Source organism: Flavobacterium sp. 245 (assembly GCF_004362055.1).
Classification (GTDB): Bacteria; Bacteroidota; Bacteroidia; order Flavobacteriales; family Flavobacteriaceae; genus Flavobacterium.
Genome location: NZ_SNXB01000014.1, coordinates 1 through 57,671, shown reverse-complemented (window position 1 = coordinate 57,671; position 57,671 = coordinate 1). Strand labels below are relative to the sequence as shown.

The 57,671-nt window shown below is 34.2% G+C and carries 53 protein-coding genes (1 of these 53 running past the window's edge); 30 read left to right on the top strand and 23 right to left on the bottom strand.

Features of this window, described 5'->3' with window-relative positions:
- The 6 genes from mgtE to serS form a co-directional block, all read right to left on the bottom strand.
- A protein-coding gene (gene mgtE, locus EV145_RS20670; RefSeq protein ID WP_133527087.1) for a magnesium transporter crosses the window boundary here: on the bottom strand, positions 1 to 884 show its 5' portion. Its footprint begins 466 nt before the window's first position; only the first 884 of its 1,350 coding nucleotides appear in the window; it begins with the start codon at positions 882 to 884; its stop codon lies off the left edge, out of view.
- Positions 868 to 1,653 (bottom strand): 16S rRNA (adenine(1518)-N(6)/adenine(1519)-N(6))-dimethyltransferase RsmA, encoded by a 786-nt coding sequence (gene rsmA, locus EV145_RS20665; protein ID WP_133527086.1) that lies wholly within the window; start codon positions 1,651 to 1,653, stop codon positions 868 to 870. The genes mgtE and rsmA overlap by 17 nt, the downstream gene beginning before the upstream one ends.
- Before the next feature lie 186 nt (positions 1,654 to 1,839).
- Positions 1,840 to 2,151 carry a DUF4286 family protein gene (locus EV145_RS20660; RefSeq protein WP_133527085.1) on the bottom strand — a complete coding sequence of 104 codons (312 nt, stop codon included), beginning with the start codon at positions 2,149 to 2,151 and terminating at the stop codon, positions 1,840 to 1,842.
- Between the two features lie 153 nt (positions 2,152 to 2,304).
- A complete protein-coding gene (locus EV145_RS20655) occupies positions 2,305 to 4,086 on the bottom strand; it encodes a tetratricopeptide repeat protein (RefSeq protein ID WP_133527084.1) in 1,782 nt (593 codons plus the stop codon).
- A 71-nt stretch (positions 4,087 to 4,157) separates the two neighbouring features.
- Positions 4,158 to 4,982 (bottom strand): prolipoprotein diacylglyceryl transferase, encoded by an 825-nt coding sequence (gene lgt / locus EV145_RS20650; protein ID WP_133527083.1) that lies wholly within the window; start codon positions 4,980 to 4,982, stop codon positions 4,158 to 4,160.
- Between the two features lie 80 nt (positions 4,983 to 5,062).
- Positions 5,063 to 6,334 (bottom strand): serine--tRNA ligase, encoded by a 1,272-nt coding sequence (gene serS, locus EV145_RS20645; protein ID WP_133527082.1) that lies wholly within the window; start codon positions 6,332 to 6,334, stop codon positions 5,063 to 5,065.
- Positions 6,335 to 6,565: 231 nt separating this feature from the next.
- On the opposite strand from serS, the gene EV145_RS20640 reads away from it, so the two are divergent.
- Positions 6,566 to 7,045 (top strand): hypothetical protein, encoded by a 480-nt coding sequence (locus EV145_RS20640; protein ID WP_133527081.1) that lies wholly within the window; start codon positions 6,566 to 6,568, stop codon positions 7,043 to 7,045.
- A gap of 80 nt (positions 7,046 to 7,125) precedes the next feature.
- On the opposite strand, the gene EV145_RS20635 is transcribed toward EV145_RS20640, so the two are convergent.
- Positions 7,126 to 7,545 carry a lipocalin family protein gene (locus EV145_RS20635; protein ID WP_133527080.1) on the bottom strand — a complete coding sequence of 140 codons (420 nt, stop codon included), beginning with the start codon at positions 7,543 to 7,545 and terminating at the stop codon, positions 7,126 to 7,128.
- A 197-nt stretch (positions 7,546 to 7,742) separates the two neighbouring features.
- On the opposite strand from EV145_RS20635, the gene EV145_RS20630 reads away from it, so the two are divergent.
- Positions 7,743 to 8,225 carry a hypothetical protein gene (locus tag EV145_RS20630; protein WP_133527079.1) on the top strand — a complete coding sequence of 161 codons (483 nt, stop codon included), beginning with the start codon at positions 7,743 to 7,745 and terminating at the stop codon, positions 8,223 to 8,225.
- 44 nt (positions 8,226 to 8,269) lie between these two features.
- Here EV145_RS20630 and EV145_RS20625 read toward each other — a convergent pair whose 3' ends face one another.
- The 3 genes from EV145_RS20625 to EV145_RS22690 form a co-directional block, all read right to left on the bottom strand.
- Positions 8,270 to 9,820 (bottom strand): patatin-like phospholipase family protein, encoded by a 1,551-nt coding sequence (locus EV145_RS20625; RefSeq protein ID WP_133527078.1) that lies wholly within the window; start codon positions 9,818 to 9,820, stop codon positions 8,270 to 8,272.
- A gap of 159 nt (positions 9,821 to 9,979) precedes the next feature.
- Positions 9,980 to 10,546 carry a hypothetical protein gene (locus tag EV145_RS20620; RefSeq protein WP_133527077.1) on the bottom strand — a complete coding sequence of 189 codons (567 nt, stop codon included), beginning with the start codon at positions 10,544 to 10,546 and terminating at the stop codon, positions 9,980 to 9,982.
- A gap of 107 nt (positions 10,547 to 10,653) precedes the next feature.
- On the bottom strand, positions 10,654 to 11,388 hold the full coding sequence (locus EV145_RS22690; RefSeq protein WP_410501086.1) for a DUF4375 domain-containing protein: 735 nt from the start codon (positions 11,386 to 11,388) through the stop codon (positions 10,654 to 10,656).
- A 297-nt stretch (positions 11,389 to 11,685) separates the two neighbouring features.
- Here EV145_RS22690 and EV145_RS20610 point away from each other — a divergent pair, with 297 nt between their 5' ends.
- From EV145_RS20610 to EV145_RS20595, 4 genes are all read left to right on the top strand, one after another.
- The gene (locus tag EV145_RS20610; RefSeq protein WP_133527076.1) at positions 11,686 to 12,135 is read left to right on the top strand and encodes a protease complex subunit PrcB family protein; all 450 of its coding nucleotides are present in this window, start codon (positions 11,686 to 11,688) and stop codon (positions 12,133 to 12,135) included.
- 57 nt (positions 12,136 to 12,192) lie between these two features.
- Positions 12,193 to 12,750, top strand: a complete 558-nt coding sequence (locus EV145_RS20605) for a YdeI/OmpD-associated family protein (protein WP_133527075.1) — start codon at positions 12,193 to 12,195, stop codon at positions 12,748 to 12,750.
- Positions 12,751 to 12,823: 73 nt separating this feature from the next.
- Positions 12,824 to 13,726, top strand: coding sequence for a PhzF family phenazine biosynthesis protein (locus tag EV145_RS20600; protein WP_133527074.1), 903 nt, complete (start codon positions 12,824 to 12,826; stop codon positions 13,724 to 13,726).
- Between the two features lie 121 nt (positions 13,727 to 13,847).
- Positions 13,848 to 14,579 (top strand): hypothetical protein, encoded by a 732-nt coding sequence (locus EV145_RS20595; protein ID WP_133527073.1) that lies wholly within the window; start codon positions 13,848 to 13,850, stop codon positions 14,577 to 14,579.
- 60 nt (positions 14,580 to 14,639) lie between these two features.
- On the opposite strand, the gene EV145_RS20590 is transcribed toward EV145_RS20595, so the two are convergent.
- Positions 14,640 to 14,867 carry a CDGSH iron-sulfur domain-containing protein gene (locus EV145_RS20590; protein ID WP_012022943.1) on the bottom strand — a complete coding sequence of 76 codons (228 nt, stop codon included), beginning with the start codon at positions 14,865 to 14,867 and terminating at the stop codon, positions 14,640 to 14,642.
- Positions 14,868 to 15,208: 341 nt separating this feature from the next.
- Between EV145_RS20590 and metG the strand changes: the two genes are divergently transcribed.
- The 9 genes from metG (at position 15,209) to EV145_RS20540 (ending at position 25,800) form a co-directional block, all read left to right on the top strand.
- Positions 15,209 to 17,344: a methionine--tRNA ligase gene (metG, locus tag EV145_RS20585; RefSeq protein ID WP_133527072.1), complete on the top strand. Its 2,136-nt coding sequence runs from the start codon at positions 15,209 to 15,211 to the stop codon at positions 17,342 to 17,344.
- Positions 17,345 to 17,441: 97 nt separating this feature from the next.
- Positions 17,442 to 18,329, top strand: coding sequence for a DMT family transporter (locus tag EV145_RS20580; protein ID WP_133527071.1), 888 nt, complete (start codon positions 17,442 to 17,444; stop codon positions 18,327 to 18,329).
- A 196-nt stretch (positions 18,330 to 18,525) separates the two neighbouring features.
- Complete coding sequence (locus EV145_RS20575) at positions 18,526 to 19,233, top strand: HAD family hydrolase (RefSeq protein WP_133527070.1); 708 nt, start codon at positions 18,526 to 18,528, stop codon at positions 19,231 to 19,233.
- Entirely contained in the window at positions 19,233 to 19,862 is a 630-nt protein-coding gene (locus EV145_RS20570) for a chloramphenicol acetyltransferase (RefSeq protein ID WP_133527069.1), read from the top strand. Before EV145_RS20575 ends, EV145_RS20570 begins: the two co-directional genes overlap by 1 nt.
- A 37-nt stretch (positions 19,863 to 19,899) precedes the next feature.
- Positions 19,900 to 21,282, top strand: coding sequence for a hypothetical protein (locus EV145_RS20565; protein ID WP_133527068.1), 1,383 nt, complete (start codon positions 19,900 to 19,902; stop codon positions 21,280 to 21,282).
- A 123-nt stretch (positions 21,283 to 21,405) separates the two neighbouring features.
- Entirely contained in the window at positions 21,406 to 22,542 is a 1,137-nt protein-coding gene (locus EV145_RS20560; RefSeq protein ID WP_133527067.1) for an OmpA family protein, read from the top strand.
- 158 nt (positions 22,543 to 22,700) lie between these two features.
- Complete coding sequence (locus EV145_RS20555; RefSeq protein WP_133527066.1) at positions 22,701 to 24,137, top strand: hypothetical protein; 1,437 nt, start codon at positions 22,701 to 22,703, stop codon at positions 24,135 to 24,137.
- A 94-nt stretch (positions 24,138 to 24,231) separates the two neighbouring features.
- Positions 24,232 to 24,750, top strand: coding sequence for a ferritin (locus EV145_RS20550; RefSeq protein WP_133527065.1), 519 nt, complete (start codon positions 24,232 to 24,234; stop codon positions 24,748 to 24,750).
- 357 nt (positions 24,751 to 25,107) lie between these two features.
- Positions 25,108 to 25,800, top strand: coding sequence for a DUF2461 domain-containing protein (locus EV145_RS20540; RefSeq protein ID WP_133527064.1), 693 nt, complete (start codon positions 25,108 to 25,110; stop codon positions 25,798 to 25,800).
- A 73-nt stretch (positions 25,801 to 25,873) separates the two neighbouring features.
- On the opposite strand, the gene EV145_RS20535 is transcribed toward EV145_RS20540, so the two are convergent.
- On the bottom strand, positions 25,874 to 26,206 hold the full coding sequence (locus EV145_RS20535) for a single-stranded DNA-binding protein (RefSeq protein ID WP_133527063.1): 333 nt from the start codon (positions 26,204 to 26,206) through the stop codon (positions 25,874 to 25,876).
- A 172-nt stretch (positions 26,207 to 26,378) separates the two neighbouring features.
- Here EV145_RS20535 and EV145_RS20530 point away from each other — a divergent pair, with 172 nt between their 5' ends.
- From EV145_RS20530 to EV145_RS20520, 3 genes are read left to right on the top strand one after another with little or no spacing between them, the layout of a single operon-like run.
- Positions 26,379 to 27,908, top strand: a complete 1,530-nt coding sequence (locus EV145_RS20530; protein ID WP_133527062.1) for a bifunctional GNAT family N-acetyltransferase/carbon-nitrogen hydrolase family protein — start codon at positions 26,379 to 26,381, stop codon at positions 27,906 to 27,908.
- Positions 27,905 to 28,252 (top strand): hypothetical protein, encoded by a 348-nt coding sequence (locus tag EV145_RS20525; RefSeq protein ID WP_133527061.1) that lies wholly within the window; start codon positions 27,905 to 27,907, stop codon positions 28,250 to 28,252. The genes EV145_RS20530 and EV145_RS20525 overlap by 4 nt, the downstream gene beginning before the upstream one ends.
- Before the next feature lie 11 nt (positions 28,253 to 28,263).
- Positions 28,264 to 30,657, top strand: a complete 2,394-nt coding sequence (locus EV145_RS20520) for a M28 family peptidase (protein ID WP_133527060.1) — start codon at positions 28,264 to 28,266, stop codon at positions 30,655 to 30,657.
- A gap of 46 nt (positions 30,658 to 30,703) precedes the next feature.
- On the opposite strand, the gene EV145_RS20515 is transcribed toward EV145_RS20520, so the two are convergent.
- Entirely contained in the window at positions 30,704 to 31,099 is a 396-nt protein-coding gene (locus tag EV145_RS20515; RefSeq protein WP_133527059.1) for a rhodanese-like domain-containing protein, read from the bottom strand.
- 145 nt (positions 31,100 to 31,244) lie between these two features.
- On the opposite strand from EV145_RS20515, the gene EV145_RS20510 reads away from it, so the two are divergent.
- The 8 genes from EV145_RS20510 (at position 31,245) to EV145_RS20475 (ending at position 39,668) form a co-directional block, all read left to right on the top strand.
- A complete protein-coding gene (locus EV145_RS20510; protein WP_133527058.1) occupies positions 31,245 to 32,147 on the top strand; it encodes a LysR family transcriptional regulator in 903 nt (300 codons plus the stop codon).
- Positions 32,132 to 32,581, top strand: coding sequence for a GNAT family N-acetyltransferase (locus EV145_RS20505; protein ID WP_133527057.1), 450 nt, complete (start codon positions 32,132 to 32,134; stop codon positions 32,579 to 32,581). Before EV145_RS20510 ends, EV145_RS20505 begins: the two co-directional genes overlap by 16 nt.
- A 143-nt stretch (positions 32,582 to 32,724) precedes the next feature.
- Positions 32,725 to 33,558 carry an NAD-dependent epimerase/dehydratase family protein gene (locus tag EV145_RS20500; RefSeq protein ID WP_133527056.1) on the top strand — a complete coding sequence of 278 codons (834 nt, stop codon included), beginning with the start codon at positions 32,725 to 32,727 and terminating at the stop codon, positions 33,556 to 33,558.
- Between the two features lie 121 nt (positions 33,559 to 33,679).
- On the top strand, positions 33,680 to 35,566 hold the full coding sequence (locus EV145_RS20495) for a DUF2207 domain-containing protein (RefSeq protein WP_133527055.1): 1,887 nt from the start codon (positions 33,680 to 33,682) through the stop codon (positions 35,564 to 35,566).
- A gap of 99 nt (positions 35,567 to 35,665) precedes the next feature.
- Positions 35,666 to 36,142 (top strand): methylated-DNA--[protein]-cysteine S-methyltransferase, encoded by a 477-nt coding sequence (locus tag EV145_RS20490; RefSeq protein ID WP_133527054.1) that lies wholly within the window; start codon positions 35,666 to 35,668, stop codon positions 36,140 to 36,142.
- A gap of 92 nt (positions 36,143 to 36,234) precedes the next feature.
- On the top strand, positions 36,235 to 36,948 hold the full coding sequence (locus tag EV145_RS20485; protein WP_133527053.1) for a 3'-5' exonuclease: 714 nt from the start codon (positions 36,235 to 36,237) through the stop codon (positions 36,946 to 36,948).
- A 97-nt stretch (positions 36,949 to 37,045) separates the two neighbouring features.
- Complete coding sequence (locus tag EV145_RS20480; protein WP_133527052.1) at positions 37,046 to 38,119, top strand: winged helix DNA-binding domain-containing protein; 1,074 nt, start codon at positions 37,046 to 37,048, stop codon at positions 38,117 to 38,119.
- A 109-nt stretch (positions 38,120 to 38,228) separates the two neighbouring features.
- Positions 38,229 to 39,668: a nucleoside recognition domain-containing protein gene (locus EV145_RS20475; RefSeq protein ID WP_133527051.1), complete on the top strand. Its 1,440-nt coding sequence runs from the start codon at positions 38,229 to 38,231 to the stop codon at positions 39,666 to 39,668.
- A 136-nt stretch (positions 39,669 to 39,804) separates the two neighbouring features.
- Here EV145_RS20475 and tnpA read toward each other — a convergent pair whose 3' ends face one another.
- Positions 39,805 to 40,266, bottom strand: coding sequence for an IS200/IS605 family transposase (gene tnpA, locus EV145_RS20470; protein ID WP_133527050.1), 462 nt, complete (start codon positions 40,264 to 40,266; stop codon positions 39,805 to 39,807).
- 286 nt (positions 40,267 to 40,552) lie between these two features.
- On the opposite strand from tnpA, the gene EV145_RS20465 reads away from it, so the two are divergent.
- Positions 40,553 to 42,157, top strand: coding sequence for a fumarate hydratase (locus tag EV145_RS20465; RefSeq protein WP_133527049.1), 1,605 nt, complete (start codon positions 40,553 to 40,555; stop codon positions 42,155 to 42,157).
- A gap of 138 nt (positions 42,158 to 42,295) precedes the next feature.
- Here EV145_RS20465 and EV145_RS20460 read toward each other — a convergent pair whose 3' ends face one another.
- The 3 genes from EV145_RS20460 to EV145_RS20450 form a co-directional block, all read right to left on the bottom strand.
- Positions 42,296 to 42,796, bottom strand: a complete 501-nt coding sequence (locus EV145_RS20460) for a PAS domain-containing protein (RefSeq protein ID WP_133527048.1) — start codon at positions 42,794 to 42,796, stop codon at positions 42,296 to 42,298.
- Positions 42,797 to 42,892: 96 nt separating this feature from the next.
- Positions 42,893 to 43,975 carry a DNA polymerase IV gene (gene dinB / locus EV145_RS20455; protein ID WP_133527047.1) on the bottom strand — a complete coding sequence of 361 codons (1,083 nt, stop codon included), beginning with the start codon at positions 43,973 to 43,975 and terminating at the stop codon, positions 42,893 to 42,895.
- Positions 43,976 to 44,079: 104 nt separating this feature from the next.
- Positions 44,080 to 44,622 carry a hypothetical protein gene (locus tag EV145_RS20450; RefSeq protein WP_133527046.1) on the bottom strand — a complete coding sequence of 181 codons (543 nt, stop codon included), beginning with the start codon at positions 44,620 to 44,622 and terminating at the stop codon, positions 44,080 to 44,082.
- A gap of 146 nt (positions 44,623 to 44,768) precedes the next feature.
- Between EV145_RS20450 and EV145_RS20445 the strand changes: the two genes are divergently transcribed.
- On the top strand, positions 44,769 to 45,503 hold the full coding sequence (locus EV145_RS20445) for a metallophosphoesterase family protein (protein ID WP_133527045.1): 735 nt from the start codon (positions 44,769 to 44,771) through the stop codon (positions 45,501 to 45,503).
- 48 nt (positions 45,504 to 45,551) lie between these two features.
- Complete coding sequence (locus tag EV145_RS20440; RefSeq protein ID WP_133527044.1) at positions 45,552 to 46,079, top strand: DUF6646 family protein; 528 nt, start codon at positions 45,552 to 45,554, stop codon at positions 46,077 to 46,079.
- A gap of 98 nt (positions 46,080 to 46,177) precedes the next feature.
- Here the strand turns inward: EV145_RS20440 and EV145_RS20435 are convergent, their stop codons facing one another.
- From EV145_RS20435 to EV145_RS20410, 6 genes are all read right to left on the bottom strand, one after another.
- Positions 46,178 to 46,624: a hypothetical protein gene (locus EV145_RS20435; RefSeq protein ID WP_133527043.1), complete on the bottom strand. Its 447-nt coding sequence runs from the start codon at positions 46,622 to 46,624 to the stop codon at positions 46,178 to 46,180.
- Between the two features lie 153 nt (positions 46,625 to 46,777).
- Positions 46,778 to 47,431 (bottom strand): 3-oxoacid CoA-transferase subunit B, encoded by a 654-nt coding sequence (locus EV145_RS20430; RefSeq protein ID WP_133527042.1) that lies wholly within the window; start codon positions 47,429 to 47,431, stop codon positions 46,778 to 46,780.
- Between the two features lie 101 nt (positions 47,432 to 47,532).
- A complete protein-coding gene (locus tag EV145_RS20425) occupies positions 47,533 to 48,231 on the bottom strand; it encodes a CoA transferase subunit A (protein WP_133527041.1) in 699 nt (232 codons plus the stop codon).
- A 397-nt stretch (positions 48,232 to 48,628) separates the two neighbouring features.
- Positions 48,629 to 50,935: a penicillin-binding protein 1A gene (locus EV145_RS20420; RefSeq protein WP_133527040.1), complete on the bottom strand. Its 2,307-nt coding sequence runs from the start codon at positions 50,933 to 50,935 to the stop codon at positions 48,629 to 48,631.
- Between the two features lie 9 nt (positions 50,936 to 50,944).
- Entirely contained in the window at positions 50,945 to 51,424 is a 480-nt protein-coding gene (locus tag EV145_RS20415) for a gliding motility lipoprotein GldH (protein WP_133527039.1), read from the bottom strand.
- A complete protein-coding gene (locus tag EV145_RS20410) occupies positions 51,408 to 52,748 on the bottom strand; it encodes a stage 0 sporulation family protein (protein WP_133527038.1) in 1,341 nt (446 codons plus the stop codon). The genes EV145_RS20415 and EV145_RS20410 overlap by 17 nt, the downstream gene beginning before the upstream one ends.
- A gap of 439 nt (positions 52,749 to 53,187) precedes the next feature.
- On the opposite strand from EV145_RS20410, the gene EV145_RS20405 reads away from it, so the two are divergent.
- A partial coding sequence (locus EV145_RS20405; RefSeq protein WP_410501084.1) for a lectin-like domain-containing protein occupies positions 53,188 to 57,671 on the top strand: 4,484 nt, incomplete at its 3' end.

Genomic DNA, 57,671 nt, shown 5'->3' with positions numbered 1-57,671 from the left:
ATCACCATTCCAATTAAAAGCCAAGGCAAACGCGCTTTCGTTAATTCAAGAACACTGTCATTACTTTCAATGTCCTGCGTAATACCCGCTGCTAATTGGTAATCCTTATCTGCTTCATCTTTAATAACGTCTACGATATCATCAATTGTAATTCTCCCTACTAATCGTCCAAGTTCATCTACAACCGGAATAGCTTCCAAATCGTATTTCTGCATGATACGCGCTACCTCAACATCTTCAGTATCGACGTTTACAAAATTTAGTTTTCGGATATAAATATCTCCAATTTGCGTTTTGGTAGAAGTGGTCAGCAAATCTTTAAGAGACAATCTGCCTTTTAAACGGTTTTCATCATCAACAACATAGATCGAATGTACTCGTGAAACATTTTCTGCCTGAATTCGCATTTCTTTTACACAAGTCAATACGTTCCAGTTTTCGTTGACTTTCACAAGCTCCTTTCCCATCAAACCACCCGCCGTGTTTTCATCATAGCGCAATAATTCGACAATATCTTTTGCGTGCTCAACATCGAGCAGCTCCGAGATAACTTCTGCCTTAATTTCCTGCGAAAGCTCAGCGATAATATCGGCCGCATCATTTGTTTCAAGCTCATCGAGCTCTTCAGCAATTTCTTTAGGTGAAAGTCGGCTTAAGATATTCTCACGTAGATCATCTTCTAATTCAAGAAGAATTTCAGCTGTTTTATCACTATCTAAAACCTTAAAAATGTAGGTTGCTTCGTCAAAATCTAATTCGTCAAGAATTTCGGCGATATCGGCATGGTGAAGATCATTAAGTAAAATTTCAAGTTCGTTGTCATTTTTCTTAACGATATGCTCCTCTAGTTGTTGGATAAATTCTTTGCTAACTTTGAACTCCATCGGCTTCTATTTTTTGAGTCAAAACAATAAATTCGTCAACGCTAAGCTGCTCGGGACGTTTATCAAAGATAGTGTCTTCTCGCAAATTATCTGATAAATTTAATGTTTTCAAACTGTTACGTAATGTTTTTCGTCTTTGCTGAAAAGCCGTTTTTACAACCGTAAAAAATAACTTTTCACCACAAGGAAGACTGTAATCTTCCTTTCGGGTCATTTTCATCACACCCGACTTGACCTTGGGCGGAGGAATAAAAACATTTTCGCTTACAGTAAACAAATACTCAGTATCATAGAAAGCCTGTGCCAGCACAGACAAGATTCCGTAGGCTTTTGAGCCTTTTTTCTCGCAGATTCGCTCTGCAACTTCCTTTTGAAACATTCCTGAAAATTCAGGAATCTGATCTCTAAACTCAAGCGTTCTAAAAACAATTTGAGTTGAAATATTATACGGGAAATTGCCAATTATAGCAAACTGTTTGTTTTCGTAAACCTGATTTATATTGTATTTCAGAAAATCTTCTGAAATGATATTACCTTTTAGTTTTGAATAATTCGCATCCAGATACGCAACAGATTCTGTATCAATTTCGATTACTCTTGTATGTACAGGCTTGTCAAGTAAATATTTAGTAAGCACACCCATCCCTGGTCCTATTTCTAACACCTCATCGTATCCCTTTAAACTTAAAGTATCAGCAATTGCTTTTGCGATGCTTTCGTCTTTAAGGAAATGCTGTCCTAAATGCTTTTTGGCTTTTACTTTTTCCATTTTCTTACTTGTTTTGCCACGAGGGCGCAAAAGTATTCTTTTTGATGCTACGGGTCAAAGCTTATTTCACTTTTTTTGCCTCAAAGGCTCAAAGTAACAAAGCTTTATTTTTTTATCCTGCCACAAAGACTCGAATTTCTACAATTTTCAGAAAATCTAAGAAGTCCAAAAATCTAACAATCTCTTTTAATGATCTGAAATAACTTCTAATTCTGTTCTAAAAGAAAGCATTTTATCTGCAAATAATTCTAATGCTTCTCTGTCAAATTTTGGCTGATCTTCAAGATAATACTTCTCAAGAGTATCTTTACTGTCTGTTGTATATTGAACAGAATAGGTGATCCCTCCCATTTCTTCTTCAACTAAAACTTTCACAATTCGTGCTGAAGAAAATTTTTCTGTCGCCAGAATTTCTGGTATATGTTTCTCCTGCATCCATTTTAACCATTGGTCATGAACGCTTTCGTGTATATTGGTAGTTATATTGTAAATTATCATTTTTTTAAAGGTTCTGAGATTCTAAGGTTCTAAGAGACTAAGTTTTTTACTTTTTGATTCTTAAAATCTTACGCAAATCTTCATATTACTAATTCTTTTTTTTAAAATCTTTTATTCGATTAAACAGTTAAACGATTAACCGATTAAACCAAACTATAAATTCTTATCTCCTCTTAACTCTCGGTATTTTTTTCTCGCATCGACAAAGTAAATACTGTCCTGATGGTTAAAAATCACCTTTTCGTACAAAGGTTTTGCTTTTTCAATATCTTTTAGCTCATCGTTATAAATTTCTGCCGAAAAGAACAGCGCTTCATCGACATAAATTCCGTCACTATGATTGTCAATTATTTGCTGGTATTGGCTTAACGCCGAATTAAAATCTTTTAGGCTTTCATATATTTTACCTAAACGCAACATTGTAACAGCTTCTATTTCTTGGCCTTTATAGGCTTTCAGGATGTTCTGAAACTGTGTAATTGCCTCTTGCTTTTTATTTTGATAAATTAAAAAATCACCTTTGGCAAATTGTTTTAAAGCTGTTTGTGTCGAATCAGCAACCGTATTATCATTAATTAACAAAAAATACTCTAGCGCATCGTTTGCGATTAATTGTGTGCTTGCCGATTTCAATTCTTTAAACTGCTTTAAAGCCCACTCAAAATCGGTTTTATAATAACTTGTTTTAGCGGCTTTTAAACTTGCTTCGTGCGACATTACATCATTCTTTAAATCCAATTGAATCTGCGAATAGTAAATAAGCGCCTGATTGAATTTTTCCTGCAAAAGCAAAATATCACCCAATTCCATTTTAGCATCGGCTTCCTGGTAATCATTTAAATTAAACTCTAATGCGTGCTTGACAATTGCGATCCCTTCTTCGGGATTTTTTAAGTTAAAAGCAGTAAAATGTGCTCTAACTAATTGCAAAGATAAGGTAAAAGGAGTTATTTCGTAAGTTGTCAGCAATTGTTGTAGTTCAGCATCAATTGCAGGATAATCTTTTTCCTGTGCTTTTTCTATTTTGATTTCCATCAAATAGTAATTTGTCTCAATCAACAAATCTAAATTTTTAGTATTTAAAAGAATGAAATTCAGAATCTCTGCAGCTGTTTCAGTATCGTCTTCATTCAATGCAAACTGACTCAAATTGACAATACTCGAAAGTGATTCCGGTTCACGCTTATAAATTGCTTTTTCCTGAATAAAAGCTTTTCCAAACTCTTTTTGCTGCACATAAAACCAGCTCAAATAATGATTCCAGAAAACATCCTGATCTTTTTGTGTTTTTAAAATCAAGGCTTTTCGCATGGCATCTTTAAAAGCAGTATTATCTGTTTCACCATTCATGAAACGCGATAATTGTGTCTGAATTAAATTAGCATTCTGCGGATTTTTATAGGATTCTGCCAGCAAAAGGTCAATCATTTCATCTGTTCTGCCCAATTGACCATATAACATTCCAATCTGGAAGTTAAAGTTGTAATTTGGTTGAATCTGCATTGCGGTCTGATAGGCTTTTAAAGCATATTCGAGCAACACTTTTTTCTCAAATGAGTTTCCAATTCCGTAAACATCATTCGGGTTTGCTTTGATTTTTTCGATTGCCTGATCGTAATAGCTTCTTGCTTTAGATTCATTTTTCTGCAATTGGTAATTATAGCCCAATTCTACCAAAAAAACGCCTTGCTTGTATTTACTGTAACGATCCTGAAGCGCTTTTTCGGCCACTGCATATTGCTGCAATTGCTGATAACAGTCAATCGTTCTTAAAAAATATTGCGTATTAGACGGCGCACTTGTCAAAAGCTCTTCATAGCTGACTTTTGCTTTCTCGAAATCGCCTTTATCGAAGTAATATTGAGCCAATTGCTCATTTTGAGAAAATATAAGACTTGACCACAGTAAAACAATATAGATAAAGATGTTTTTCATACTTCAGTTTTTTAATGTGGCATCTTATTAGCGCAGTATTCAGTCTCGGAGTTAAAATCAGTTTTAAAACTCTACTTCATTTCAAGTTTTGATTTCCAGATAATCAAAGTTAATCCAATTAAAATAAAGGGAATACTTAAAATTTGTCCCATATTTATGATCATATTATTTTCAAAAATTTCCTGATTTTCCTTGAAAAATTCAATTATAAACCTAGCTAAAAACAATAGAGTCAAAAAAGTTCCGAATAGTAATCCGCTGGTATTCTTTATTTTGTCTGATTTATACATCCAAAATAAAATTCCAAAAATCAACAAATACGAAAATGCTTCATACAATTGTGTTGGGTGTCTTGGAATTAAATCATCTCTTTGAAAAACAACACCCCAATTTCCGTTAGTAGGTTTTCCGTAAATTTCCGAATTCATAAAATTTCCAAATCTGATAAAAGCGCCTGTAACCGGAACACCAATTGCCATTCTATCCAGCAACCACAAAAACTTCACTTTGTACTTTCTACAATATAAAATCATCGCAATTAAAACGCCTATTGTTCCTCCATGACTTGCCAATCCTTGAAAACCAACAAATTTATAAACTCCTCCAATTTTTTGAATTGGCAAAAGTATTTCTATCGGATGCTGCAAAAAATAGTCAGCCTCATAAAAAAAACAATGTCCTAATCGGGCGCCCAAAATTGTTCCCACAATTACGTAAACCAATAAACTGTCAAGATTTTCTATAGAAATGTTTTCCTTTTTATAAATATTTCTAACAATATAATAACCTAATAAAAGTCCGATAGCAAAAAGAGCTCCGTAATATTTTAACGGAAAACTGTCTGTAATCATTACTATTACAGGATCTACATTCCAATTTAAAACTCCGTTCTTCATAATCCCGGTTTTCAGTTTTCAGTCGCAGTTTTCAGTCGCAGTACAAAACTGTAAACTGCGACTGTAAACTGTAAACTAAATTAATTTATAATATCAAATCCACAGTAAGGACGTAAAACTTCTGGTATTACAATCCCTTCCGGTGTTTGGTAATTTTCTAAAATTCCGGCCAAAACTCTAGGCAACGCCAATGAACTTCCGTTCAAAGTATGTGCCAATTGGTTTTTACCATCTTTGTCTTTGAAACGTAATTTCAAACGGTTTGCCTGAAAAGTTTCGAAGTTAGAAACAGAACTGATTTCTAACCAACGATCCTGCGCTGTAGAAAACACTTCAAAATCATAAGTCAAAGCCGATGTGAAACCCATATCGCCTCCGCAAAGACGTAAAATTCTGTATGGCAATTTCAATTCCTGAAGAATATTTTTTACGTGTTCAACCATTCCGTCTAAAGCTTCGTATGATTTTTCTGGATGTTCGATACGTACGATTTCAACTTTATCAAATTGATGCAAACGATTTAATCCGCGCACGTGAGCTCCATAAGAACCTGCTTCGCGACGAAAACATGGTGTGTAAGCCGTGTGCAAAACTGGCAAATCGCTTTCGTTCAAAATAACATCGCGGAATAAATTTGTAACTGGAACCTCAGCCGTTGGAATCAAATATAAATCATCAATTGTTGAATGATACATTTGCCCTTCTTTGTCTGGCAATTGTCCTGTTCCAAATCCTGAAGCTTCGTTTACCAAATGCGGCACCTGAACTTCATTATATCCTGATGCAGTATTCTTATCTAAAAAATAATTGATTAAAGCGCGCTGTAAACGAGCACCTTTTCCTTTGTAAACAGGAAAACCGGCACCAGTAATTTTTACACCAAGCTCAAAATCAATAATATCATATTTTTTCACCAATTCCCAATGTGGTTGTGCACCTTCATGCAAAACTGGAACTTCTCCTTCTTCAAAAACATTTACGTTATCGTCTGGCGTTTTTCCTTCTGGAACAATATCGGCAGGAAGATTTGGCAAAGTATATAATTTGTTTGTCAATTCAACAGCAAGAGCTTCGGCTTTTTCTCCAAGTTCTTTGCTTTTTTCTTTTAAAGAAACTGTTTTTTCTTTTAAAATAGCCGCTTTTGATTTCTCACCAGCCTTCATTAACTCGCCAATATCTTTGGATAATTTATTAGATTCAGATAAAACATTGTCTAATTCTGCCTGCGCAGCACGACGGTTTTCATCTAATTGCACCACCTCTTCAACAACGCTTTTAGCATCGATATTTCGTTTTGCTAAAGCCTTGATTACTTTCTCTTGATTTTCTCTAATAAATGCGATTTGTAACATAGCTTGATTTTTGTAACTATTGTATTTTTTTATAATGGAAGCAAATTTAAGGAAATGTTTCCTAAGAATACTACAAAGTTGATTGTTTGGTTTTTTTTTATCTTTTTAGTAAAATCGCTTTAAATATTTATTTTTTATTTTCACTAATAAAATTTTCTTTAAATCAGAAAATACTTCTTTATTGATCGCATACTCCAATTTCTATATATTTGTAGTTAACAAAATCAACCAATGAAGAAAACAATACTTTTATTTTTAGCAATTGTTGCTGCAACAATTACAAGCTGTAATCAGCAAACTCTTGAAAGCTATAATAATACTATTGTTTTAGCTCATAAAGAATTGCTTAACATCAATGATAATTTTTACAAAGAAGCGGCATCTCATGCAGGAAACCCTGAATCTAAAGATTTGTTGATTAATTTGATTAAAGAAACCAAAATAAAAATTAATGAAGGAAAAAAGCCAGTCGAAGCTTTAGTTCCTTTTACTGATCATGGTTTAAGAAGGACTATTTTAGAAATGTATTCCAGCACCGAAGATGCGATGGATCTTTATGCTGTAAATGTCGATTTGATTACAGAAAAAGGCAACGAAGAAAAAACAGCAAAACTATTTAGGGAAAATATTTCAAAATTTACAGAATTAGACCAGCTGATAAAAGATCTTCAGGTTCAATATGCGTATTACAACAATGGAAAATTGAGATAAAATAAAAAACGGAAACAACTTTAAAAAAGTTATTTCCGTTTCGTGATAAATCCTACAATTAAGGATTTATTTTTTACTCATTATCTAGTATAAACCGTGATTATACCAGCTGCGTCTTTCACCTTTAATTCTTTAAGTGTTAGATTTACGATATCCTGGGTTTTAGTCACACCATTAACAACAGTAGTTATATTATTGTGTGATCTTGAATAAATTCCTGATTGAACTGTTAGTGCACAAGCACTTACAGCTGAACTATAATCACCAATATTTACTGTATTATCCAATTTTAACTCTAGATAATCTTTGTTGCATCCACTTTGATTTTCTGGCGCATCAATCAATGTTTCTGTTCCATTAATGACAGTTCCCGTTTTGCTAAGATCCCATTTTCCTTCTAACGGAATTAGTGTTTCCCCTTCATTATCATCATTGCTGCAAGATGTTGAAAATAATCCAATACTAAGTATTAAGGCGAGTAATAAGCTTCTAGTTTTCATGTTTGATTTCTTTAAAATTAATACTGCTAAATTAATTTCAAAGCCTTCTCGATGTGTTACATAAATTTCCCGATGATTTACATAATTATTACAATTTCGTAAGTTTATTCATAAAAAACCTAAAAAACAGTGTAGAATCATAAAACTCAAATAATTCTGATATATTTGTTTAACAATAATTTACAAAGTTTTAACCTATGAAAAAAATTACTCTAGTGCTCTTACTAATTATTTCATCACTATCTATCAGCTGTAATGAAAGAACTACAGAGAGCTACAACAACCAAATCGTCGAGGCTCACACAAAGCTTTTCCAAGCTAATGAGGAATTCCTAAAAGGAAGTTTGAATTTTATTGGGAAACCAGAATCAAAAAAAGAATTTCTGGCACTGATTAAAACGACCAGAAACAAATTAATAGAAGCACAAAAGCCAATTGAGCTTTTAGCGCCATTAAACTCCGACCAAGGTTTAAGAAAAACGATGCTTGAAATGTTTTCTACAAGCATAACTTCTATGGACGGTTTTGAAATAAACATAGACATTTTAACCACTAAAGACAACGAAGCTAAAGCAGCGACTATGCTTCAAGGAGCTTTTAGTGAGATAGTAGCGCTTGACGAAACTATTAAACAAATTCAGGTTGAATATGCAAATTCTAATAATGCTCAATTAAGATAAGATCTTAGTTGGGCATTGTCCCATTTACCTAAGTTAATTTCCTTTTACAATCCTTTATTTTCTGCCAGCAACGCTTTTAGTTCATCCGTTTTTATATAAACGGCATAGCGCCCAGCGAGCAATAACATTTCTTTTTCTTGTGGAGATATTTTTAGTTTAGTTTCAACGTGAGATGCATATTCATATAGCATCAAAAGTTCGCCGGCACTAAAATTTTTAAACGTGTCTTGATTTAAACTTGAAAGTACAAGCTCGCCATTTTTATCTTTTTTAAAGTGCTCCGCACCGAATTTTGCAATCAACTGTGTTCTAAAATCATCATGAAGTTTTAGCCAGCTTGCAACTCCATCATCGGTATTTTTTAATTGTGTGACCAAATCTTCATAAGCCTGATCTTTTTTTAAACTTGACAAATAATTTCGCAAAGTACTAAAACCGATAATCTGGTAATTTGAAGTCGGTATTTTGTATTTATCTAGAACATTTTCAACATCTTTTTCAAAAGTAATATAACGCGTTTGAACCGTATATAAAGAAGCTGTTTCTAAAAGCGAAAGCAATCTAATTTTCTCGTCGTTTATAAATGGCGCTTTTTTTCCGGGTCCCAAACAATCAATAAAAAGTGCTTTTTTATTTTTGTCTTTAACTTTAGTATCGCTGTGAAGTAATTCAATAAGCGTTTCATAGCCCGTGTTGTCTGATGCTCCGCCATCAATTACACATAAAATTTTGTCCTGGTTTTTGATTCCGAATTTTGTTTTTGGAAGAACACCAGGAAACGCCGAACTCGCTGTAATAGCATATGTCAACGGAAAATCATAACCATTATTTATTTGATTTCCGTCAAGTGGAATTGGCGCTTTATTGGGAGCCAAAGAAGCATTAATTTTCAAAGCACGAATAATATGCGGCATGAACGGAAAACGTTCTCCGTTATTATATGCCGTTCCGTTAGCGACCATTATTGGTAATTTCGGACTTAGTTTACTGTCTTTCGGAACAAAAAAGTCAGCCAAAAGCATTTGAGTTTTAAACTTATTCTCGTTTTCAGGATTTGCACTATCATATTGCAAAACTTCAAAATCTAATCTTTGCGCCATTGAGACTTTTTCGCCCTTTTCGTTTCGGCTATTGTTAAGAAGAGATAATAGTGTCGCTGATTTATTTACATCCGATTTATAAGCATCGGCTTTAGAAAAATAAAATTCATTGAAAGAGCAATTATCATATTGCAGTTTATTTTTCAAAACCGTCAAATAATATCCCGCCGAGTAACAGCCTCCAGAAACAGTCGAAAAATAATCAACTTCATTCAAAAAATTGCGTTTCGAGTCATTTTCCTGAATTTCTTCTAAACCCAAAAGAACGCCCATGCTAAAAAACTGCGCTCTCGAACCTCCACCAGAAATCCCAACTCCCAAAGCAATATTAGGGTTTTGAAATTTTGAATCTCTTTCCTGAACCGATTTATAATCAGCAAGTGAAACTTCAGGAATCGAGCTATAATTGATTTCTGAAAATAGATTTATTTTGTTTTGAGAAATTGCTGTTTGAGCAAAAATAACGAGCAAAATTGGGCAGTACTTAAATCTCATTTTGGTTGTTTTAAAATAGATAAATCACTCCAAGCGAAGTCTGCAAAAATTCGCTAAGAATGTTTTAAAGAAATGGCAATTACTCTCGCAAAGTCGCGAAGTCGCAAAGTTTTGTTTTCTCTGCGACTTCCCGGCTTTGCGAGATTTAAACAAAAAAACTCACTCTGTATTAAACAGTCTCAGTATATAAGAGAGTTCGTAAACAATAAACAGCAAAACCAAAATAGTATGAAACATTTTATTATTGACTTTTATTGCCACAAAACACAAAATAATATGACCTATAATCCGAACAAAATATTCGGTTTGATTGTATAAAAAATAATCACCGCCTTTTATCGCCGTGTCAACAATATCAGCTATAAAACTAATCGCCAATATAGAAAAAAACCAATTTTTACGAGAATAAAAATAATCTTCATAACCCGTATAATCCACTAAATCGTCTGGATATAAAATCGCGCAGAGCAGATAATAAATCAGTATATAACAGATTATAAAAAAGTAATCTATGAAATACCATTCGGTTATCAATTTCAGATTAAACTCCCACCACCAAAAATGGATAATCAGCAAAAAAACATAAAACACCCAAAGCGAATGCACAAAATAAATTTTCTTTCGTCCCGGATGCTGAATAAAAATAACCGATCCTTTTATCAGATGTGTCAAACTCAACCCGAGAATAATCCCGATAATCGACTTGATGTGCGTTAGTTCTTCCATAAATAAAAACAATATTTATACAGAACTAAAATTAACTCAATTAATTCAAAAACAAGCGTTTGTGAATATAATTTTACTAATTCAGCTTAACCTTGCGGTTAAAAATATTAAGCTCTTTTAATTTCATGCCCCACAAATTCCTCTAAAGCCGCAAACATCTCGTCTACCGAAAGCACTTCAAAATCCGGGTGATTCTTCAAGAAATTAGCATTTAGCTCTGCAAGATTTTCTTCTAATTCAAAAAATTTATCGTTGTTCAAAGCATCACGAACTGGATTTGCGCCTTCTAATTTTCCTTTTAAAAACTTATCCAATTTAATATTACTCGTAATTCTAACTTTTTTGCTTTGTTCCAAAAACAATTCCAAGTGTTTTTCGGCACCAATTAAAGCCAGACCTTCTTCGATCAATTCGTTTAATTCTTTGTTCCATCCAGAATTGTGCACAAACTGCGCAAAATTTCCTTCTGCATATTGCGAATAGTAATAATCAAGGTAATAACTCGTAATTGCATCTTCATGAATCAATTCGTCATCGACACCTTCTTCGCGCATTAAGTTGATTACCGAAATATTAGAATGTACAACATCCTGCGGATTTTCACTTTTCATTGCCGTTTCTGAAACTATTATTCTGCCAAATTCCTCCATTGTATCTTGTTTTGAATTGTTTATGCTAAGATCTAAATCTTCGCCGTTCGTTTTTTCATTTATTTTAGTTGCCAAAGCCTTCAACCGTTTGGCCTGAGCTTCCTTTTCTTCTCTAAGTTTAGCCTTTTTCCTGTTGAGCAACTTAGTGTGCAAAGCCTTATTTTTGGTATTTTTTTCTGGTCCCTTCCCCATGATTTCTATCCTTCAGGTTTTCATTTGCAAATTTCGTGGAAATAATAATACAAACACCAATATTTTTTTGGGCGTTTCCCTCCGGGCCGGGCTATCCGCTTCAAGTCCTCGCACTTCCTTCGTCAGGCTGTGGGCTTTCCGCTACTATCCCTAACGCAATCAAGGTTGCATAAGAAAAAATCATTTTTCCAAGTTTCTTTAAAAAAAAATAAAATTGAAACGCAACCATTTAACAAAAACGCTATCTCTTTAATTAGCAAAACATTACAATCTATATTTCAACTTAAAACCAAAAACATGAAACAGATTATTTTATTTCTAAGCCTTGTATTAACATTAGCAAGTTGCAGTAATGATGATTCAGAAAGATCAAATGTTTCGTTTACAACAATTTTGCAAAATGACATTTATGGCCCCAAAGATGGAACTATTCCTAAATCAAATAGGGTCATTACAAACGAGACCGAATGGAATGCTTTATTGTCACAATTAAATATCATTACGCAAGCTTTATACGAATCACCAGACACAAATGTTGATTTTACAAAATATCAGGTCATTGCTGTTTTTGACGAAGTGCGTCATTCTGGCGGCTATTCTATCGACATTACCAACATTACACAATCAAACAGCCAGATAACAGTTAAAGTTGAACAATTAAAAAAAGGCGGTTTTACCTCTGTAATTACACAGCCTTTTCATATTGTCAAGATTGCAAAATCGAACAAAACCGTTGTTTTTAAATAAATCAATTTTATTCTCTGTTATTTATAATATTTTTACAGATAATAACATTCGAATAAAATGGCACCAACCTTCTTCTCCACTCAAGAAAAATTCAGAGAATGGCTAGAAAAGCATTATCAAAATGAAACGGAACTTTTAGTAGGTTTCTACAAAGTGAAAAGTAAAAAACCGTGTATGACCTGGTCAGAATCGGTTGATCAAGCACTTTGTTTTGGCTGGATTGACGGCATTCGAAAAACTATTGATGATGAAAGTTACACTATCCGATTTACGCCAAGAAAAAAATCAAGTATTTGGAGTGCAATCAACATCAAGAAAATAGAACAGCTTACAAAAGCCGGACTCATGAAAGAAGCCGGAATTAAAGCTTTCGAATTCAGATCTGAAGAAAGATCCAAAATTTATTCGCATGAAAACGAAGCGTATGTTCTCGATCCTGAGTTTGAAAAACAATTTAAAGCTCATAAAACAGCGTGGGAATATTTCAATAATCAGGCTCCATCGTACAAAAAAGTAATCATTCACGTAATTATGAGCGCCAAGCAAGAAAAAACCAGACTTGCGAGATTAGAGAAAGCAATAAAATTTAGCGCCGAGGGAAAACGAATGTTGTAATGCCTATTGCTTTAGTATAGTATAAACAGTAACTTTATTCCGTCTAAAAAGTTTCAGCTAAAAAGAAAAAGGAATGGAAGGAAGAAAAGCATTAGAATATTACGTTTTGGATGTGTTTTCAAACGAAAGCTACAAAGGAAATCCGCTTTCGGTGGTTTTTACTGATGGAAATCTAAAACTAGAAACCTATAAAGATATTTCTAAAGAATTTGGCTATTCCGAAACTTCTTTTGTCTATTACTCTGCCAGAGAAAAAGCACTGATGGTTCGTTCATTTACTCCAACCGGAATCGAAATCGACGGCGCAGGACACAATTTGTTAGGCGCAGTCTGTGGCGCTCTGTTAAAAGGAATCCCAATTTTTGAGGACCAAAACGAAAGTGAGCCTTTTGTAATCATGAAACATTCAGCAATACCTGTAACGGTAAGCTTTGATCCGGTTACTTTTTATCCTGTTGTTCAAATGCATCAAAAATCGGCTGTTATCAAACAGGAAATCCCAACGTATAGAATTGCGGTGGCTCTCGGCTTAAAAATTGAAGATTTAGATGTGAATGCTTTTGTCCCAACAATCGTTAAAACTGAAGTCGCCCACACAATGGTGCCCATAAAAAACAGTCAATTACTTAACAGCTGCATTCCAGACAACCAACTCTTAATCGAAATCTCAAAAGAATATAATTTTGAAGGGTTTTATTGTTTCACAATTGCCAATGGCGATCAAGAACATATAGTTGAAACAAGATTTTTTAATCCCATAATTGGGATAAATGAAGATCCAGCGACAGGCACCGCTGCAGGTCCTTTAATTGGTTTTTTAACACAAAAGAAATTCACTAAATCTGAAAAGGAATACAAAATTCTTCAAGGCGTAAAATTAAAACAGGCATCGTTGATTGAAGTTATGAATCGTGAAGAAGATATTTTAGTTGGCGGTTCTTCGATTATTACTATGAAAGGCGAACTTTATATTTAACAGAAAATATTTACACTATTTGATGCAGAATTAAAACAGTAATTGTTAAAAGATGAAAAATAATGATATATTTGGGCTCATTTAATACTTAACCCATAATCTACTTTTAACAACTATTAAAATGGATAGAATCGTAATTCTTATTAGACTTGCTGTCGCAATTTTTCTATTTTATGTACTTAATTATTTATTATACAGTACATTTAATCAAATCCCAGATTTCATAAGTGCCCCCATAAATGTAATTTTAGTAATTGGCGCTTTGTATTACGTTTATAAAAGCAGAAAACAATTTATTGCTGATAACGAGGACGAAGAAGGGATGCCTCTTCAGTTAGAAAAATCAAGTTATTTTTTCCTACCACTAGGAGCTGTAATCGCATTTTTTCTAGTATATTCTAGTTTTAGAACTTCACTTTATATTGACAATGGAAACGCTGTTCCAGTAGAAGTCACAATAGCTTCAACAACTAAAACCGTTGCTCCAAATGATTTTATTGTGATCGACACTCCCTTAGGCGAAAACGAAATAAGCATTAATGGAAAGAAAAAAACAATAAACATACTAGACAACGGAAAATGGGTTTATAACGTAGACAATTTGAATTCTTATATTGAAGGAACTGTAGATTACGCAGATCAGGAAGTGAGAAGTATAAATAATACACAAGATACTACTGCTACAAAACTCTCCGTTGATAAGATTATCCATAAAGAATTTTTCAAACTAGAGTCAGATTTTATTTTTGAGGCACCTGAAACTATATCTGTTTCAAAAGACACTCAAACAGGTACGGTGCATACTCAAACTGTTTTATATCGATTGCCAAAAGGAATATCACAAGTAAAATAAATAGATAAAAAAAGCTGCATTAAATAATGCAGCTTTTTTGTATTTAAAAACTAAGAAAGTTTAGTTTGTTTTCATCGGAGGTAAATCAAACGCAACAGAATCATGTTCAAAGTTGTTTCTGTGTCCGCCATCACAAAATGGTTTGTTTGCAGATAATCCGCAACGGCAAAGTCCTAATGCTGATCTTCCTTGCAAACCGTAAAGTGCTCCTTCTGGATCCATGATTTCAAAATCACCTTCGATTTTTATTGATCCGTTTTTATTGATGATAAGTTTTGTCTTGCTCATAAGATTGTTTTTGTTTTTTCTTCGGCAAAGGTTGCAAAATATATCTTTATTTATAAGTAGTAATCGTAGTTTAAACTGGTTCTATTTTACAAACCAATTCACCCAATCTTGTCATTTCGAGGCGCGAGAAATCCTCGCAAGAAACTCCGCATGGAAATTTACCAATCTTTGTCGAGCTACTTGCTAGGATTTCTCGCGCCTCGAAATGACAAGATTGCGTAAAAAACTTTGCGTCTCTGCGACTTTGCGAGATTAAAACGTAGCAAAAACTTCAGCGAATCTCCACGTACTAACAAATTCTCAATTCTATTGCTTATTTTTGCACTCAATAAAATTGAGTTATGATACAGAATCCAAAAAGATATACTATTACAGCAGCATTGCCTTATACTAATGGACCAATCCATATTGGCCATTTGGCGGGGGTTTACGTGCCTGCAGATATATATTCGAGATACTTGCGTTTGCAAGGAAAAGACGTTGCATTTATATGCGGAAGCGATGAACATGGTGTTGCAATTTCAATGAAAGCTAAAAAAGAAGGAATTACACCACAAGAAGTTATCGATAAATATGACGGAATTATCCGCAAATCATTCTCAGATTTCGGAATTTCTTTCAACAATTATTCAAGAACTTCGGCAAAAATTCATCACGATACGGCTTCAGAATTCTTTAGGACTTTATATGACAAAGGCGATTTTATTGAAGAAGTTACCGAGCAATTATACGATGCAAAAGCAAATCAGTTTTTAGCAGACCGTTTTGTTGTTGGAACTTGTCCAAAATGTGATAATCCAGAAGCATACGGAGATCAGTGCGAAAAATGCGGATCGACTTTGAATGCTACTGATTTGATCAACCCAAAATCAACTATCACTGGAGAAACTCCTATTTTAAAAGAAACGAAACACTGGTTTTTACCTTTAGACCGATATTCTGATTTTTTAACGAAATGGATTTTAGAAGGACATAAAAACGACTGGAAACCTAATGTTTACGGTCAAGTAAAATCTTGGATTGACGGCGGATTAGAACCTCGTGCGGTAACGCGCGACTTAGATTGGGGAATTGATGTTCCGGTTGAAGGTGCCGAAGGAAAAAAATTATATGTTTGGTTTGATGCGCCTATCGGATATATTTCGTCTACGAAAGAATGGGCAGCGCGCGAAGGAAAAGATTGGGAACCATATTGGAAAGATGAAGACACGAAGCTGGTTCACTTTATTGGGAAAGACAATATTGTTTTTCACTGCATCATTTTCCCTGCGATGCTTAAAGCCGAAGGAAGCTACATTTTACCAGACAATGTTCCGGCAAATGAGTTCTTGAATTTAGAAGGAAACAAACTTTCGACTTCTAAAAACTGGGCGGTTTGGTTGCATGAATATTTAGAAGAGTTTCCAGACAAGCAGGATGTTTTGCGTTATGCCTTAACATCAAACGCGCCGGAAACAAAAGATAATGATTTTACTTGGAAAGATTTTCAGGCGAGAAACAACAACGAATTAGTGGCGATTTTCGGGAATTTCATTAATCGTGTTGTAGTTTTAACCAACAAATATTACGAAGGAGTTATTCCGACGCCAAATGAATTTTCTGAAGTTGACGAACAAACGTTAGCCGAATTAAAAGCGTATCCGGCTGTGATTTCAAGTTCGGTTGAGCGTTACAGATTCCGTGAAGCTTTAGGTGAGTTGATGAATGTTGCTCGTTTAGGAAACAAATATCTTGCTGACGAAGAGCCTTGGAAAGTAATGAAAGACAATCCAGAGCGTGTAAAAACGCAAATGTATGTGGCATTGCAAATTGCTGCGGCGTTGAGCGTTTTAGCTGAACCGTTTTTACCTTTTACATCGGCGAAACTTTCTAAAATCTTGAATTTAGGTGATCTTAAAGAACATTTTGCTGGTTTCAGCAAGTTTTTGAAAGAGAAAGATCATGATGCAAAAGACATCATTCTTGATAAAACATTAGGATGGAATGATATTGCTGAAAATTCAGATTTAATTCCGGCTGGACACAAAATTGGCGAAGCAGAATTGCTTTTTGCTAAAATCGAAGACGAAGAAATACAAAAACAAATAGATAAATTGGAAGCAACAAAAACAGCTAATTTAGCTGAAAGCAAACAGCCAGAACCGCAAAAAGATTTAATTCAGTTTGAGGATTTTGCGAAAATGGATATCCGTATTGGAACAATTTTGGAAGCTGAAAAAATGCCAAAAGCAAATAAACTTTTGGTTCTTAAAGTAGATACTGGAATTGACGTTCGTACCATTGTTTCGGGAATTGCAGAAAGTTTTTCTCCAGAAGAAATCATTGGGAAACGTGTTTCTGTTTTAGCAAACTTAGCGCCAAGAGCGCTTCGTGGTGTTGAAAGTCAAGGAATGATCTTAATGACAACAAATGCTGAAGGAAAATTGGTTTTTGTAAATCCAGATGCTGATGCTCCAAACGGATCGACTGTAAACTAAATTAGATTTATATAGTTATATAAATTGCGTGAGTCGATTATTCTTAATTGATTCACGCAATTTTCTTTTTACCTACAAGCCTAAAAAATTAGATAATATGAAACTCACTAAACCAAGATTAGCATTAATCTGCGGTATACTCTGCATTTCAATTTTTCCGATATTGGTCAAATTACGATTAACACCAGGATTAATTTCGGCATTTTACCGAATGTTCTTTGCTGTTGTTTTGCTTTTGCCGTATACACTTTTGAGTAAAAACTTTAAACTCCCAAGTTTAAAATTTACGCTTTTGGCAATGCTTTGCGGTGTATTATTTTCTTCTGATGTTGCCGTTTGGAATATTGCAATTCAGGATTCCAGCGCAACGCAGGCATCGCTGTTAACTAATTTGTCTCCGGTTTGGGTTGGAATTGGTACTTTTTTATTTTTAAAATCGAAACCAGCAACCAATTTCTGGATCGGAACCATTGTTTCCTTGTTCGGAATGATAACGTTGGTTGGATTTGAATTTTTTATTGATTTGAATTTTGATCAAGCCTTTCTGTTTGCTGTTTTATCAGGAATCTTGTATTCCATTTATCTTTTGGTCAGCAAAAATGTACTTTCAGAAGTTGATGTTTTATCCTTTATGACGATCAGTTTATTAGCTTCGAGTATTTACTTAGGAATTCTTTGTTACGCTTTAAACGAACCTTTTACAGGATTTTCAAATATAGGCTGGTTTGTATTGGTTTTGCAGGCTGTCATTTGTCAATTATGCGCTTGGCTTTCGATCAGTTATGCGACGCAACATATGCGCGCTACGAGAGTTTCACTGAGTTTATTGAGTCAGGCAGTAATTACATCCATTTTGGCTTGGTTGTTTTTAGAAGAAAAAATAACTTTACAGATGGTTTTTGGCGGTATCATTCTGCTTTTCGGAATTCGAATTACGTTTTACGATAAGACAATTTCATTAAAAAGACTGTTTTCTGAGGATTGAGAATGGCACGCGGATGGCACGGATTCTGGCGGATTTACGCAGATTTATTTTTTAATTAGTACCGTAAAATTTCACGCAGATTTTGCAGATTAAAGCAGATTGGCGCAGATATTTTTAAAAAACATTTAAAATCATTTTAATCTGTGGCGAAAAACCTGAAACTTGAAACAAAACAAAAACTTGAAACAAAAACATTATGTTACATAAAAACAAAATACCAAATTTAAAAGTGATCGCATTTGATGCCGATGATACTTTATTTGTAAACGAACCTTATTTTCAGGAAACCGAAAATAAATTTTGTGCTTTAATGGAAGATTATCTTTCGCATCAAGGAATTTCGCAGGAATTATTCAAAATTGAAATTGCAAATCTGCCTTTATACGGTTACGGAATAAAAGGTTATATTCTTTCAATGATTGAAGCTGCCATGAATATTTCTAATAACACGATTCCGATGGAAGTCATCGAAAAAATCATTCAATACGGAAAAGAACTTCTGGAAAAACCAATCGAACTTCTGGATGGAATCGAAGAAACTTTACAAGCACTTCACGGAAAATACAAACTCGTTGTCGCTACAAAAGGCGATCTAAAAGATCAGCACAGCAAACTGCATCGTTCTGGTTTAGGACACTATTTTCACCATATCGAAGTAATGTCAGACAAGCAAGAAGTTGATTATGAAAAACTTTTAGGCCGTTTAGACATTAAAGCGCATGAGTTTTTGATGATTGGAAATTCGCTTAAATCAGATGTTCTTCCAGTATTAGGAATTGGCGGGTATGCAGTTCATATTCCGTTTCATACCACTTGGGAACACGAAAAAATCAATCACAAAGTAGAACACGAACATTTTAGTTCATTTGAAAATATTACCGAAGTCGTTCCAAATTTAATATAATGAAAACACTTTTAGACCTAGAAAACTGGAACAGAAAAGAACATTTTGCCCATTTCAGCAAAATGGAAGAACCTTTTTTTGGCGCAACAGTCGAGATTGATTGCACTAAAGCGTATCAAACCGCCAAAGAACTGAATGTTTCTTTTTTTATTTATTACCTGCATAAAACATTAGTAGCTGTAAATTCGGTTGAAAATTTTAAATACCGAATTTTAGAAGATAAAATATACATCAATGATCGTATTGATGCATCGGCAACGATTGGGCGTGAAGACGGAACTTTCGGGTTTTCTTTAATCGAATATAATTCAGATTTTGAAATCTTCAAACAAAATGCTTTAGCCGAAATTGAACGCATTCAAAAGACATCCGGACTTTTCACCAGGGAATTTAATGATGATAATTTGATTCATTTTTCAGCCATCCCATGGTTAAACTTTACCTCGCTTACTCACGCCCGAAGTTTTACGTTTCCAGATAGCTGTCCAAAAGTTTCTTTTGGCAAAATGATGGTTTCTGAAACAGGCAAAAGAACAATCTCAATGGCCGTATATGTTCATCATGGATTAATGGATGGATTACATTTGGGTAAATTTGTAGATAATTTTCAAGAATTGATGAATGGTTAGAGAATAAAACTGGAATACTTTTTGTGCGTAAAAACACATGAAACAAATCTACCTTTTATTAGCTGTATTTTATAATACCGTTTTATTAAGTCAAACGGTATTAACTTCTTATCCTTTAAATTTCGATAAAGAACTAAAATCTGCTCAGATCTTGACTGCAGCAAATAATGCAACAAATGAAGTATTTGTTTTTGCACGAACAGACAAGGAACTTACAATTTTAAAGTACAATAGCGCCTTATTTTTAAAAGATAAATTTACTTTTTCACCTCAATACACCGAGGACGCACTTTTAATTGGCTACAGCTTTAGCGACGATGGAAATCCCACTTTATATTGGAGTTCTGGAGATGGCAGCATTATCACAATAATTAAATATTATTTTGAAGACAAAAGATCAAAAGCCCTTCAGTTTTTATTCCCTGCCAAAACACAAACTCTTCGGGCAGAATATGAAAACAACAATTCTTTCTACATGCTTGCTGAAAGCAAATCACAGTCAAAACTTATTTTATATATTTTTAAAAACGGATTAGTAGAACAAAAAGAACTTGATTTCAGCAGATTTAATTTCCAAAACAACAATGCTACAAATCTAAATTTTCGCCAGATTTTGAAAGAAAATCCAATAGAAAAAATGGAACCGAATGAATACAATTCAATATATAAAGCGAGTTCAAAAGTAAAAGTATATCCTTTCAAGGATAGAATCATTTTAACCTTGGATAACACTATTAAAAACACACAATTATTTGATATAGACTTAAGCACTCTTGAAATAAAAGAAAAATATTTCCCTCAGCCTCTAGGCAAAAAAGCACCTAAAACATCTAATTCTTTTTTTCGTGACAATAAATTATTTCAAATTAATACGAATGAAGAGCAACTTTTATTCGAAATAAGAGATTATAATTCCGATCAAGTCATGAAGCATTTTGATGTTGCCAAAAATGATACTATACGTTTCAAAAATTCACCATTTCAGTTTCAAAAAAACAATAGTAAACCTAGACAGTTAAAAAATACTGCTGCTTTTTTAAAACAATTATCAAATGGCACAATAGGTTTATCCGTTTTTACCAATCAGCAAAATATCTTTATAACCGTCGCAGGTATTACTAAAAAACTCATTTTTGATTCTTATGAAATTTCTAATCCAGAAAATGTTTTTTATGGAAATAACCCGAGTAGTTTTTACGAAACATCTGTATATTTTGAAAGCATTTGGGATAAAAATTTTAACATAACCACTAGCGAACAAGAACCGCTTGCAACAGACAAAATCTACTATTTTATAGATAAAAACCAAAAAATCAGAATGCAAAGTATTCTAAAATTTAAAGATTATTGTGTTTTAGGCTATTATGATTTAAAAACGAAACACTACGTCCTTCGCAAATTTACAGATGGATATAACTAATATGCCTTTTTGTACTAAAAGAAAAAATAACTTACCCTATTCTGATATAATCATATCTTTTAATGGATGATTATTCCTACAATACATTGTTTTTTTGACGCGAATTTAAAATCTCAAATAACAATGAAAAAAATTGTAATTACCTTGGCTTTTGCTCTAAGCATCATGCGTGTAAGTGCACAAACAGAAACTAAGTCGGCAGATAATTTTAATAAATGGTCTGTAGAACTTGACGGCGGTTTTAACAAAGCGCAACGTCCATTCACATCAAGTAATTATTACAGCTCAAGAATCAGTCCTTTCACGGCTGACTTGGGAGTAAGGTATATGCTTAACAACAAGTTTGGTTTGAAAGCTGATTTTGGATACAATAGTTTAACCGAACAAAAAGACAGTTCAATGCCTTTTGACTCTAAGTATTATAGAGTTGACTTACAGGCTGTAGCAAACTTAGGTCGCATCATGAATTTTGAAACTTGGACCAATACATTTGGTTTATTAGCGCACGCAGGTTTTGGAGTTGCTCAATTAGAAAACAAAGACTATCATGTTAGAGACAGAATTGGAAATGCAATTGCTGGTTTGACAGGACAAGTGAGATTAACTGATAGAGTCGCTTTGACAGCTGACATGAGTACAATTTTAAATGCCTATCAAGATCACACTTTTGACGGAGCTGCAGCAACTGGTAGCAGAGGATTTTCAGGTTTGCTTTTTAACGGAACAGTTGGTTTACAAGTTTACTTAGGAAAAAATACAAAACATGCTGACTGGGTTGTAACATCAGACAATGCTTATATTGCAGCGTTAGAAAACAAAGTAGCAGGCCTTGAAGAGCAAATCAAAAAAGCTCCAGAAAAACAAGTAATTGTAGAAAAACCGGTGACAAACACCGTTCTAGCCGACAAAGATGTTGTTAAAGAGATGATCAACGATAAATATTACAGTGTTTATTTTGATTTCAACAAATCAACTCCAATTGAAGCGTCAACATCGGCGATTGATGTTATTTTATCTTACTTAAGAAAAAATCCATCTGCATCAATTGATATTGTTGGTCACGCAGATCAAGTAGGAAGTTCTGATTACAACAATAAGTTAGCTAATACAAGAGCAACAAATGTTAAAACCATTTTAGAAAAAGCTGGCATTGCATCATCAAGATTAAATGTTATCTCTGAAGGAGCTGATAATTCAATCCAAAAAGAATCAGAAGAAGCAAGAAGATTAGCGAGAAGAGTTACTTTCAGAGTAAAATAATCTCTTTCCTATTTCAAAACTGAAGCCTCAAAGAAATTTCTTTGGGGCTTTTTTATAATTCGGAAAATAGAAAATTGTTCAAGTAGCTACTAAATTTTTCCTTTTGCAAAAAATCATTTTATTTCATTAATTTTGAAAATATATCCGACCAAATCCTAATGAAAAAAATACTGCTTTTCCTTCTTCTGCTTTCGCAATCAATATTGTTCAGCCAGACTATATTAAATTCTTCTGTTCTAAATTTAAATAAACCTTCAGAGAATGGCCAGCTTATAAATGCCGAAAACATCAAAACTCATGAAGTATTTGTTTTTGCTTCTGACAATAAAACAATCAATATTTTAAAATATAATAAATCTCTGTTTCTATCAAATCAGTTTAAAGATACTCTTAGAGCTGAACAAAAGAGAGTGATGATGGGTTATAGCTTTGGCGAAGATGGAAACCCAACACTTTATTGGGGGTCTGATAATCACAAAAATATCCGCATAATAAAATACAATCTGGAAACAAAAACATCAAATGCTTTAAGTTTTGATTTTCCAGCAAATACAGGAAACATTATTACTTCTTTCCAGAAAAACAATACATTTTATGTTCTTTCCAAAGAAAAAGATCAGGAGCATCTGCTTTTATTTCAATTTAAAAATGATAAATGCGAAATAAAAATGTTCAATTTCACACCGTTTTCTTTTCAAAATGAAAGAGGTCAGGCTGTTTCTTTCAGCGCACTTGTTCAATACCACTACCCGATTGAAAAAATGGAAACCGACGATTTTTCTGCTTTGGACAAAACCGAAAAGAAAAGCAAAATGTATGTTCTGGACGAACGAATTATTCTAACATTTGATTACAACACAAAACATACTCAGGTTTTTAGTCTAAATATGCAAACTAATGAGGTCATGGAGAAAATTTTTGACACGCCCGACACGCAAACAGGACCAAAAACTACAAACTCATTTTATCTTGAAAATAAGCTCTATCAAATTAGTGCAAACAGCGAACAGCTTCTGTTCAGTCTGAAAGATTTTGATTCGGGTAAAAGCATAAAAAATATTTCGGTTTCAAAAAACGACACGATCAGTTTTAAAAACTCACCAATGTTTTTACAGGTAAACGGCGAAAAACCTCAGAAATTAAAAACAACAGCCAAATTCCTAAAACAATTATCAACTGTAAATGCAACACTTTCGGCTTTCAAAAACAGGCAATATACTTTTGTAACTTTTGGTGGATTTGCTTCCTATCAATCTCTGAGTGTAAATTATGGCGACGGTTTTAATAATGTACAAAATGCAAGCAAAATGGTGTTCTTTGACACAGCAATAAATTCTGATTTTGAGTTTGTAAAGGATAGTCAAATTGAACCTTTGGCAATTGATAATCTAAATTATTTTATGAGTACCAGCAAAAACATTGCGATGATCAGTATTCTAAAAGTAACCGATTTTTACATTTTAGGATATTATGACACTGTTTCAAAAAGCTACATCATGCGCAAATTCACCGATGGCTTTATGGATCAAAGTGCTGGAAATCCAATTATTAACAAAGCAATATTTTCAAAATCTCTTCCATTGAACAGAAATTAAATTTATTGAGAATCAATCCAAATGTCTGATGTTTTAGCCATTTCTAAAAAGCGGAATGGATTATTTTTGTTAATTTTACAAAAAAGACATCATTATGCTATCAAAAAATATTGAAACAGCTTTAAACAAGCAAATTCGCATAGAAGCAGAATCTTCGCAAACTTATCTTTCTATGGCTTGTTGGGCTGAAGTACACGGATTAGAGGGAATTGCTCAATTCATGTACACACAGTCAGATGAAGAGCGTGCACACATGCTTAAATTAATTAAGTACGTAAATGAACGCGGAGGACACGCTCTAATTACAGATCTAAAAGCCCCTAAAATAACATATTCTACTTTTAAAGAAATGTTTGAAGAGCTTTACAATCATGAACTTTTTGTTTCAAAATCTATCAATGAATTAGTGCACATAACTTTTGAAGAAAAAGACTATGCAACACATAATTTCTTGCAATGGTACGTTTCTGAACAAATCGAAGAAGAAGCTACAGCTAAATCAATTTTGGATAAAATCAACTTGATTGGTGAAGATAAAGGCGGACTTTATTTATTCGACCGTGATATTCAGCAATTAACAGTTACCAGCTCGATTGCTATCAACCCAAAATAAAAAAGTTAAAGTTTATTTAGAATACTTAAAAATAACTTTTTTGATATATATTTGCCACTGTTTTTATAATACAGAGGAAAATTGGGCAAGAAAGAAAAAGACAAGGACAAGAAAAAGGATAAAAAGAAAAAAAAGAATAAAGCTATCCTTGAGAACATTAAGAAGTTGGAAAACTGTAAATCTTCTTGTTGTGAGAAATACAAAAAAAGTGAGAAGAAACGTTGTTCACGTTGTCCGATGTTTGATTTATTCAAAAAAACTGCTTAACAAAATATACAAAAACCCACCAGATTTTTCTAGTGGGTTTTTTAGTTTTAAATTGCAGACTTGTTGCAATTTAAAAGACTCTAAATTTATATGGAAAACCAAATCATAATTCCAAAATCCAGTCTGGAATTTTTATGTCAGCTGAAAGAAAACAATAACAAACCTTGGTTTGATGCACATAAACCAGAATATTTAATCGAATTAAATCATATTGAAACTTTTGCAGGCGCCCTTCTTCATGAGCTTTCTAAAACTGATGTTCTTGAAACTAGTTCTGGCAAAAAAAGCGTCTACAGAATTTATCGCGATATTCGTTTTTCCAAAGATAAAACTCCTTTTAAAACATTTTGGGGAGGCAGTTTTACGCGTGCAACTGCTGCCAGACGCGGCGGTTATTATTTTCATTTAGAAAAAGGAAATAGTTTTTTCGCTGGAGGATTTTGGGGACCAAATGCCGAAGATTTAAAGCGAATAAGAGCAGAATTCGCAAGAGATCCTGAAACTTTTCAGGAAATATTGAATGCAAAATCTTTCATCAGCAACTTCGGAACTTTACAAGGTGAGCAGCTGAAAACAAAACCAAAAGGCTTCGAAGTGGATCATCCAGCAATTGATTTACTTCGTTTCAAACAATTTTTGGTTATAAAACGTTTTTCAGATGAAGAAGTATTAAGTCCACTTTTTCTTGAGCAAGCTTTAGATGCATTTAAAAACATGAGACCCTTTTTTGATTATATGAGCGAAGTGCTTACTACTGATATAAATGGGGCTTCGGTTCTATAACTATTTTTAGGCGACACAATTAAACCCGACAGGTTTCAAAAACCTGTCGGGTTTTGCTTCATTCAATCAAAGATTATTTACTAAGCAATAAAATTTCGTTTACAACAACTTCGGTAATGTACTTTTTTTCTCCGTTTTTGTCATCATAACTTTTGTGGGTCAGCTTTCCTTCTAAAGCCACTTCTTTTCCCTTGACAACAAATTTTTCGATAATTTCAGCTGTTTTCCCCCAAGCCGTAACGCGATGCCATTCCGTCTGTGTTACTTTTTCACCTTTGTCATTTCTGTAAATTTCGTTTGTTGCGATAGTTAAGTGCGCAAGCTTTTTACCGCTTTCTAATGTTTTAATTTCTGGATCGTTACCTACGTTACCAATTAATTGTACTCTGTTTTTCATTGCATTCATGGCGTATACTTTTTAAATGTTCTTATAAAAATTCGTTGATCAAATTCAACAATGCAAAGTTGTGACGCCATTGCTAAAATATTCGGTTGTAAACTATTTACTTTCGATTGTAACTATTTGTAAGCGTTTGCAAATGGAAATATTTTTGTATATTTGAGATAAATCCTACGATATGCAAACAAAAATTAATAAAGTTGAACTTCGTAACTTGGAAATCGAAGACTACAAACAGCTAAAAAATTCGATGATTCAGTCTTATCCTGAAATGGCGAATTCATATTGGCAATCTGAAGATATTGAAAAATTATTGGCTATTTTTCCAGAAGGACAACTAGTGATCTTGGTAGACGGCATAGTGGTAGGATCAGCATTATCGCTTATTGTTGATGAAAAACTCGTTGACAAAAAGCATAATTATAGTCAGATTCTTGGCGACTACACTTTCTCAACACATAATTCCAATGGAGAAATTTTATACGGAATTGATGTTTTTATTCATCCAAATTACCGCGGACTGCGATTAGGCCGCAGATTATATGATGCACGTAAAGAACTTTGCGAACAATTGAATTTAAAAGCAATTGTTTTTGCAGGAAGAATTCCGAATTACGCACAGCATTCCAAAAAACTGAGTCCAAAAAATTACATCGAAAAGGTAAAACACAAAGAATTATATGATCCGGTTCTCTCTTTTCAGCTCAGCAACGATTTTCACGTTATAAGAATCATCAAAAATTATTTAGAAGGCGACGAAGAATCAAAAGAATTTGCTGTTTTGCTGGAATGGAACAACATTTATTACGACGAAAGTCCAAAACTGATCAATCTTGAAAAAAGCGTTATTCGGCTTGGGTTAATTCAATGGCAAATGCGCCCCCTTAATAATCTGGAAGAATTTTTTGAGCAAGCTGAATTTTTTATTGATGTGGTTTCTGGTTATGGAAGCGACTTTGCTTTATTTCCAGAACTTTTCATCGCGCCATTAATGGCCGATTACAATCACTTATCTGAAGCAGAAGCTATTAGAGAGCTGGCGCGCCATACTGAACCGGTCAGAAAACGTTTCCAAGAACTTTCCATTTCATACAACATCAATATTATAACGGGAAGTATGCCGTATCTGGAAAATGGGAATTTATACAATGTTGGTTTTTTATGTAAAAGAGATGGAACTTCAGAAATGTACACTAAAATTCATATCACGCCAAACGAAGTAGTGCATTGGGGAATGAAAGGCGGCTCAGAATTTAGAACCTTTGATACTGATTGTGGTAAAATTGGGATTTTAATTTGTTATGATGTCGAGTTTCCTGAGCTTTCAAGGCTTTTGGCAGATGAAGGAATGAATATTTTATTTGTGCCATTTTTAACCGATACTCAAAACGGATATACTCGTGTAAAACACTGTTCACAGGCACGTGCAATTGAAAACGAATGTTATGTCGCAATTGCAGGATGTGTTGGAAATCTTCCGAAAGTGAATAATATGGATATTCAATATGCACAAGCATCGGTATTTACGCCATCCGATTTTGCTTTTCCAAGCAACGGAATCAAAGCCGAAGCAACCCCAAATACAGAAATGACGTTAATTGTTGATGTTGATTTAAATTTGCTAAAAGAGCTTCACGAACACGGAAGTGTTCATACTTTAAAAGACAGAAGAACAGATTTATACGAAATTAAAAAACTTAATTCATGAAGACTTGCCTCGAATGTTCCGAAAAAATTGTTGGCCGTGAAGACAAAAAATTCTGTTCAGACAGCTGCCGAAATACCTACAACAATAAAATAAATAAAGATACCACCAATTTTATGCGGAATGTAAACAATAAATTACGCAAAAATTACCGTATTTTGGCTGAATTAAATTCAGAAGGAAAATCGAAAGCAACGCGGGAAAAAATGATAAATAAAGGTTTTGATTTTGATTTCTTTACCAATATCTTGCAGACCAAAACAGGGAATACCTACTATTTCCTGTACGACCAAGGATACCGTTCCTTGGACAACGATTATTTTATGCTAGTTAAAAAAGAAATATAGTACGATTCATCATGAAAAAAAACCCCACCTCAATTCTTGGATTTCTTTGTGTATTAGGCATTTTGGGCATTATTTATGCCACAATGATGCCACAATTTATCTCGCGGGAAGAGGAAGCTTTGGCAGAATTCTCGACAGAAAGAGCCTTGAATCAGGTAGAAATAATTGCGCAAAAACCGCATTATGTAGGGTCAACCAATCATGAATTAGTAGCAAATTATTTAAAACTTGAACTAAACAGAATAGGTCTAGAAACCTCAACTCAAGAAGGTTTTACACTTAACGACAGAGGGCTTTTAGTAAAATCTAAAAATATTCTGGCTCGCATAAAGGGAACTGACAACTCAAAAGCACTTTTGCTTCTTTCACATTACGACAGTGCACCACATTCTTTTTCAAAAGGCGCAAGTGATGATGCTTCTGGAGTTGCCACTATTCTTGAAGGTATTCGTGCTTTTTTATATGCAAAACAACCTCATAAAAATGATATTATAATTCTATTTTCTGATGCTGAGGAATTAGGTCTAAACGGAGCTTCACTTTTTGTAAACAAACATCCTTGGGCAAAAGATGTTGGACTAGTCCTTAATTTTGAAGCAAGAGGATCATCTGGACCAAGTTATATGCTGATGGAAACCAACAAAGGAAACAAAGCCCTTGTAAAAGAGTTTTCGAATGCAAAAGCAGCATATCCGGTTTCAAATTCATTGATGTACAGCATTTATAAAATGCTTCCAAATGACACTGATTTAACTGTTTTTAGAGAGCAAGGCAAAATTCAAGGCTTTAATTTTGCTTTTATCGATGGACATTACAATTATCATACGCAACAAGATGATGTACAACATTTAAACAAAACAACATTGGCACATCAGGGATCGTATTTGATGCCTTTGTTGAAATATTTATCAAATGCTGATTTGAATGCCACAGATGCTGCCGAAGACGATGTTTATTTTAGCGTTCCGTTTTCTTTTATCAATTATCCGTTTTCTTGGGTAACACCAATGACAATAATTGCTTTAGGATTACTTATTCTTTTTATTTTTATCGGAAAAGCAAAACACATCATCAATTTCAGAGAGATTTTCAAAGGTTTTGTGCCACTTTTAGGAGCGGTAATTATTGCTGGATTAGTAACTTTTTTAGGTTGGAAAATTGTTCTGGAAATATATCCGCAGTATTCAGATATGCTCAATGGATTCACTTATAACGGTCACGCTTATATTGGCGCGTTTGTAACCCTGAGCATTGCCATTTGCTTTGCATTCTATCACCATTTTTCTGATCCAAAATCAACAATGAATCATTTTGTGACTGCATTGCTTCTTTGGATTATTATAAATGCCTTTATCGCAAATAGTTTAGTTGGAGCCGGATTCTTGATCGTTCCAGTTTATTTCGGAATAATTTTATTTGGAATTTACGTTCTCACAGGACATAACATTTTAGGCGTAAATTTACTATTCTCTATACCGGCTTTAATAATCATTGCGCCATTTATTGTAATGTTCCCAATTGGTTTAGGTTTAAAAATTCTTTTTGGAAGTGCCATTCTAACCGTTTTAGCTTTCGGATTATTGCTTCCAATTTTTGGAGCTTTTATCAAAAAAGGGATTTGGACAATGTTATTTTTTGCGGTTTCAATTGGCTTTTTCATCTATGCCGGCTATCATTCTGGATACGAACACGGAAAAGCAAAATCGAACAGTTTATTATATGTTTACAATGCGAATACCAATTCTGCAGTTTGGACAACATACGATGTTAACTTAGACGAATGGACAAAATCGTATTTAGGAGAAACAAATCAAAAAGCTGTTGGCTTAAACAGTCTTCCGCTTGCCAGCAAATACAATTCTGGTTTTACTTATAGCGCAATCGCGCCTGTTGTTGATGTTCCAAAGCCTACAATTTCTTTTTTACGAGACAGTGTAATAGGAAATAAACGATATTTAAAAATTAGAATAACGCCAAACCGTAAAGTAAACCGTTATGACATTTTTGCAAATCCAAAAATGACTTTTTACAACTTCAAGGCAAACGGCGTTACAGAATCGGGTGCAAGAACAAATCGACTTGAACGTGAAGGCGCAAAAATCTTATGTTACTATGTTGTTGGCAACGAACCTCTTGAAATGGAGTTTTACATCAATAAATCATCTATTTTTGATATGGATTTAATTGAAAGTTCTTTCGATTTAATGACAAATCCATTGCTTAAAGTAAAACCAAGAAGCGACTGGATGATGCCAACTCCATTTGTATTAAATGATGCCGTTTTAATTCAGCAAAAAATAAAAAGATACACAGCGCCACTGCCGGCAATCCAAACTGCACCAGTAAAAGATAGTTTGGCTGTTGTAAAAGATAGTTTAGCACCGGCGGTTGTTAAACCAGAGTAAATAAAATAAAACAAAGGCCAACTTTAGTAAAGTTGGCCTTTGTCTTTTAGCAGGCACATTCTATTTTCAGTCCTGCTTTTATACCGTTTGTACCTTCGGTGGCATATCCGTCAAACTTCCACCACTCTATTCCGCCAATTAATTCTTTTACTTTAAAGCCTAGTTTTGCCATATTCAAAGCGCCTCTTGTCGAAGCGTTGCAACCAATTCCGTCGCAATACGTCACGTACAAAACGTCTTTATCTAAATGTTGTGTACTTTCAGCCGTCATTTCGCGATGCGGAATATTAATGGCGGTCGGAATATGTTCTGCTTCAAATCCAAAAGCTTTTCGTGCGTCGACAACAACAACTTTTTCTCCTTTATTCAAGGCATCAAACAAATCGGAAGGATCCATTTCAAAGGCCAATTTGTTTTCATAATGTTTAATTTGTGCTTCCATTTTTTTAGTTTTTATGATTTTGTTTTTTCAAAAGTAGAAGAACATTATATACCATAAAAACGAAAAGAATTCATCAAGTTGATTACTTTTTTTCATGAAAAAGCCGTTCGAAAATTTTGTTTCTTTGTATAAATTCTCAAAAAAAATGGAAATACGTCACTTAAGATTGATAAAAGCAATTGTCGAAGAAGGAAGCATCACGAAAGCGATAGACAAACTTCATCTGACACAATCGGCCTTGAGTCATCAGCTTAAGGAAGCTGAGTATCAATTGGGAACTGCCATTTTTCTGAGAACAAACAAAAAATTAGTTTTGACAAAAGCCGGAGAGAAAATCTACGAGCTTGCTAATGAAATTCTGGATAAACTTTCGCAGACCCAAACGCAAATCAAGCAAATGGTTTTCGGAGAATATGGCGAAATCCGAATTAGCACAGAGTGTTTCTCAAGTTATCACTGGCTTCCATCGGTAATGAAACAATTTCATTTACTTTATCCGAATGTAGATTTGAAAATTGTAACCGAAGCCACGCATATTCCTCTTCAAAAATTATTAGACAACACAATCGATATTGCGATTATTAGTGATCAGATCAATGACAATAACATTAAATATCTGGAACTTTTTCAGGATGAGGTTGTCATGGCGGTTTCTGAAAACCATGTCTGGGCGAATAAAAAGTACGTTGTTGCGGAAGATTTTATCAACGAACATCTTTTGATTCATTCCCTTCCGATGGAAACCGTTACGATTCATCAGTTTATTTTGGCACCAGCCAAAGTGACTCCGAAGAAGATTACAGCTTTGCCTTTGACCGAAGCTTCCCTCGAAATGGTAAAAGCTGATATGGGCGTCATGTCGATGGCAAAATGGGCTTTATTACCCCATTTAAAGAACAATCCGATCAAAGCCATCAAAATTGGAAAAAACGGCTTAAAAAGAAAGCATTTTATCGCCATAAGAGACAATCAGGAATATCCCGCCTATTTTCATCATTTTATAACCTTTTTACAAACCGAAATCAACCTGCAATGGAATATACAATAAGAAACTGCGAAATAGCCGATTTACCAAAATTGGTCATTTTATGCCAAAAACATACCGAATTTGAAAAAGCCGATTATGATCAGACGGGAAAAGAAGAAGGTTTAAAAGACGCCTTATTCAGTGAAAATCCGAAATTATTTTGTTTGGTTGTTGCCACTGAAAATGACATTGTAGGTTACGCTTCTTATAATTTCAATTACTCCACCTGGAGTGCCGGCGATTTTATTTATATGGATTGTTTGTTTTTGGAAGAAGAAGCCAGAAATTATGGCATTGGAGAAGTTTTAATCAACCAATTAAAAGAAATCGGAAAAGCCAAAAACTGCGTCAACATGCAGTGGCGAACACCTCAATTCAACGAAAGAGCCATAAAATTCTACAACCGAATTGGCGCAAAAGGAAAAGACAAAATTTGCTTTTTTCTGGATTTGTAAGCTATTTAAGAAAAAGCAATTTAGCTCTCGCAAAGTCGCAGAGTCGCAAAGAAAAAGCTTTATTAAGTTTTTATTTTAAGACTTTAGCATAGTAAAACCTTTGTACCTTTGAGCCTCTGAACCTTTGCACCTATTAAAAAACAATGAAAAAAATAAGTATTTTAGGCTGTGGCTGGCTGGGTTTGCCTTTGGCGAAAAAATTAATCGAAAAAGGGAATTCGGTCAACGGATCTACAACTTCTGAAAATAAACTTTCTATTTTGAAAGACAACGGAATAAATCCATTTCTTGTCATTCTTAGCAGAGTCGAAGACACGCTTGAAAGTGAAAGTGTTTCTGAAACCATAAATGATTTTTTAGCCGAAAGTGAAATTCTAATTATTGATATTCCGCCTAAATTACGAGCAAATACAGATACATCCCGAAAAGTCTTCGTGGAGAAAATCGAAAATCTAATTCCGTTTATAGAAAAATCAACTATCAAAAAAGTGCTTTTTGTGAGTTCAACTTCTGTTTATGGAGATCAAAATGATTTAATTACAGAAGAAACGAACCCAAATCCGGAAACGGAAAGCGGTAAACAATTGCTTTTAGCAGAATCAATTCTACAGAAAAACCAAAACTTCGAAACTACAATTCTGCGTTTTGGCGGATTGATTGGTGAAGATCGTCATCCTGTCAAATTTTTGGCAGGAAAAGAAAACCTCGAAAATCCTAATGCGCCAATTAATTTAATTCATCAAAATGATTGTATTGGAATCATTGAAGAAATCATTAATCAATCAAAATGGAATGAAGTTTTCAATGCCGTTGCACCTTTTCATCCATCAAGAGAAGATTATTATACTCAAAAAGCAAAAGAACAAAATCTAGTTTTGCCTAAATTCAATTCTCAAAAATCGAATATTAAAAAGATTATTTCGAGCGGAAAAATTGAGAATGTTTTAAATTATGAATTTGAATTATCGAATTATTAAAGCAAATAAGTACTATTACATCAAATAAATCAGCTTGTTTTTTGGTTAAGTTTAAAACTTAAACTAATTGTGGTTAAAATAAAAAATCACTACTTTTCAGTTCCCAAAAACAGTAGGTTTTATGACAAAACAAATAAAGTTTCTATTTTACACTAGTATTTTCCTGCTTTCTTTTTTTCAAGGTAACGCTCAAACTGACTCCATTCATGCGGCCGAACAGGAACGAACTGAAAAGATAAAACAATTTCATTCTGATATTGTTGTTAAAGAAAATGGGAATATTGTTGTTACCGAAACAATTAAAGTTTATGCTGCAGGTTTAGAAATAGAGCATGGCATTTTTAGAGAACTTCCGTTGACGAATAATTCATCGAAAGTGTCTTTTAATAATTTTTATACGGTCTTAGATGTTTCAAAAAATGGAGTAAAAGAGCCATTTCATGTCAAATCAAATCTTGAAAACTTCACTATTTTTATAGGCCATAAAGATTTGTATTTACCAGAAGGCACCTATACTTATAGATTAACGTATGAAATTGAAGCCCAAATACATTCTTATCCCAATCTTGATGAAGTGTATTGGAATGTTACCGGTAATTATTGGCTTTTTGACATTGACAATATTTCAGCAAAAGTTACTTTGCCAAAAGGAGCAACAGTCCTTCAAAGTCATTGTTATACAGGACCTTTAGGGTCGAAAAAAAGTGATTGCAATGCAAAGATCAATGGTAATTCAGTTTATTTTACTTCAAAAGATTTAAAAACTGAAGAAGGATTTACAGTTGCAGTTGGATTTCCAAAAGGAATTGTTCATCAGCCATTTTTTCAGCCTCATTACAAATTAGAAGAATTTTTATCTTTCGAAAAAATTGCATTGGCACTGTCTGCGATATTCATTTGCTTTGTATTCTATTATTTCACCTGGAAAAAATATGGGAAAGATCCATTGCCTTCAATTGAAAGTAATGAGTCAGTAAATTTAAAAAACCTTTATTCAGCTTCCTCTTTAAGATATATCAAAGAAAGATATTCGAACACAAAAACGCTTCTCGTTTCTATAATTAGCCTTTCCGTTAAAGGCGCAATAGAGATTACTGGCAACGGAAAACAAAATTGGGCTGATGATTTTCAATATTTCCTAAAAAAAGGAACAAATACAAGTCGTTTAAGCCCTGAGGAAAATGCCGTTTTCGAATTTTTATTTGAGGCAAACGACACTTTAGCAATTGATAAAGAAACATACAAAATTTTTAGTGACGCAGAAACAGAGCTCGAAAAATCTCTTGTAAGCCAATACAACATTAAAGATTATTTCCGAATCAATACAAAACAAATTCTGCTTGGTTTTGTAATTACAATCTCAACCATGCTTGGCTATTGCTATTTTGCAAAAGGGATGATTTTTTGGGGAGCTATATTTGGTTTTACATTTTTAATACTTTCCATATTTTTAATCAAAGTAATTATTAAAGCATTTATAAAGTTCCAATTTTCAATAGCATTTCCTTGTCTACTTATATTAATTTTTCCTCTAATTATAAGTTACACCCTTCTCTTTGGCAATACGACGGATAGAAGTTATTCCGCTTTAAATGCATTAGTGTTGTTTGCGATCATTTTTGGTTTTACAATTTATTTAAATTTAATTACTGCATACACTAAACTGGGTATTAAAACAAAATCTCAAACTAAAAAATTCAAGCAACAACTATTAGATTATCCTGTCCAACAAAATGCCGATACTATAAGTGTTTACGAAGAAAATCTTCCCTACGCTTTTGCTTTAGACATTGATAACGAATGGAATCTAAAATTTATAGACGCTTTAAAAAATTTAAACTACACCAGCAATTGGATTAAAACTGGTGACGGCTCACCAGGTTTTTCATATCAAACATTAGTTCACTTCAACCGTACGTATACCACATCCACAACAAGCTCGAGTGCAAGTTCTGGCGGAGGTAGTTCTGGCGGAGGCAGTGGCGGAGGTGGCGGAGGTGGCTGGTAGAAGCAATGCCAAAACTCAAATCATTTATAACAAACTTTGCGACCAATAACCATCGGGATTGCAAAACCATACTATCTTTGTGATTCATTCAAAAAAGCTATGGAAACAGTTTACGTTAATTCACCTTTAGGAATCACCAAAATAGTTGGAGACGAAAATGGTATTGCAATAATTTCCGTTTCTGATGTTGGTACAAATGAAGTTTCTACAGAAATTCCGGCAGTTTTAAAAGAGGCGGTTTCACAACTTGAAGAATATTTCGAAGGAAAACGAACTGATTTTGATTTAAAACTAAATCCACAAGGCACAGAATTTCAGCAAAAAGTATGGAAAGCTTTATTAGAAATTCCGTACGGAAAAACTATTAGCTACATGGATCAAACCAAAAAGCTTGGCGATGTAAAAGCGATTCGCGCAGTTGCATCTGCCAATGGGAAAAATCCACTCTGGATTGTTGTTCCTTGTCATCGGGTTATTGGCACAAATGGATCTTTAACTGGTTACGCTGGAGGTTTGTCTCGCAAGAAATGGTTACTTGAACATGAAAACCCAAGTACACAGCAGCGTTTATTCTAAAATAAAAATAAGTTAATTCTTATATAAAATCAATTTTTGTACTTTTATAATTCAAAAAAGTCTAAAAATCTAACATCTAAGATGTCTAAATAATGATTGAAAAAATAAACCTCAACAACATTCTCTTTCTTGATATAGAAACTGTTCCAGAAGAAGAAAACTTCAATTCGCTTGACCCGGAAATGCAATCGCTTTGGGATCATAAAACGCAATATCAGCGAAAAGATGATTTTACTCCGGAAGAATTTTATGATCGTGCGGGAATTTGGGCTGAATTTGGAAAGATTATTTGTATTTCTGTTGGGTATTTTACGATCAAGGGCGATATTCGGAATTTTAGAGTAACTTCTTTCTTTGGAGAAGAAAAAAAGATTCTAAAAGACTTTAATAATCTTTTGAATAATCATTTCAATCAGCCACAGCATCTTTTATGTGGACATAATGCAAAAGAATTTGATATCCCGTTTATTGCGCGACGCATGATCATCAATCAAATTGCCATTCCGGACAAACTGAATTTATTCGGAAAAAAACCTTGGGAAATTCCGCATTTAGATACTTTAGAATTATGGAAATTTGGCGATTATAAGCATTTCACCTCTTTAAAATTACTAACTAAAATTCTGGGAGTTCCTTCTCCAAAAGGAGATATCGACGGAAGTCAGGTAGCGCATGTTTTTTATGTCGAAAAAGATATTGACCGAATTGTAACGTATTGTGAAAAAGATACGATTGCTGTAGCACAAATTTTTCTGCGTTTAAGAAGAGAAGATTTGTTGATTGAGGAAGAGATTAGTCATGTATAGTTCTTTTTAAGATCCTAAGGTTCTGAGTTGCTAAGATGCTAAGGTTCCTTGTCATGGGCATAATATCACTTATTTGGTTTAATAAAAAGTTTTGAAAATGATTTATTCTGAAATCTCTCATCACCGTCTTGTTTCGCAAAAGTTATATAAAACAAGTCCAATTTCCCCTCAGGAAATTGTAAAGCATTTAGGTGCCATGCAGGCCCAGGACTATTCGATGGCCAAATGGGCAATTGGTTCGCGATGTTATGCTACTGAGGCAACCATTGAAGAAGCTATAAATGCTGCACAAATCATCCGAACTCATATTCTCCGACCAACCTGGCATTTTGTTTCTGCTGATGATATTTATTGGATGTTGGATCTATCGGCTCCTCAGGTAAAAAGATTTACAGCTTCAGCTGGCAAAAAATATGGTTATGATGCAAAAAAACTCGATCAGACAAATTTTAAAATCGAAAAACTACTTTCTGGAAATAACCATTTGACGCGCGATGAAATTATGCAGGAACTCGGCATCAAAAAAACTTCATCTGCCGATTTTTTAAGTGCGGCCATTATGATGAATGCCGAATTGGATGGTTTGGTTTGTAATGGTAGAATGAAAGGAAAACAAATCACATATGCTTTACTTGAAGAGCGAGTTGCAAATCCAAAAACAAAATTAACCAAAGAAGAAGGTCTCGCAAAATTAGCCCTCAAATATTTCGTAAGTCACGGACCTGCCTCACTTCTTGACTTTTCGTGGTGGTCTGGTTTTCCTCCAACAATTTGCCAAAAAGCTATTAATGCAATTGAGTTGCAATTGAATTCTATTGAAATTGACAATCAAATTTATTGGTTTAAAACTGATTCTTCTACTGAAAATCACTTCCGCGAAAGCGTGCATTTTCTCCCTGCATTTGATGAGATTTTGATTTCGTATAAAACTCGAGAAGCTTCTATTTTACTTGAACATCAATCGAAAGCGTTTACCAATAATGGCATTTTTAAACCTGTTATTCTTGAAAACAGCAAAGTCATCGGAACTTGGAAAAGAACCATCGCAAAAGACCACGCCAAAATAGAAACACAATTTTTTAATGAAACCGAAAATCATAAAAAAGCGATTCTGTTTGAAGGCATCAAAGCTTTTGAACAATATCTCGAAACCAAAATTATTATTGAATAAATCGAATTTTTACTGAAAGATTATCTTTTTACATAAATACTTCTGCTTTCATTATTAAAATCTTTGTGCGATTTATTGCTAAATAATTACATTTACAAAAAATATAATTATGGTTTTAAGCAGATTTTGGTTAGCGATTTTTATTTCTTCGATTCTCTTCATTGTAGTCAGTTTATTTACTGCCAATACATACACGATTGATTCTGTATTGAATGGGAAAAAAGATGACCCAATTTTAGTTTCTGAAAAATACATCGAACAGCTTCCTGCTTTTATCAAAGACAGCATTAAATCGGCGAAGGATCAAACCATGATTATTAATCGCGATACGCTAAATGCTGATACAACTTATGTTTACAAAAACAAAACGGTAAAAATTTACAGTGGTCTGCAAAAATCTGATGGTTTATTGCCAACTTGTAAAACTACTTTACTGGATATAATTCTGCCTCTTATTGCTTACTTGGCTTTCTTCTGCGGTTTAATGGAACTTTTAATTGTTTCTGGAGCTTCTGGAAAATTAGCTAAAGTTTTGAGTCCCGTATTCGTAAAAGTATTTCCAAGTATCCCAAAAAATCACCCTTCAATATCCTATATGACCCTAAACTTTGCTGCTAATTTCTTAGGATTAGATTCGGCTGCAACGCCTTTTGGACTGAAAGCTATGGAAAGTTTACAGGAAATAAATCCCGATAAAGACAAAGCAAGTGATGCACAGATTATGTTTATGTGCCTTCATGCTTCTGGTTTAACCTTAATTGCAACTTCTATTATTGGATATCGCGCGGCTGCAAATGCAACAAATCCAGCCGATGTTATGCTGCCGTGTATTATAACTTCATTTATTGGTACAATTGCGGCTTTCTTAATTGTCGGAATCAAACAAAAAATCAATTTTAAAAGTGCATCCCTTCTTATTGGTTTAATGACTTTAATTGCTGCAATTGTCGGCTTACTGATGTACGTGAATCATTTGGATTTAATTGGGAAAAACTATTTTACTTCTAACCTTTCAGGATTAATATTAATTGCGATTATTGCTTTTACGTTGATTTTTTCTTTTGTTAATGAGAAAAAATTTAAAGAAGCTGACACAACTGTTTTTGACACTTTTGTAGTCGGCGCGAACAACGGAGTTAAAACGGGAGTAACCATTTTTCCTTATGTTTTAGGAATGCTAGTTGCCATTTCTTTGTTTAGAAACAGCGGTTTATTTGAAATCATAAGTGACGGAATTGCATTTGTATTTTCGAATTTAGGTGTAAGCCAAGAAATCACGAATGCATTGCCTGTAGCCATGTTACGCCCTTTTAGTTCTGCTGGATCAAGAGGTTTCTTGATTGATTCGATGAATACGTTTGGTGCTGATTCTCTAACAGGAAGATTGAGCAGTATTTTTCAATGTAGTGCCGAGAGTACTTTTTATGTAATTGCCGTTTACTTTGGTTCAGTTAATATTAAAAATACTCGTTATGCCCTAGGCACAATGCTTTTGGTGGATTTAATTTGTGTAATTACAGCGATTTTTGTGGCGACTTGGTTTTTTTAAAAAAACAAATTTATTCGTTGCATAAGCTGGACTGAAGTCCAGCCCTACAATATATTTAGAGCCGATGGCTCTTTTAAAAGTTCCCGAGGAACTATCTATTTTGTAGAGCTGGACTTCGGTCCAGCTTAAAATAGGATTATATTAAATTTTCAAAAACATATCTTTCGTCATATTTGAAATTGTATTTGTCTAACAGGAATAAATATTCGTTTTTGAAATTTTGTTTTTTGTGATGTTCTTCTTGATTGACGATGTATTTATATACGGCATCAATGTGTGATTTACTGTATGAAAAAACACCGTATCCTTCCTGCCATTCAAATTTATGCTTCGTCAATTGTTTGTCATTAATAAATCTTGACGATTTTCCTTTAACTATTCTCATTAATTCTGAAATAGAAATTGTTGGTTTGAGACCTAAAAGACAATGAACATGATCTTCAGTTCCGTTTACTATAATGGTTTTGCATCCTGTTTCATTTATAGAATTTCCAATCACGCTTAATATTTGAGCTTTACAGTCATCACTAATTAGTGCCCCTCTATTCTTCACTGCAAAAACTGCCTGAATATAAACTTGGTGATAGGTGTTGGACATTTTTTCTAAATTAAAAATCAGGCGCAAAAATACAAATTATCCTACAATTTTAAATAATCCCAATCTTTAATTAAAACTGGACTGAAGTCCAGCTCTACAAAATAGATAGTTCCTCCGGAACTTTTAAAAGAGCCATCGGCTCTAAATATATTGTAGGGCTGGACTTCAGTCCAGTTTAGATATAATACGTTTTTTAATTTTTCATAATAAATTAATACGCACAAACGCCCCTAATTCAAATTCTTTCTTAGGTAAATAATTTCTAACTTTGTAAAAAAACAAAACAATGATTGATTTTATATACCAAGATCCTTATCCAATTTTAAAGGATGAGACACAATACCGCAAAATCACTTCTGATTTTGTAAAAACAGAAAAATTTGGAGAACGCGAAGTTTTAACTGTTGATCCAAAAGGTTTAGAATTATTAGCTGAAGAAGCTTTAACAGATGTTTCGTTCATGTTGAGAACGACACATTTACAAAAACTAAGAAATATTCTTGACGATCCAGAAGCGACAGACAATGATCGTTTTGTGGCATATAATTTACTTCAAAATGCTTCTGTTGCTGCCGAAGGTCAATTGCCAAGCTGTCAAGATACAGGAACGGCAATCGTAATGGCCAAAAAAGGTGAAAGCATTTTTACTGGTGTTGATGACGCAGAATGGCTAAGCCGAGGAATTTTCAATACCTACCAAAAACGCAATTTGCGTTATTCTCAAATCGTTCCAATTACGATGTTTGAGGAAAAAAATTCAGGATCAAATCTTCCTGCTCAAATTGATATTTATGCTAAAAAAGGAAATTCTTATGAATTCTTATTTATGGCAAAAGGAGGTGGATCGGCAAATAAAACATATCTATACCAGCAGACTAAATCGTTATTGAACGATAAATCTTTAGATGCATTCATTCGTGCAAAAATCAAAGATTTAGGGACTTCGGCTTGTCCTCCCTATCACTTGGCTTTAGTAATTGGTGGAACTTCTGCGGAAGCGAATTTAGGCGCCGTTAAAAAAGCATCTGCGGGGTATTATGACCATCTTCCAACATCAGGAAACATGGCTGGTCAAGCTTTCCGTGATTTAGAATGGGAAGAACGTGTTCAAAAAATCTGTCAGGAAAGTGAAATTGGAGCTCAATTTGGAGGAAAATACTTTACGCATGATGTTCGCGTCGTTCGTTTGCCTCGTCACGCAGCTTCTTGTCCAGTTGGATTAGGAGTTTCATGTTCTGCTGACAGAAATATTAAGGGAAAAATTACGAAAGACGGAATCTTCGTTGAACAGTTAGAAGTAAATCCGAAACAATTTTTACCAGAAACTGCACCGCATTTAGAAGCTCCAGTTGAAATTGATTTAGATCAACCAATGACCGATATTTTGGCAAAATTATCTCAATATCCAATTAAAACACGTTTAAAGCTAAACGGAACTGTAATTGTTGCCCGTGATATTGCTCATGCAAAAATCAAAGAATTGCTAGACGCCGGAAAACCAATGCCGGAATACTTTAAAAATCACCCTGTGTATTACGCCGGACCAGCAAAAACTCCAGAAGGAATGGCTTCAGGAAGTTTTGGACCAACAACTGCTGGGCGTATGGATGTTTATGTAGATGAATTCCAGAAACATGGCGGTAGTATGGTGATGCTTGCAAAAGGGAATCGTACTAAACAAGTTACTGATGCCTGCAACAAATATGGCGGATTCTATTTAGGTTCTATTGGCGGTCCTGCAGCTATTTTGGCTCAAGACAATATTTTAAAAGTAGAAGTTGTTGATTTTGAAGAATTAGGGATGGAAGCTGTTCGTAAAATTACTGTGAAAGATTTCCCTGCTTTTATTATTACAGATGATAAAGGAAATGATTTCTTTGAGAATTTATAATCTAAGGGACTAAGGTTCTAAGATACTGAGATTCTAAGGTTTTCTTTCTTAATATAAAAACCGCCTTCTGGGCGGTTTTGTTTTTTATAAATCTTGCGAACCATGCAAAAATCTTAGCGTACTTTGCGGTTAAAAAAACTAAGCACTAAGTGCATTTTTCTCAAATGCTATAAAATGCGAAACTTCGCCTTTAGAGTTGTAAACAGGAAAGCCACTGATACGACAGCTATACACTTTTCCATTTTTTTTATAATTTTCAATCGTCTTCTCAAACGAGGTTTTTAAGTGAATTGCTTCTCTGATTTCTTTCAGTGCAGTTTGGCAAGTTTCCGGGCCTTGAAACATTTTGGGCGTGTTTCCTAAAACTTCTGCTTCAGTATAACCGGTCATTCTTTTAATTTTACTGGATACAAAAACAATTTTTAAGTTCAAATCTGTAATCACAACAACTTCATTCTTGATGCGTTCTTCTATTTCAAGTTCCTTTTCGTTCCATGAATATTGAGTTGAAATATCATGAAGTTTTTTCAAATCGGCAACTATAGCTTTCAATTCATTTACATATTCATAATGAAAATCCCAAGCCAAAATTGGAACCGAATAACGATAGGAAGCATCTTCAAGGTCAGAGTTTTTCATTTGGAGCAATTTTAATGAGATATCTTTTCTCTCAAAGATAAAGCTAAAACTTCAATGCTTTTTACGGGAAACCGTATTTTTAAATATTATAACAAATCAAAATGAAAATTTTAACTGTACAACAACGGCTTTCTTTTCCTCTGTATTTAAGTTGTTTAGCGAAATCCCAAGCAATCTGACAGAGTCTTTCATTCGCTCTTGGTACAATAATTCTTCTACTGTTTCTAAAATCAGACTTTTATCTGAAATAAAATACGGAAGTGTTTTACTTCGGGTTTGCTGCGTAAAATCACTGTATTTGATTTTCAGTGTAACCGTTTTGCCCGAAATTTTATGTTTTTTCAAACGTCTTTCTAATGATGTAGCAATTTTTTCAAGCTGTTCTAGCATAAAAATTTCAGAGGATAAATTGACATCAAAAGTATGTTCGGCTGCAACCGATTTTGTAATACGGTCCGATTTTACTTCACTGTTATGAATACCGCGAACAACTTTATAATAAAACCCTCCAGATTTTCCGAAATGTTTTTCCAGAAATTCTATTGTTTTGCTTTTTAAATCGGCTCCAGTAAAAATACCAAGCTGATACATTTTTTCAGTTGTTACTTTCCCAACGCCATAAAATTTCCTGATTGGCAATTCTTCTAAAAAAGCTAAAACCTCATCAGGATTAACGGTTTTTTGCCCGTTAGGTTTGTTGATGTCGCTAGCAATTTTTGCCACAAATTTATTGACTGAAATTCCTGCCGAAGCCGTAAGCCCAACTTCGTTCAAAATTCGCATCCTGATTTCCTGTGCAAGCAAACTCGCACTCGGATTTCCTTTTTTATTTTGGGTTACATCAAGATAAGCTTCATCTAACGAAAGTGGTTCAACTAAATCTGTATAGTCGTGAAAAATTTTATGGATTTTCGAAGAAATCTCTTTGTATCGGTCAAATCTCGGTCGGACAAAAATAATTTCTGGGCAGTATTTTTTGGCCAAAACCCCACTTATCGCACTTCGTACACCAAATTTTCTAGCTTCATAACTTGCTGCCGAAACCACTCCCCTGTTTTCTGAACCGCCAACTGCCACTGGTTTTCCGCGCAACAACGGATTATCCATCTGCTCTACTGAGGCATAAAAAGCATCCATATCAATATGGATAATTTTTCGGTATGCAGGTGTTTCAGACATGTTACAAATTTAAATAGTAAACGCTGAAAAATGACACTAAAAATCATAAAAAAAGCTAGAGTTTTTTGCAACTATAGCTTTATATTTTCTTCTAAATAAAATCCTTAAAACTCTATTCTTAAGCCAATTTGGTTTGTACTGGCAATTAAAGTCGTTTTTGGTTCTGGTTTATAAGTCTCAGCCAAACCGTTATTATATTTCTCAAGAGCTGCTTTTATTTTTTTTGGATACCCAATCTTAATCGGAATTGAAGCGACAAGCATTGCTCCGCCAATCACGGCCAATGCCATATTTGAACGTTCAGAACTTACCGATACAACAGTCACAATCGGGGTACCATTATTGTTATAAATAGTTTTTGAAGTCGATGTATAATTATTATCACTATTCATTGCAACAATCAGGTTTGTGGCCACAAGTCCTATACCTCCATAAAAAAGAACATTTCCCCAAGTTTTTTTACTTCTTCCAGAATTATAAAGTTTCAAAGCTTCAGGATTCGTATCCATCAGAGCTCGAACTAAGTTTGTATTTACTTTTTGGTTTTCCGAATTATAAACACTACCGCCACTTCCGTAAGTAAGCTTACCTTGTGAATATCCTGCAAAAGCAAGCATTAAAAATAAAACAGTCAAGTTTCTTTTCATAAATTGTTTTTAGGTTATGTTAGTTATTTGTTTTTTGGCTGAAAAATTAAAGCATAAATTTATCAGGTTCGCAAAGATTAACAACTAAATGATTCCAAACAAATCATTTTCTCTATTTTTGTAATCCTTATTCGAAATATTTAAAAATGCGAACATTTGTTATAGGCGATATACACGGAGGATTACGCGCACTTGAGCAAGTGTTGGACAGAGCCAAAGTTACTACAGAAGATACTCTTATACTTTTAGGCGATTACGTTGATGGATGGAGTCAATCTGCCGAAGTAATCGATTTTTTAATTGATCTTAAAACCAAGCAAAAATGCATTTGCATTAGAGGAAATCATGATCAGCTGGCTCTGGACTGGCTTGAAAACAGACATGAAGATTTTGATGAAGAAATGTGGTACAAACATGGCGGAAAAGCTACAGTTGAAGGATATTCTAAACTCTCTGAAGAAAAAAAGAAAACGCATATTGTATTTTTAGAATCACTGAAAGATTATTATCTTGATGATGCAAACCGACTTTTTGTTCACGCCGGATTTACAAATTTAAATGGCGTAGTCTGGGAATACTTTCCGAAATTATTTTATTGGGACAGAACACTTTGGGAGTCGGCACTTGCTCTAGACCCAAACTTAAAGCCCGATGATTTATATTACCCTAAACGATTTACGGTTTACAAAGAAATCTACATTGGCCACACACCTGTTACCAGAATTGGAGAAACTGTACCTGTAAACAAAGCCTGCGTTTGGAATGTTGATACTGGCGCTGCCTTTAAAGGTCCTTTAACGATTATGAACGTAGATACTAAGGAATTTTGGCAAAGTGAACCATTAAATGAATTATATCCTGACGAAAAAGGTAGGAATTGATTTCCAAAAAACTATTTTTGCATCTCAAAATTATTAATATTAAAGTTTATGAAAAAAGTTATTACATTCTTGTTTTTAGTATCATTCGGATTTATTAATGCGCAACAAGCTTTTAAAGGCAAAGGCGATATCAAAGTAAATGTTGGTGCTAACATTCAGGATGGTGGTTCTGGAATTCAAGGTTCTGTTGATTTTGGTTTAGGAGAAAATTTCTCTTTTGGTTTCGTTTCAAATTATTTACTTGGTGTAAATAATTTCAATGGTATTTACGGTGGTAATCCAACTCCATACAATGATTACAAACCAGAATTCAAAGATCGTTTTGATGCAAAAGCAAGAATCAATGCTAATTTAAGCAGTGTTATTGGAATCGAACAATTAGATATTTACCCAGGTTTAAGCTTAGGTTTGAAAAATTTTGGAGGACATGTTGGAGGACGTTATTTCTTTACTGAAGGATTTGGTGTTTTCACAGAAATTGGTTTCCCAATAGCAAAATACAGCGACAACAATGATGTTTTTGATCATTTAAACAATCAAGCAACTTTCAGTTTAGGAGCTTCATTTAATTTATAATAAACTTTTAAGTTCCAAAGGCTCAAAGTCACAAAGGCTCAAAGGGACAAAGTTTTTAAAAAGAAAAACCGCCTTATGGCGGTTTTTGTGTTTTATGTCTAAATTTCTGCTACTAGTCTAAGTTTTCTTTTTAAGAAAAAAAGAAAATCATTGAATGTGGCAACATAATCTTCATTTGAATTCTCATCAATTAAAAATTCTGAAAGATCTCTTTTTCTATAAGAAAACATTAAGGAATTGTACTGAATATCTGAACTTGAAGTTTGGTTTAAAAACGAAATAAGGAAGAAATAAAATACCAAAAGCCTAATCAAAACAAAGAATTTTCGAAAACCTTTACATAAACCATTTTCATTATTTTCTTTGAAAGCTTTAATAGTAAAATAAAGCAATTGAATTATAAAAATTGGTATAAGAACATTAGACAGATATAATAAACTCCGAATATCTATCAAAGACATTAATAATGTTATAAAAATCGAAGTTGCCGTATTTATAATGAAGAAATAACTTCCCCATTTAATATCTATTTCAAACTTTTCCAAATGTGTGTGTTTTTTAATTACAGCAAATGTAAATAAAAGATTACTTTGTAATTTAATCTAAAAAAATAAAAAAGAGAACCTTCATTCAAGAAAGTTCTCTTTATCTAAATCACTCTTTGCTGCTTTGTGCCTCTGAGTCTTTGAACCTAAAAATCAAATCGACATTTCAGGAATTTCACCTTCAATAATCAGATCGGCTTCAGTTGAGGCGATAATGTGCTCGACAGAAACACCTGGCGCTCGTTCTAAGAGCTTAAAACCATTTTCAGTAACTTCGAGAACCGCAAGCTCGGTTACAACCTTTTTGACGCATCCTACGCCTGTTAATGGCAAAGTGCATTTTTTTAAGATTTTAGATTCGCCTGCTTTGTTCACGTGCATCATAGCAACGATGATATTTTCGGCGGAAGCCACCAAATCCATTGCGCCTCCCATTCCTTTCACCATTTTACCTGGAATTTTCCAATTGGCGATATCTCCGTTTTCAGAAACTTCCATTGCTCCTAAAATCGTTAAATCGACTTTTTGACTGCGGATCATCCCGAAACTAAATGCCGAATCAAAAAAACTCGCGCCCGGAAGTGTTGTAATAGTTTGTTTTCCTGCGTTGATTATATCAGCATCTTCTTCACCTGCAAATGGAAAAGGGCCCATTCCTAAAACTCCATTCTCACTTTGAAATTCAACCGCAATATCTTCTCTAACATAATTCGCAACCAAAGTCGGAATCCCGATTCCAAGGTTTACAAAGTATCTGTCTTTTACTTCTTTTGCGATTCTTTTCGCTATATCTTCTTTACTAAGCATATTTCTAATGTGTCAATTTTTTAATGTGCCAATTAGTCAATTTGATAATTTGATAATTATTTAGATTACGCAAAGCATTTTCTAATTATCGCATTTCCTAATTATCTAATTCTTACCGTTCTTTGCTCAATACGTTTCTCAAACTTTTCACCTTGAAAAATACGCTGTACCATAATTCCCGGAATGTGAATTTGATTTGGATCTAAACTCCCAACCGGAACCAGTTCTTCAACTTCAGCGATTGTGATTTTTCCGGCACCGGCCATGCATGCGTTAAAGTTTCTGGCAGTTCCTTTAAAAATTAGATTTCCTGCTTCATCACCTTTCCATGCTTTTACAATTGCAAAATCAGCTTCAAAAGCTTTTTCCATGATATGCATTTTACCTTTGAATTCACGTACTTCTTTTCCTTCAGCAACTTCGGTTCCATAACCAGCTGGAGTGAAAAAAGCAGGAATTCCGGCTTGAGCGGCTCGGCATCTTTCTGCGAGAGTTCCTTGTGGCGTTAATTCCACTTCTAATTCTCCAGAAAGCATTTGGCGTTCAAACTCAGCATTTTCACCAACATATGACGAAATCATTTTTTTGATTTGTTTTTTCTGCAAAAGCAATCCCAGGCCAAAATCATCAACTCCTGCATTATTTGAAATACAAGTTAAATCTGAAATTGATGTTTTTACCAGTGCTGCAATCGTATTTTCAGGAATTCCGCATAAACCAAAACCACCAAACATAATTGTCATTCCGGTTTCAATACCTGCAATCGCTTCCTGAACATTATTAACTTTTTTTGTTATCATAACAAACTGTCTTTATTACCGTATATTTTTGATAAAAATAAGATTTTTAGATTAAATTATAACGATTTCGTAATGATTTTGATGAATTTATTTTCACCGGTTTAATTATAAATATTCAATCCAATATAAATATATCTCGTAGAGATTAAATATTGGTAGAAAATTTATTGTCAATGCTATTTTGTCCCATCGGGACTAAATGTGAAATTCATTAAAAATCTTAAAAGATGTAGTCCCTACGGGACATCTTCGAAATCTTATCATTCAATGTTTTCTACCAATATTTAACTCCTAGCGGAGTATATATACAAAAGCTAGTGATCAAAAAAATCCTCTTGTTTTCTTCCAAATTTAGAAGATCACAAAAGGATTTATTATTTAAAAACTGCATTTAAGTTTACAACTCAAATTCGTCTGTGTTTTGTTCTGTTTGTGTTGTGTCTTTTACAACAGCTGGTCTTTGGTAACAATCTACTTTTATAGAAAGATTAGCCGGACGCTCAAATTCTGATTTTGAGATCTGAAGGTTTTCATCTTTATAACAAAGCTTCATAAAATATGCCCAAACCGGAAGTGCAGCAGTAGCTCCCTGTCCGTACGTCAAACTTTTGAAACGTGCTGAACGATCTTCGCATCCCACCCAAACACCAGTTACTAAATTTGGAACCATCCCCATAAACCAACCATCAGACTGGTTTTGTGTTGTTCCCGTTTTACCCGCAATTGGGTTTCTAAACATATATGGATATCCTGTCCAACGGTTATCACCACTTCCTCCGCCTTCTGTACGTAAACGTGCACCAGAACCAGTTTCAGTAACTCCTTCTAATAATTTGATTACTGCAAAAGCAATATCTTTATTTAAAACGTCATGAGATTCTGGAATTGGTTCATAAATGACCTCACCACTTTTATTTTCAATTCGGCTTAAAAATTGAGGTTTTACATAAACCCCCTGATTTGCGAATGTGCTGTATGCCGCTACCATATCTTCAACCGTAATATCTACAGCTCCTAATGCAATTGATGGCTGCACAGGAATTTCTGTTTTTACACCTAATTTTTTAGTTAATTCTACAACAGCTTCCGGACCGGTTCTGTCAATTAATTTAGCCGAAACTGTATTGATAGAATTTGCCAAACCTTGTTTCAATGTTACCATTCCACGGTATCTGTTATCTGAGTTTCTTGGTTCCCAGTCTTCCGTTACGTGGTGACGTCCTTTATGAATCATAAATGGTCCATCTAAAATTGAATCGCATGGAGACATATTCAACTGTTCAATTGCCGTTGCATAAACAAAAGGTTTAAAAGTCGAACCAACTTGTCTTGCTCCCTGACCAACGTGATCGTATTGGAAATATTTATAATTGATACCGCCAACCCACGCTTTGATATTTCCGGTTTGAGGTTCCATTGCCATTAAACCAGACTGCAAAAAGTGTTTGTAATAGCGAATTGAATCTAAAGGCGTCATAATCGTATCACGTTCTCCTTTCCAAGTAAATATTCGCATTTGTGTTTTTACTTTGAATGAAGCAATAATATCGTCCTCGCTCTTATCCATATCTTTCATAATGGCCCAGCGCGTAGAATTTTTCATCGCTTGCATCATGATTCTCTCTGTTTCAGCTTGGGTAATGTTTACGAAAGGAGCATTTTTATTGGTTTTCATTTCAATAAAAAACTGCTGTTGCAAGTTTTTCATATGCTCTGAAACCGCTTCTTCAGCATATTGCTGCATTCTTGAATCAATAGTCGTATAAATTTTCAGACCATCTTTATAAATATCATAATCAGAACCGTCAGGCTTTTTGTTTTCAGCAACCCATTTTTTCATGTAATCACGAAGATATTCTCTGAAGTATGTTGCCATACCCTCGCGGTGACTTTCTAATTTGAATTTTAAAGTAATTGGCAAGGCTTGCAATCTCAATTTTTCTGCTGTAGTAATCATTTTTGCTTTTTCCATTTGAGAAAGCACAACATTACGGCGATTTTTAACTCCTTGTGGATTACGAACTGGATTGTATAATCCTGAATTTTTGAACATTCCAACTAAAATTGCTGATTCGTCCATCGTTAAATCTTTTGGGTCTTTCGAAAAATAAGTCTGCGCCGCAGAACTCACTCCAACAGAATAATTTCCAAAATCATAAACATTGCAGTACATTGCAAGAATTTCATTTTTGGTATATTGTCTTTCCAGACGAATGGCAATAATCCATTCTTTTATTTTCTGCACAATTCTAAACGGCAGGAATTTAGAACCTTCTCCGTGAAATAATTGTTTTGCTAATTGTTGAGTTAATGTACTCGCTCCACCATTTGTTCCTAAAGTGAAAACGGCTCTTAAAGTACCGCGTCCGTCAATTCCTGAATGTTCGTAAAAACGAGCATCTTCCGTCGCCACTAAAGCTTCAACTAAACTTTTTGGCAAATCAGAATATTTAAGTTGTGATCTATTGGTTTTAAAGTATTTACCAATTACTACTCCATCCGAAGAAATAATTTCAGTAGCTAAATTTGAATCCGGGTTTTCTAGATCTTCAAACGAAGGCATAGAGCCAAATAATCCCCAAGAGGCAAATAAAAAGAAAGCTAGAATACCCAGCAATGTATATGCAAAAACTCGCCAGAACTTCTTTTTATAGTAATTAATATCTTTAACGCTATTTGATTGATTGTTTTTCTTAGCAGCCATAACTATTTTCTAATCTTTTTGTTCTATTCTAAAACCAACGTCTGTAATACCTTCTAAAGCCTGAACACCAGGGATTTTACCTGATTCTCTAACAGCTTGTTTAATATGAACCCTATATTTTCCTTTAAACTTTACATCTTCTTTGTAAAACAATTTACTCTCTTTAATATCAGTAAAACCGTTTCCTAACAATGTTCCGTCTGGATTTGCCATTTGATATTCTAAAGTATCTACTTTTGTGAAACCACTTGGCGTTTCAATAGCTACAATTAGAAACAGGTTATTAAACGGATAATTGTTGTTGTCTCTCAAATTTACAAATAAATTGTACTTTTTGGTAGAATCTAAAACTGGCAGATCAAAAGTTACAACACTATCTTTATGCCAGGCGCTTCCAACCGATTTGTATTCATCAAATACTCTTTTTTTATCACACGAAAAAAGGAGTATTGCGACCAAAAGAAGAATTCCGCTATTTTTTATTCTCATTTTTAGTAATAATTATTGGTTTTCTAGGCTCACCAGGCTTATTTTCATTCGTTTTATTTGATTTATTCGGATGATTTTGCTTGTTATGGCCTTTGTTCGATTTATTCGGATTTCCGCCAGCTGGTTTATTGTTATTATTATTTCCTTGCTGTGGTTTGTTTGGTGCCGGTGCTGCCACCACCGCATTTTCAGCATTTGGTTTGCGTTTGCGGTTTGGTTTTTTCTTTCTTTTTGGCTGATCAAAACGAGTTAAACTCTCTTGACCCATTGCATTATTAAAGTCTTTTTCTGGTTCAGAAATTACTTCGATTGCAAAATCTTCCAATGAAGAAACTTTGTTTTTCTGTTTATTTTCGGCAATAATTTCTTTAACCTGATCAATTTTCAAAACATGCCAGTTTGCAAAATTATTAGTGTATGCAAACCACATTAATCCTTTAAAAATATCTTGTTTTTGACAAACAGCGTCTCCTTTTTCGGTTACTAATTTTGTATCATAATCTGGAAATTCTTTTAAAGCATCCATGTAAGTATCTAACTCATAGTTTAGACAACATTTAAGCTTTCCGCATTGTCCCGCCAATTTTTGTGGATTCAATGATAATTGTTGATAACGTGCCGCCGATGTATTGACACTTCTAAAATCTGTCAGCCAAGTCGAACAGCAAAGTTCTCGTCCGCAAGAACCAATTCCGCCTAAACGAGCCGCTTCCTGACGGAAACCTACTTGTTTCATTTCAACTCTTGTACTAAATTCTTTTGCGAAATCTTTAATCAGCATTCTAAAATCGACACGATCGTTAGCGGTATAATAAAACGTCGCTTTTGATCCATCTCCTTGAAATTCGATATCCGAAATTTTCATTTCCAATTTATGCTGAATCGCCAATTCTCTCGCACGAACCTTCATAGGTTCTTCACGATCACGGGCTACAGACCAAATATCAATATCTTTTTGAGATGCTTTTCTGTAAATTTTTGGAACTTCATTACTGTCCGGATTTACTCCTTTTTTCTTCATTTGAATTTTAACCAATTCGCCTGTTAAAGTAACAATTCCAATATCATGTCCTGGCGAAGCAACAGTCGCTACAATATCGCCAATACTTAAAGTTAATTTCTCTGAATTTCTAAAAAATTCCTTACGTCCGTTTTTAAAACGAACCTCAACACAATCAAAAATCGCCTCGCCATTAGACGGACTCATGTTCGAAAGCCAGTCAAAAACAGTCAATTTATTGCAGCTATCGGTGCCGCAAGTCCCATTATTTTTACAACCCTTTGGTGCGCCACCATCTGAGGTTGAACAACTTGTACATGCCATAATTATATATGTAGTGTTGCAAAAAGCAACTTAAGTTCATAAACGTTTAATCGGTAAAGATAGTATTTTTTTTAGTTTGCTTTTATGCATTAAAACTAAATGCTTGTTAAATAAACATTGATGTTGTTTTTTAAACAAAAGCTTTTTCTGGTCACTTCAAATTTGTCTTATTCTATTACCATTTCGTCGTATATGTCCGGCCAAAAGTTGAATTACAGCTGACTTTTGCGAATCAATTATTTTTAATTGAAAACTTTCCAACTACAGATTTAGTTTGCTAATAATTAGAATTTTATGTTTTACAAAATAGAAAAGAAAAAACACTTTTCGATTCACAATTATTTAAAAACATATTTCTCATATAAACAAATTAACATTTTGATATACGCAATATGTTTTCGTTGCAACAAAAATTTCACTGCCAATAAATTAAATGTCTATGCCAAATTTTACTCTTAAAAAGTTTTTTTCTTATAATCTTATTTCCCTTTTATTTTTATTTTTTCCATTTACAAAGATAAATGCTCAAAATTTTACTGAAAGTTTTAAATACAATAGTGTTCCATCTTCACTTCATATGAACGGAACTCCTTCAGCTTTTTTAACTGGAGGTTTTGGAACAAGAGATGGATATAGTGATGTCAATGGAAACGGTTATCTACGATTGACTAATGTAAATACCACACAAAAAGGAATTGTATGGTCAACGATACCTTTTTCTTCAGCAAAAGAAATTAGTGCATCATTTGAATATTATATACACAGCGGAAATGGCGGTGATGGAATCGCTTTTATTTTATTTGATGAAAATACACCTACGCCTTTACCGGGAGAATTTGGTGGTTCTTTAGGATATGCACAAGCCAATGGACAAAATGGTTTTACAAATGGATATTTAGGTATTGGAATTGATGAATATGGTAATTTTTCATCTAATGCCGAAGGTAGAACAGGAGGTCCTGGAAGCATGGAAAGTGCTATTGTATTAAGAGGTAAGGGTTCTGGAACTTCAGGCTATCCCTATTTAACAGGTGCAAAAACACAATCATCACCTTTTTATTTTGATATAGCCGGAAATGACAGAACAGCCACTGACCCTAGCAAAGCAGGCTTCAGAAAAATTGATATACTTTTAAAACCGCGATCTGGAGGAGGTTTTTTTGTATCAGTTTATCTAACTCATGGGAATACTAAAAGTTTAATAATTGATAATTATGCTTATACAACAGTAGCTCCAACAAATTTAAGATTTGCCATTACAGCTTCAACGGGATTATATACCAATTTTCATGAAATACGTAATTTAAATGTTTCCTCTTTATATCAACCCATTGCAAACCCCGATTCTTTTTCAGGAATTGTGGGCGTGTCCGCAACTTCTGCAGATATAACCGCCAATGATAATGGAACAATAAACGCACCTGCGACTTTAGACAGAACATCAGTAGACCTGGACTTGGATTCAATAGGTATACAAAATTCTATCACAGTTATAGGAAAAGGAACATTTATCTATGATTCAGTGACAGGAAAAGTCACATTTATTCCTTTAAATAATACAATTGAAGGACCTGTACAAATAAATTATACTTTTAATGATACTTACGGTAAAACATCAACTGTTGCCACTATCACATATAATTCCATTAAAATTACAGGAGTTAACATATGTCCTGGAGGTACCGGTTCGCTAGTAATAGAACCTTCTGCCCCCAGAACGACAACTTCCTTTTCTGGTCATTGGAATTCTCAAACAGACCCTAAAGCTTTTATACCGAATGATTTAGTTAATGGTTTTTTAGTTAATTCTGCAAACTGTTCTTTCTCCACAAATGCTTCAAGAAATTATACAGCAACTGAATTTTCTGTCACTCGATCTGGGATCTATGTACTTAAAATGACCGATAGTAATGATTATGATGGCTTGGCATACATTTATTCAGGTAATTTTGTACCTGGAAAATGTAATGCAGGAGGTACATGGATAATAGGAGATGATGATTTTGACGGTCGTTTTACAGAACCCAGATTGACCGTTTATTTACAAAGTGGAGTTAAATACACACTGATTTCAACACTTTGGGCTTACAATGATATAGGGGTTTATTCTGGAGATTATTCCTGGACAGTTACTCCCCCACCGGGAGGTCAGTTTACACTGACTCCTTTAAATTATTGGTATACATCAGCTTCTGGTGGTACGCCTATTGGCTGGGGGCCAAGTTTTAATCCAGTTGGAGTAACGAACTCTGGTTTAGTAAATACAAATACCCCAGGTTCTACTATTTATTATGTTGGCGATGAAACAAACGCACCAAGATTTCCTGTGTCTTTTACTATAAAAGAAGACGCCAATGCTGGACCAGCCTCGTCATCACCAACTGCCTGTATCAATACCGACTTAGTTTCTATTACACACACTACTGTAAATTCAACAGGCATAGGGACACCAACAGGTTTACCTTCTGGAGTAACCGCGACTTGGGCATCGAATTTAATTACAATTAGTGGAATACCAACTCAATCAGGTATTTTTAATTACATCATTCCTATAATTGGTGAATGTGGAAATAATACAGCAACAGGAAAAATAACCGTTACAACAAAGGCCAATGATATAATCACAACATCATCAATATGTTCTGGACAGACTTACACATGGCCTGCAAACGGAATTGTATACACTACATCACAGGCAGGACTTAGAATTAGCAATAACGGATGTATGGCAGATCAGGTTTTGAATCTGACTGTAACTCCTAAACCGGCTGATAGTATCACAACGCAAACAATATGTTCAGGACAGACTTACATATGGCCAGCAAACGGAATTGTATATACTACATCACAGACAGGACTTAGAATCAGCAATGACGGATGCACCGCAGATCAGGTTTTAAATTTGACTGTAACTCCAAAACCGGCTGATAGTATCACAACCCAAACAATATGCTCAGGACAGACTTACACATGGCCTGCAAATGGCATTGTGTATACTACGTCACAAACGGGGCTTAGAATCAACAATGACGGATGTACTGTCGATCAGGTACTGAACCTTACAGTTACTCCAAAACCAGCTGATAGTATTACGACCCAAACAATATGTTCAGGACAAACTTACACATGGCCTGCAAATGGCATTACATATTCTGCATCTCAGACAGGACTTAGAATCACCAATGACGGATGTACTGCCGATCAGGTACTGAACCTTACAGTTACTCCAAAACCAGCTGATAGTATTACGACCCAAACAATATGTTCAGGACAAACTTACACATGGCCTGCAAATGGTATTACATATTCTGCATCTCAGACAGGACTTAGAATCACCAATGACGGATGTACTGCCGATCAGGTACTGAACCTAACAATTGATGTGCCAATTAGTCAAGCTATAGGATTTCCAGATACTATTTGTGTTGGAGAAACAATTTTAATTGTGCCTCCAACCGATGGAAACATATTAATTTCTTCAGACAACTCTATAGCTACAATATCATCAGGTTTAGTAACTGGAGTAAAGGCTGGATCAACCAATATAACTTATAAATGGAAAAATACAGGCGTATGTCCTGATGGATCAATTAGCGGATTAATAACCGTGATACCAAAACCAGCTGATATCATCACAAATCAAACAATCTGCTCAGGAGAGAATTATACATGGCCCGCCAACGGCATTTCATATTCTACTTCACAAACAGGGCTTAGAATCAACAATGACGGTTGTACCGCTGATCAGGTATTGAACCTGACCGTTAGACAAAATCTTATTGTTACCCAAATTGCATTTCAAGAATGTATTGGAAGTTCGTTTAACAATTTCGTAATCAACAGAGTAACTTCAGGAACAGTAACAGATATAGGAACACCATTAAACTTGCCAACCGGCCTTACTGCTTTTTGGTCACCGTTGGATAATACAGTCCAAATTAATGGTACAATAACTGAAGCAAACAATTTATGGTATAGCATTCCTTTATTAACCGAAGATTGCGGTATTCAAAATGCAATAGGTCAAATCAAAGTAAACCCGAAACCAGCTGATATTATAACAACAAAATCAATCTGCTCAGGAGAGAATTATACATGGCCTGCAAACGGCATTTCATATTCTGCTTCACAAACGGGACTTAGAATAAATAATGATGGATGTACGGCTGATCAGGTATTGAACCTTACCGTTACTCCGAAACCAGCTGATATTATAACAACAAAATCAATATGCTCAGGAGAGAATTATACATGGCCTGCAAACGGCATTTCATATTCTGCTTCACAAACGGGACTTAGAATAAATAATGACGGATGTACTGCCGATCAGGTTTTGAACCTGACTGTTGGAAGCAAGCCTTCGGATGTTGTAATTACGGAGTCAATCTGTGCAGGAGAATCTTATAAGTGGATTGATAATGTTACCTACACAACATCTCAAAATGGAGTCAGAATCAGCAATGACGGATGTACAGCGGATCAGGTATTAAACCTGACTGTTACTCCTAAACCAGCTGATATTATTACAACCCAAACAATATGTTCTGGACAGAATTACAAATGGCCTGCAAATGGCATTGTGTATACTACATCACAAATGGGGCTTAGAATCAACAATGACGAATGTACTGCCGATCAGATATTGAACCTTACCGTTACTCCGAAACCAGCTGATATTATAACAACAAAATCAATCTGCTCAGGAGAGAATTATACATGGCCTGCAAACGGCATTTCATATTCTGCTTCACAAACGGGACTTAGAATAAATAATGACGGATGTACTGCGGATCAGGTTTTGAACCTGACTGTTGGAACTAAACCTTCTGATATTGTGACAAACAAATCAATCTGTGCAGGAGAATCTTATAAGTGGATTGACAATGTTACTTATACAGCATCGCAAAACGGAATCAGAATTAG

Bases quoted from the DNA above. Each gene is read 5' to 3' on its own strand.
- rsmA (WP_133527086.1), bottom strand. From the start codon at position 1,653: ATGGAAAAAGTAAAAGCCAAAAAGCATTTAGGACAGCATTTCCTTAAA.
- EV145_RS20660 (WP_133527085.1), bottom strand. From the start codon at position 2,151: ATGATAATTTACAATATAACTACCAATATACACGAAAGCGTTCATGAC.
- EV145_RS20655 (WP_133527084.1), bottom strand. From the start codon at position 4,086: ATGAAAAACATCTTTATCTATATTGTTTTACTGTGGTCAAGTCTTATA.
- lgt (WP_133527083.1), bottom strand. From the start codon at position 4,982: ATGAAGAACGGAGTTTTAAATTGGAATGTAGATCCTGTAATAGTAATG.
- serS (WP_133527082.1), bottom strand. From the start codon at position 6,334: ATGTTACAAATCGCATTTATTAGAGAAAATCAAGAGAAAGTAATCAAG.
- EV145_RS20640 (WP_133527081.1), top strand. From the start codon at position 6,566: ATGAAGAAAACAATACTTTTATTTTTAGCAATTGTTGCTGCAACAATT.
- EV145_RS20635 (WP_133527080.1), bottom strand. From the start codon at position 7,545: ATGAAAACTAGAAGCTTATTACTCGCCTTAATACTTAGTATTGGATTA.
- EV145_RS20630 (WP_133527079.1), top strand. From the start codon at position 7,743: ATGAAAAAAATTACTCTAGTGCTCTTACTAATTATTTCATCACTATCT.
- EV145_RS20625 (WP_133527078.1), bottom strand. From the start codon at position 9,820: ATGAGATTTAAGTACTGCCCAATTTTGCTCGTTATTTTTGCTCAAACA.
- EV145_RS20620 (WP_133527077.1), bottom strand. From the start codon at position 10,546: ATGGAAGAACTAACGCACATCAAGTCGATTATCGGGATTATTCTCGGG.
- EV145_RS22690 (WP_410501086.1), bottom strand. From the start codon at position 11,388: ATGGGGAAGGGACCAGAAAAAAATACCAAAAATAAGGCTTTGCACACT.
- EV145_RS20610 (WP_133527076.1), top strand. From the start codon at position 11,686: ATGAAACAGATTATTTTATTTCTAAGCCTTGTATTAACATTAGCAAGT.
- EV145_RS20605 (WP_133527075.1), top strand. From the start codon at position 12,193: ATGGCACCAACCTTCTTCTCCACTCAAGAAAAATTCAGAGAATGGCTA.
- EV145_RS20600 (WP_133527074.1), top strand. From the start codon at position 12,824: ATGGAAGGAAGAAAAGCATTAGAATATTACGTTTTGGATGTGTTTTCA.
- EV145_RS20595 (WP_133527073.1), top strand. From the start codon at position 13,848: ATGGATAGAATCGTAATTCTTATTAGACTTGCTGTCGCAATTTTTCTA.
- EV145_RS20590 (WP_012022943.1), bottom strand. From the start codon at position 14,867: ATGAGCAAGACAAAACTTATCATCAATAAAAACGGATCAATAAAAATC.
- metG (WP_133527072.1), top strand. From the start codon at position 15,209: ATGATACAGAATCCAAAAAGATATACTATTACAGCAGCATTGCCTTAT.
- EV145_RS20580 (WP_133527071.1), top strand. From the start codon at position 17,442: ATGAAACTCACTAAACCAAGATTAGCATTAATCTGCGGTATACTCTGC.
- EV145_RS20575 (WP_133527070.1), top strand. From the start codon at position 18,526: ATGTTACATAAAAACAAAATACCAAATTTAAAAGTGATCGCATTTGAT.
- EV145_RS20570 (WP_133527069.1), top strand. From the start codon at position 19,233: ATGAAAACACTTTTAGACCTAGAAAACTGGAACAGAAAAGAACATTTT.
- EV145_RS20565 (WP_133527068.1), top strand. From the start codon at position 19,900: ATGAAACAAATCTACCTTTTATTAGCTGTATTTTATAATACCGTTTTA.
- EV145_RS20560 (WP_133527067.1), top strand. From the start codon at position 21,406: ATGAAAAAAATTGTAATTACCTTGGCTTTTGCTCTAAGCATCATGCGT.
- EV145_RS20555 (WP_133527066.1), top strand. From the start codon at position 22,701: ATGAAAAAAATACTGCTTTTCCTTCTTCTGCTTTCGCAATCAATATTG.
- EV145_RS20550 (WP_133527065.1), top strand. From the start codon at position 24,232: ATGCTATCAAAAAATATTGAAACAGCTTTAAACAAGCAAATTCGCATA.
- EV145_RS20540 (WP_133527064.1), top strand. From the start codon at position 25,108: ATGGAAAACCAAATCATAATTCCAAAATCCAGTCTGGAATTTTTATGT.
- EV145_RS20535 (WP_133527063.1), bottom strand. From the start codon at position 26,206: ATGAATGCAATGAAAAACAGAGTACAATTAATTGGTAACGTAGGTAAC.
- EV145_RS20530 (WP_133527062.1), top strand. From the start codon at position 26,379: ATGCAAACAAAAATTAATAAAGTTGAACTTCGTAACTTGGAAATCGAA.
- EV145_RS20525 (WP_133527061.1), top strand. From the start codon at position 27,905: ATGAAGACTTGCCTCGAATGTTCCGAAAAAATTGTTGGCCGTGAAGAC.
- EV145_RS20520 (WP_133527060.1), top strand. From the start codon at position 28,264: ATGAAAAAAAACCCCACCTCAATTCTTGGATTTCTTTGTGTATTAGGC.
- EV145_RS20515 (WP_133527059.1), bottom strand. From the start codon at position 31,099: ATGGAAGCACAAATTAAACATTATGAAAACAAATTGGCCTTTGAAATG.
- EV145_RS20510 (WP_133527058.1), top strand. From the start codon at position 31,245: ATGGAAATACGTCACTTAAGATTGATAAAAGCAATTGTCGAAGAAGGA.
- EV145_RS20505 (WP_133527057.1), top strand. From the start codon at position 32,132: ATGGAATATACAATAAGAAACTGCGAAATAGCCGATTTACCAAAATTG.
- EV145_RS20500 (WP_133527056.1), top strand. From the start codon at position 32,725: ATGAAAAAAATAAGTATTTTAGGCTGTGGCTGGCTGGGTTTGCCTTTG.
- EV145_RS20495 (WP_133527055.1), top strand. From the start codon at position 33,680: ATGACAAAACAAATAAAGTTTCTATTTTACACTAGTATTTTCCTGCTT.
- EV145_RS20490 (WP_133527054.1), top strand. From the start codon at position 35,666: ATGGAAACAGTTTACGTTAATTCACCTTTAGGAATCACCAAAATAGTT.
- EV145_RS20485 (WP_133527053.1), top strand. From the start codon at position 36,235: ATGATTGAAAAAATAAACCTCAACAACATTCTCTTTCTTGATATAGAA.
- EV145_RS20480 (WP_133527052.1), top strand. From the start codon at position 37,046: ATGATTTATTCTGAAATCTCTCATCACCGTCTTGTTTCGCAAAAGTTA.
- EV145_RS20475 (WP_133527051.1), top strand. From the start codon at position 38,229: ATGGTTTTAAGCAGATTTTGGTTAGCGATTTTTATTTCTTCGATTCTC.
- tnpA (WP_133527050.1), bottom strand. From the start codon at position 40,266: ATGTCCAACACCTATCACCAAGTTTATATTCAGGCAGTTTTTGCAGTG.
- EV145_RS20465 (WP_133527049.1), top strand. From the start codon at position 40,553: ATGATTGATTTTATATACCAAGATCCTTATCCAATTTTAAAGGATGAG.
- EV145_RS20460 (WP_133527048.1), bottom strand. From the start codon at position 42,796: ATGAAAAACTCTGACCTTGAAGATGCTTCCTATCGTTATTCGGTTCCA.
- dinB (WP_133527047.1), bottom strand. From the start codon at position 43,975: ATGTCTGAAACACCTGCATACCGAAAAATTATCCATATTGATATGGAT.
- EV145_RS20450 (WP_133527046.1), bottom strand. From the start codon at position 44,622: ATGAAAAGAAACTTGACTGTTTTATTTTTAATGCTTGCTTTTGCAGGA.
- EV145_RS20445 (WP_133527045.1), top strand. From the start codon at position 44,769: ATGCGAACATTTGTTATAGGCGATATACACGGAGGATTACGCGCACTT.
- EV145_RS20440 (WP_133527044.1), top strand. From the start codon at position 45,552: ATGAAAAAAGTTATTACATTCTTGTTTTTAGTATCATTCGGATTTATT.
- EV145_RS20430 (WP_133527042.1), bottom strand. From the start codon at position 47,431: ATGCTTAGTAAAGAAGATATAGCGAAAAGAATCGCAAAAGAAGTAAAA.
- EV145_RS20425 (WP_133527041.1), bottom strand. From the start codon at position 48,231: ATGATAACAAAAAAAGTTAATAATGTTCAGGAAGCGATTGCAGGTATT.
- EV145_RS20420 (WP_133527040.1), bottom strand. From the start codon at position 50,935: ATGGCTGCTAAGAAAAACAATCAATCAAATAGCGTTAAAGATATTAAT.
- EV145_RS20415 (WP_133527039.1), bottom strand. From the start codon at position 51,424: ATGAGAATAAAAAATAGCGGAATTCTTCTTTTGGTCGCAATACTCCTT.
- EV145_RS20410 (WP_133527038.1), bottom strand. From the start codon at position 52,748: ATGGCATGTACAAGTTGTTCAACCTCAGATGGTGGCGCACCAAAGGGT.